At 74.0% G+C, this 52,054-nt stretch carries 36 protein-coding genes; 17 read left to right on the top strand and 19 right to left on the bottom strand.

Features of this window, described 5'->3' with window-relative positions; translation table 11 throughout:
* Window positions 1-267: 267 nt before the first annotated feature.
* The 4 genes from ACIA8O_RS30680 to ACIA8O_RS30665 are packed head-to-tail and all read right to left on the bottom strand — an operon-like array spanning window position 268 to window position 3,627.
* Window positions 268-678 (bottom strand): MarR family winged helix-turn-helix transcriptional regulator, encoded by a 411-nt coding sequence (locus ACIA8O_RS30680; RefSeq protein WP_396297243.1) that lies wholly within the window; start codon window positions 676-678, stop codon window positions 268-270.
* The gene (locus tag ACIA8O_RS30675; RefSeq protein WP_396297242.1) at window positions 675-1,559 is read right to left on the bottom strand and encodes an ABC transporter ATP-binding protein; all 885 of its coding nucleotides are present in this window, start codon (window positions 1,557-1,559) and stop codon (window positions 675-677) included. The genes ACIA8O_RS30680 and ACIA8O_RS30675 overlap by 4 nt, the downstream gene beginning before the upstream one ends.
* A complete protein-coding gene (locus ACIA8O_RS30670; RefSeq protein WP_396297241.1) occupies window positions 1,556-2,620 on the bottom strand; it encodes a FecCD family ABC transporter permease in 1,065 nt (354 codons plus the stop codon). Before ACIA8O_RS30670 ends, ACIA8O_RS30675 begins: the two co-directional genes overlap by 4 nt.
* Complete coding sequence (locus ACIA8O_RS30665; RefSeq protein ID WP_396297240.1) at window positions 2,617-3,627, bottom strand: FecCD family ABC transporter permease; 1,011 nt, start codon at window positions 3,625-3,627, stop codon at window positions 2,617-2,619. The genes ACIA8O_RS30670 and ACIA8O_RS30665 overlap by 4 nt, the downstream gene beginning before the upstream one ends.
* A gap of 152 nt (window positions 3,628-3,779) precedes the next feature.
* On the opposite strand from ACIA8O_RS30665, the gene ACIA8O_RS30660 reads away from it, so the two are divergent.
* Together ACIA8O_RS30660 and ACIA8O_RS30655 are read left to right on the top strand one after the other, a co-directional pair.
* Entirely contained in the window at window positions 3,780-5,516 is a 1,737-nt protein-coding gene (locus ACIA8O_RS30660; RefSeq protein ID WP_396297239.1) for an ABC transporter transmembrane domain-containing protein, read from the top strand.
* Window positions 5,513-7,339, top strand: coding sequence for an ABC transporter ATP-binding protein (locus tag ACIA8O_RS30655; RefSeq protein WP_396297238.1), 1,827 nt, complete (start codon window positions 5,513-5,515; stop codon window positions 7,337-7,339). The genes ACIA8O_RS30660 and ACIA8O_RS30655 overlap by 4 nt, the downstream gene beginning before the upstream one ends.
* Window positions 7,340-7,404: 65 nt before the next feature.
* Here ACIA8O_RS30655 and ACIA8O_RS30650 read toward each other — a convergent pair whose 3' ends face one another.
* Window positions 7,405-8,205 (bottom strand): S1 family serine peptidase, encoded by an 801-nt coding sequence (locus ACIA8O_RS30650; RefSeq protein WP_396297237.1) that lies wholly within the window; start codon window positions 8,203-8,205, stop codon window positions 7,405-7,407.
* Between the two features lie 194 nt (window positions 8,206-8,399).
* Window positions 8,400-8,804 (bottom strand): pyridoxamine 5'-phosphate oxidase family protein, encoded by a 405-nt coding sequence (locus ACIA8O_RS30645; RefSeq protein WP_396297236.1) that lies wholly within the window; start codon window positions 8,802-8,804, stop codon window positions 8,400-8,402.
* A gap of 124 nt (window positions 8,805-8,928) precedes the next feature.
* Here ACIA8O_RS30645 and ACIA8O_RS30640 point away from each other — a divergent pair, with 124 nt between their 5' ends.
* Both ACIA8O_RS30640 and ACIA8O_RS30635 read left to right on the top strand, forming a co-directional pair.
* Window positions 8,929-9,708 (top strand): maleylpyruvate isomerase family mycothiol-dependent enzyme, encoded by a 780-nt coding sequence (locus ACIA8O_RS30640; protein WP_396297235.1) that lies wholly within the window; start codon window positions 8,929-8,931, stop codon window positions 9,706-9,708.
* A 207-nt stretch (window positions 9,709-9,915) separates the two neighbouring features.
* Window positions 9,916-11,133, top strand: coding sequence for a cation:proton antiporter (locus tag ACIA8O_RS30635; RefSeq protein ID WP_396297234.1), 1,218 nt, complete (start codon window positions 9,916-9,918; stop codon window positions 11,131-11,133).
* A 7-nt stretch (window positions 11,134-11,140) separates the two neighbouring features.
* On the opposite strand, the gene ACIA8O_RS30630 is transcribed toward ACIA8O_RS30635, so the two are convergent.
* Window positions 11,141-12,097 carry a hypothetical protein gene (locus tag ACIA8O_RS30630; RefSeq protein ID WP_396297233.1) on the bottom strand — a complete coding sequence of 319 codons (957 nt, stop codon included), beginning with the start codon at window positions 12,095-12,097 and terminating at the stop codon, window positions 11,141-11,143.
* Between the two features lie 284 nt (window positions 12,098-12,381).
* Between ACIA8O_RS30630 and ACIA8O_RS30625 the strand changes: the two genes are divergently transcribed.
* The 3 genes from ACIA8O_RS30625 to ACIA8O_RS30615 all read left to right on the top strand — a co-directional run bounded on the left by ACIA8O_RS30625 (window position 12,382) and on the right by ACIA8O_RS30615 (window position 15,159).
* On the top strand, window positions 12,382-13,116 hold the full coding sequence (locus ACIA8O_RS30625; RefSeq protein WP_396297431.1) for an alpha/beta hydrolase: 735 nt from the start codon (window positions 12,382-12,384) through the stop codon (window positions 13,114-13,116).
* Between the two features lie 80 nt (window positions 13,117-13,196).
* Window positions 13,197-14,405 (top strand): hypothetical protein, encoded by a 1,209-nt coding sequence (locus ACIA8O_RS30620; RefSeq protein WP_396297232.1) that lies wholly within the window; start codon window positions 13,197-13,199, stop codon window positions 14,403-14,405.
* Window positions 14,389-15,159 (top strand): hypothetical protein, encoded by a 771-nt coding sequence (locus ACIA8O_RS30615; RefSeq protein ID WP_396297231.1) that lies wholly within the window; start codon window positions 14,389-14,391, stop codon window positions 15,157-15,159. The genes ACIA8O_RS30620 and ACIA8O_RS30615 overlap by 17 nt, the downstream gene beginning before the upstream one ends.
* A 23-nt stretch (window positions 15,160-15,182) precedes the next feature.
* Here the strand turns inward: ACIA8O_RS30615 and ACIA8O_RS30610 are convergent, their stop codons facing one another.
* Both ACIA8O_RS30610 and ACIA8O_RS30605 read right to left on the bottom strand, forming a co-directional pair.
* A complete protein-coding gene (locus tag ACIA8O_RS30610) occupies window positions 15,183-15,875 on the bottom strand; it encodes a VOC family protein (RefSeq protein ID WP_396297230.1) in 693 nt (230 codons plus the stop codon).
* A gap of 38 nt (window positions 15,876-15,913) precedes the next feature.
* On the bottom strand, window positions 15,914-16,612 hold the full coding sequence (locus ACIA8O_RS30605) for an HAD family hydrolase (protein WP_396297229.1): 699 nt from the start codon (window positions 16,610-16,612) through the stop codon (window positions 15,914-15,916).
* Between the two features lie 251 nt (window positions 16,613-16,863).
* Between ACIA8O_RS30605 and ACIA8O_RS30600 the strand changes: the two genes are divergently transcribed.
* On the top strand, window positions 16,864-17,079 hold the full coding sequence (locus ACIA8O_RS30600; RefSeq protein ID WP_396297430.1) for a DUF397 domain-containing protein: 216 nt from the start codon (window positions 16,864-16,866) through the stop codon (window positions 17,077-17,079).
* Between the two features lie 55 nt (window positions 17,080-17,134).
* Here the strand turns inward: ACIA8O_RS30600 and ACIA8O_RS30595 are convergent, their stop codons facing one another.
* From ACIA8O_RS30595 to ACIA8O_RS30585, 3 genes are read right to left on the bottom strand one after another with little or no spacing between them, the layout of a single operon-like run.
* Complete coding sequence (locus ACIA8O_RS30595; RefSeq protein WP_396297228.1) at window positions 17,135-17,344, bottom strand: MbtH family protein; 210 nt, start codon at window positions 17,342-17,344, stop codon at window positions 17,135-17,137.
* A 14-nt stretch (window positions 17,345-17,358) separates the two neighbouring features.
* Entirely contained in the window at window positions 17,359-31,800 is a 14,442-nt protein-coding gene (locus tag ACIA8O_RS30590; RefSeq protein ID WP_396297227.1) for an amino acid adenylation domain-containing protein, read from the bottom strand.
* Between the two features lie 60 nt (window positions 31,801-31,860).
* Complete coding sequence (locus ACIA8O_RS30585) at window positions 31,861-32,889, bottom strand: iron-siderophore ABC transporter substrate-binding protein (protein WP_396297226.1); 1,029 nt, start codon at window positions 32,887-32,889, stop codon at window positions 31,861-31,863.
* Window positions 32,890-33,258: 369 nt separating this feature from the next.
* Between ACIA8O_RS30585 and ACIA8O_RS30580 the strand changes: the two genes are divergently transcribed.
* From ACIA8O_RS30580 to ACIA8O_RS30565, 4 genes are all read left to right on the top strand, one after another.
* On the top strand, window positions 33,259-34,206 hold the full coding sequence (locus ACIA8O_RS30580) for a methionyl-tRNA formyltransferase (protein ID WP_396297225.1): 948 nt from the start codon (window positions 33,259-33,261) through the stop codon (window positions 34,204-34,206).
* Window positions 34,207-34,358: 152 nt separating this feature from the next.
* On the top strand, window positions 34,359-35,381 hold the full coding sequence (locus ACIA8O_RS30575) for an SMP-30/gluconolactonase/LRE family protein (protein WP_396297224.1): 1,023 nt from the start codon (window positions 34,359-34,361) through the stop codon (window positions 35,379-35,381).
* 91 nt (window positions 35,382-35,472) lie between these two features.
* Window positions 35,473-35,931: a DUF5990 family protein gene (locus ACIA8O_RS30570; RefSeq protein WP_396297223.1), complete on the top strand. Its 459-nt coding sequence runs from the start codon at window positions 35,473-35,475 to the stop codon at window positions 35,929-35,931.
* A gap of 180 nt (window positions 35,932-36,111) precedes the next feature.
* On the top strand, window positions 36,112-37,323 hold the full coding sequence (locus tag ACIA8O_RS30565; protein ID WP_396297222.1) for a DUF418 domain-containing protein: 1,212 nt from the start codon (window positions 36,112-36,114) through the stop codon (window positions 37,321-37,323).
* Window positions 37,324-37,402: 79 nt separating this feature from the next.
* Here the strand turns inward: ACIA8O_RS30565 and ACIA8O_RS30560 are convergent, their stop codons facing one another.
* A complete protein-coding gene (locus tag ACIA8O_RS30560) occupies window positions 37,403-39,454 on the bottom strand; it encodes a phosphocholine-specific phospholipase C (RefSeq protein ID WP_396297221.1) in 2,052 nt (683 codons plus the stop codon).
* 322 nt (window positions 39,455-39,776) lie between these two features.
* On the opposite strand from ACIA8O_RS30560, the gene ACIA8O_RS30555 reads away from it, so the two are divergent.
* Both ACIA8O_RS30555 and ACIA8O_RS30550 read left to right on the top strand, forming a co-directional pair.
* Window positions 39,777-40,298: an SgcJ/EcaC family oxidoreductase gene (locus ACIA8O_RS30555; RefSeq protein ID WP_396297220.1), complete on the top strand. Its 522-nt coding sequence runs from the start codon at window positions 39,777-39,779 to the stop codon at window positions 40,296-40,298.
* A gap of 148 nt (window positions 40,299-40,446) precedes the next feature.
* Window positions 40,447-40,590: a hypothetical protein gene (locus tag ACIA8O_RS30550; protein ID WP_396297219.1), complete on the top strand. Its 144-nt coding sequence runs from the start codon at window positions 40,447-40,449 to the stop codon at window positions 40,588-40,590.
* Window positions 40,591-40,596: 6 nt separating this feature from the next.
* Here the strand turns inward: ACIA8O_RS30550 and ACIA8O_RS30545 are convergent, their stop codons facing one another.
* The 6 genes from ACIA8O_RS30545 to ACIA8O_RS30520 all read right to left on the bottom strand — a co-directional run bounded on the left by ACIA8O_RS30545 (window position 40,597) and on the right by ACIA8O_RS30520 (window position 50,313).
* A complete protein-coding gene (locus ACIA8O_RS30545) occupies window positions 40,597-41,979 on the bottom strand; it encodes a sensor histidine kinase (protein WP_396297218.1) in 1,383 nt (460 codons plus the stop codon).
* A complete protein-coding gene (locus ACIA8O_RS30540) occupies window positions 41,976-42,737 on the bottom strand; it encodes a response regulator transcription factor (protein WP_396297217.1) in 762 nt (253 codons plus the stop codon). Before ACIA8O_RS30540 ends, ACIA8O_RS30545 begins: the two co-directional genes overlap by 4 nt.
* A 49-nt stretch (window positions 42,738-42,786) precedes the next feature.
* Window positions 42,787-44,484, bottom strand: a complete 1,698-nt coding sequence (locus ACIA8O_RS30535) for an AMP-binding protein (protein WP_396297216.1) — start codon at window positions 44,482-44,484, stop codon at window positions 42,787-42,789.
* A 146-nt stretch (window positions 44,485-44,630) separates the two neighbouring features.
* The gene (locus tag ACIA8O_RS30530; RefSeq protein WP_396297215.1) at window positions 44,631-46,493 is read right to left on the bottom strand and encodes a helix-turn-helix domain-containing protein; all 1,863 of its coding nucleotides are present in this window, start codon (window positions 46,491-46,493) and stop codon (window positions 44,631-44,633) included.
* 104 nt (window positions 46,494-46,597) lie between these two features.
* Window positions 46,598-49,420 (bottom strand): molybdopterin-dependent oxidoreductase, encoded by a 2,823-nt coding sequence (locus ACIA8O_RS30525; protein ID WP_396297214.1) that lies wholly within the window; start codon window positions 49,418-49,420, stop codon window positions 46,598-46,600.
* The gene (locus tag ACIA8O_RS30520; protein ID WP_396297213.1) at window positions 49,417-50,313 is read right to left on the bottom strand and encodes an FAD binding domain-containing protein; all 897 of its coding nucleotides are present in this window, start codon (window positions 50,311-50,313) and stop codon (window positions 49,417-49,419) included. The genes ACIA8O_RS30525 and ACIA8O_RS30520 overlap by 4 nt, the downstream gene beginning before the upstream one ends.
* 275 nt (window positions 50,314-50,588) lie before the next feature.
* On the opposite strand from ACIA8O_RS30520, the gene ACIA8O_RS30515 reads away from it, so the two are divergent.
* Genes ACIA8O_RS30515 through ACIA8O_RS30505 form a run of 3 tightly spaced genes read left to right on the top strand, consistent with a single transcriptional unit; the run spans window position 50,589 to window position 51,938 of the window.
* Entirely contained in the window at window positions 50,589-51,044 is a 456-nt protein-coding gene (locus ACIA8O_RS30515; protein WP_396297212.1) for a hypothetical protein, read from the top strand.
* A 13-nt stretch (window positions 51,045-51,057) separates the two neighbouring features.
* Entirely contained in the window at window positions 51,058-51,507 is a 450-nt protein-coding gene (locus ACIA8O_RS30510; protein WP_396297211.1) for a hypothetical protein, read from the top strand.
* Window positions 51,507-51,938, top strand: a complete 432-nt coding sequence (locus ACIA8O_RS30505; protein WP_396297210.1) for a hypothetical protein — start codon at window positions 51,507-51,509, stop codon at window positions 51,936-51,938. Before ACIA8O_RS30510 ends, ACIA8O_RS30505 begins: the two co-directional genes overlap by 1 nt.
* Window positions 51,939-52,054: the final 116 nt, after the last annotated feature.

Here is a 52,054-nt window from a genome sequence, read left to right as displayed (position 1 = left end):
CGGCCTGGTGGGGCCGCCGGCCCGTGGGGGGGGGGCGCTGGTGGTGTTGTCCCGTGGGGGGGGGGGCGGGGGGGCGCGGGGGGGGGGTGCCGGGGGGGGCGGGGGGGGGGGGGGGCCGGGGGCCCCCCCCACGCCAATGCCATGATCTTGGAGTGGCTGGTGTGATCACGGCGTCGGAGCCGGCCTAATCCCATCGCGTGGCCGAGAGCGACCAGCGAACGGCCGCCACCGCCCCGAACCACTCAAAGATCAATGACGGGACGATCCCTAGGCCAACCGCTCCAGCAGGCCGGCCAGTTGCTTCCGTTCGGCGCAGCTGAGCGGGGCCAGGACGGTGTCCTCCACCGCCGCCAGGTCGGCGGTGAGTTCGGCCAGCAGCGATTCGCCCGCCGGGGTGAGGGAGACCTCGACCCGGCGGCGGTCGCGTACCGAGCGGGTGCAGACAGCGCAGTCGGCGGCCATCAGGTCGTCGACCACCTTGACGATGTCGCTGGGGTTTATGTCGAGGCGGGCGGCCAGTTCTCCCTTGGAGAGGGAGCCGGTCGCGAGGGCCTCCAGGACGGCGACGTGCCACAGGCGCAGGCCGCGTTCGGCGACCCGGGCGGCCAGGCTGGCGCGGGCGTTGCGGCCGGTGGCCGAGATCAGGAAGGTGGTGAGGCCGAGCAGTCGGGTCGTCATCGGGCCGGGTCCTGATCCACCGGGGCGGGGGCGGAGGCAGCGGCCTTGCGGGCGGCGCGGACCACCATCGGGGTGCCCGTCTCCGGATCGGGGACCACCCGGCAGCGGAGTCCGAAGACCCGCTCCACCAGCTCGGCGGTGAGCACTGCGGCCGGCGCCCCCTCGGCCGCGACCGTGCCGTCGGGGCCGAGCACCACCAGGTGGGTGGCGTAGCGGGCGGCCTGGTTGAGGTCGTGCAGGACGGCGACCACGGTGTGGCCGCGCTCCTCGTGGAGTTCGGCGCAGAGGTCGAGCACCTCGAACTGGTGCGAGATGTCCAGGAAGGTGGTCGGTTCGTCGAGCAGCAGGATGGCGGTCTGCTGGGCCAGCACCATGGCGAGCCAGACGCGTTGGCGCTGGCCGCCGGAGAGGTCGTCGACCGGCCGGTCGGCGAGGTCGAGGACGCCGGTGCGGCGCATCGCCTCGGTGACGGCCTCCTCGTCCTCGGAGGACCACTGGCGCAGGAAGCCCTGGTGCGGGTAGCGGCCGCGGGCGACCAGCTCGGAGACGGAGATGCCGCTCGGCGCGTTGGCCGACTGCGGGAGCAGCCCGAGCCGGCGGGCCACCTCGCGGGTGCGGTAGCCGGCTATCGCGGCCCCGTCCAGGTGGACCGTGCCGGCGGTGGGTTTGATGAGCCGGGCCAGGGCCTTGAGCAGGGTGGACTTGCCGCAGGCGTTCGGGCCGAGGATCACGGTGAAGGACCGGTCCGGGATGCTGACGGAGAGTGAACTGGCCACCGTGCGCTGGTCGTAGGCCAACGTGAGGTCCTCGGCGCGCAACCGGGAGGAGGAGGCCGCGGCTGCGGCGGGTGTGGTGGAGGTGGTGGAGGTGGTGGTGGTCATGCGTGGCTCTTTCGCGATTCGCCGATCAGCAGGAGGCAGAGGTAGAGGCCGCCCAGGGTGCCGGTGGCGATGCCGACCGGCATGGGGGCGGGGGCGAAGACCCGTTGGACCGCGAAGTCGCTCGCGGCCAGCAGCAGGGCTCCGGTGAGGGCGGCGGGCAGCAGGCCGCCGCCCGTGCCGCCGACCAGCCGCCGGGCGAGCTGCGGGGCGGCCAGCGCGACGAACCAGATCGGGCCGGTGACGGCGGTGCCGACGGCGGCCAGGGCAACGCCGAGCAGGAGCAGGGCGGTCCGGGTCGGGCCGGTGCGGACGCCGAGCGCGCGGGCGGTGTCCTCGCCGAGGGCGAGCATGCCGAGCCGGCGACCGTACCAGAGGGTGGGCGGCAGCAGCAGGGAGAGGGCGGTGGCGAGGGCGGTGACCTGGGGCCAGGTGCGGCTGTTCAGGCTGCCGATCAGCCAGCTCTGGGCGGCCATCGCGTCCTCCAGGCTGGCGCGGGTGATCAGGTAGGAGTTGACGGACAGCAGGATGGCACTGGTGCCGATGCCGATCACCACCAGCCGGAAGCCGGGCAACCCCCGCCCCGAGGCGAGGAGTTGGACCAGCAGGGCGGTGGCCAGGCCGCCCGCCAGCGCGCCGAGGGCGGTCTCGGTGAGGCTGCCGTGCCGGACCACGATGACCAGCAGGGCGCCGGTGGCGGCACCGTTGGTGAGGCCGATGACGTCGGGGCTGCCGAGCGGGTTGCCGGTCAGGCCCTGGAGGACGGCCCCGCTGACCGCCAGCGCGGCGCCGACCAGCAGGGCGAGCAGCAGCCGGGGCAGGCGCAGGGTGTTGACCACGAAGTCGGCGGCGCCCGGCTCGCCGGTGAGCGCGCCGAACACCTCCCCCGGTGTCAGTCGCACCTCCCCCACGGCCAGGGCGAGCAGGCAGACGGCGAGCAGCAGGACGGTGAGGGCGGCGCAGACGGCGGCCGTCCGGGGGACCAGGCGCACCGACCACCGGCCGCGGCGCAGCACCGGGTGGCCGATCGGCCGGGCCCCTGCCGTGGGCTGACGGGCACTCACAGCAGCACCAGCTTCCGGCGGCGGCACAGGGCGAGGAAGAGCGGGCCGCCGAGCACGGCGGTGACGATGCCGACCTGGATCTCCCCGGGCGCCCCGGCCACCCGGCCGGCCACGTCGGCGGCGAGCAGCAGCAGCGGGGCGAGCACGGCGGAGTAGGCGAGCACCCAGCGCTGGTCCGGGCCGACCAGGAAGCGGGCCACGTGCGGGACGGCCAGGCCGAGGAAGGCGATCGGCCCGGCGGCCGCGGTGGCGGCGCCGCACAGCAGCAGGACGGCGAGGCCGCCGAGGGCGCGGGTGCGGCCGACGGCGACGCCCAGGCCGTGGCCGACCTGGTCGCCGAGGCCGAGCGCGTTGAGGGCCCGGGCCAGGGCGACGGCGATCAGACCGCCCGTCAGGACGAAGGGGAGCACGGCCAGGAGGACGTCGTAGCGGCGCCCGGCGAGCGAGCCAACGGTCCAGAACCGGAACTCGTCGAAGACCTCGGGGTCGAGCAGCAGCACGGCGGAGTCGAAGGCGAACAGCACGGCGGTGAGGGCGGCTCCGGCCACCACCAGCCGTTCGGGGGTGGCCTGGCCGCGGCCCGCCGCGCCGAGCAGGTGGACGGCGACGGTGGTCACGGCGGCGCCGAGCAGGGCGAACCAGACGTAGCCGAGCACGCTGCCGACGCCGAGGAAGCCGATCGCCACCACGACGCCGGTGGCGGCGCCGAGGCTGACGCCGAGCAGGCCCGGGTCGGCCAGCGGGTTGCGGGTGAGCGCCTGCATCAGGGCGCCCGCGGTGCCGAGGGCGGTACCGACCAGCAGGGCGAGCAGGGTGCGCGGGATGCGGTAGTCGTGGACGACGGTGGCGGCGTTCGAACCGTCGGGGTGCCAGAGCACCCGCCAGGTCTCGCCGAACGGGACGTCCCGGGTGCCGACCCAGAGGCTGAGCAGACAGAGCAGGAGGAGCACCCCTGCGGCCAGGGCCAACCCGAGAGTGCGCCGCAGGGCCGACGGTTCGACATTCATAGTTAGGTAAGGCTAACCTGTCTGTTCGATGGAGGTCAATACCCGAACGATCAGCTGACGCTCCGTCAGGACCACTACCACCAAAGGGCTTTGCGACCCGAGCCCGAGATCACCTCACATCACGTCAGTTTCCCCCTCCCGGAAGGACGCCCATGGCCACAGCAGGACCGAGCGGAGGCACCGTCCTGCGCGGCGCACTCCGCGGCCAACGCCGCCTGCTGACCGGCGCCGCCCTCCTCGGGATGGGCCACCAGGCCTGCGAGGCACTGGTACCGGTGGTGATGGGCGCGGTGATCGACCGGGCGGTGGCCACCGGCTCCGCCCCCGCGCTGCTGCGCTGGCTGGCCCTGCTCGCCGTGCTCTTCCTGCTCCTCTCCACCTGCTACCGCACCGGCGCCCGCCTGGCCGAGCGCGCGGGCGAACAGGCCGCCCACCGCCTGCGCCTCTCCCTCACCACCCGGGTGCTCGACCCGTACGGCGGCGCCGAGGCGGGCCACCTGCCCGGCGCGCTGGCCGGCATCGCCACCGGCGACGCCAAGCGGGTCGGCGTGGTGGCCACCGTGCTGCCGTTCGGGGTCGCCGCCCTGGCCGGACTGGGCGTCAGCGCCGCGCTGCTGCTGCGGATCTCGGTGCCGCTGGGCCTGCTGGTACTGCTCGGCACACCGCCGCTGCTCTGGCTCGGCCACCGGATCAGCCGTCCGCTGGAGCGGCGCAGCGGCGTCGAGCAGGAGCGCGCCGCCCGGGCCGGCGGCATCGCCGCCGACCTGGTCACCGGCCTGCGGGTGCTCAAGGGCATCGGCGCCGAGGCGGCCGCGGTGGCCCGGTACCGGACGGTCAGTCAGGACTCGCTCGCCGCCGCGCTGCGGGCCGCCCGCAGCCGGGCCGCGCACGACGGGGGGCTCCAGGCGCTGACCGGGCTCTTCATCGTGCTGATCGCCCTGGTCGGCACGGTGCTGGCGATGGACGGCCGGATCAGCGTCGGCGAACTGGTCGCCGCGGTGGGCCTGGCCCAGTTCCTGCTCGGCCCGTTCCAGGTGCTCACCTGGGCCAACGGCGAGTTCGCCCAGGGCCGGGCCTCGGCCGGGCGGATCGCCGAGGTCCTGGCCGCCCCGCCGGCCGTCCCGGGCCGCCCCGGCACGCCGGCCGCAACCGCCACCGCTCGGACCGCCACCGCCGGGCCCGCCCCCGCTCAGGCCACCGCCACCGGCGGGCTGCGGCTGCGCGGCGTCGGGTTCGGCGCCCTGCGCGGCCTCGACCTGGAGGTCGCGCCCGGCGAGCTGCTCGGCGTGGTCACGGACGATCCGGCGGCCGCCGCCGACCTGCTGCGCTGCCTCGGCCGCGAGGCCGATCCGGCCACCGGCGCGGTCGAGTTGGACGGCACCGGCCTGACCGCGCTCGACCCGGCCGAGCTGCGCCGCTCCGTCCTGGTCGCCCACCACGACGCCGTGCTCTTCGCGGGCACGCTCCGCGAGAACGTCCTCGCCTCCCCCGACGGCGAGCTGACCGAGGCCGTGCTCGCCGCCTCCGCCGCCGACGAGGTGGCCGCCGCGCTGCCCTCCGGACTGGACACCGAGGTCAGCGAAGGCGGCCGTTCGCTCTCCGGCGGGCAGCGTCAACGCGTGGCGCTGGCACGGGCGTTGGCCGCATCCCCCGCCGTCCTCGTCCTGCACGACCCGACCACCGCCGTGGACTCCGTCACCGAGTCCCGGATCGCCGAGCGGCTGCGCGAACTGCGCCGCGGCCGCACCACCGTGCTGGTCACCACCAGCCCGGCCCTGCTCTCCCGCGCCGACCGGGTCGTGCTGCTCACCGACGGCACCGTCACCGCCGACAGCACCCACCACGCCCTGACCGCCGATCCCGCCTACCGGACCCTGGTGCTGGCATGACGACGACCGCCTCGGAGGACCCGACCATGTCCCCGTCCGTCCCCACCGCCCCCTCGGAACGGGAGCTGCTGCCGGTCGCGAGCGGCGCCGCGACCTGGGCCGTGCTGCGCCGCCTGCTGCTCCGTCAGCGCGGCCTGACCGCCGGGGCGCTGGCCGTGCTGGTGCTCGGCACCGCCGTCGGGCTGCTCACCGCCCCGCTGCTCGGCCGCCTGGTCGACCTGGTGGTGGAGAAGGCCGGCACCGGCTCGCTCACCCTGCCGCTGGCCCTGCTGGTCGCCGTCGCCCTGGTGCGCGGGGCGGCCGTCGCGTACGGCAGCGCCCTGGTCGCCCGGCTCGGCGAGAGCGTCCTGGCCACCGTGCGCGAGGAGTTCGTCGAGCGGGCGCTGCGGCTCCCGCTGGAGCGGGTGGAACGGGCCGGGGTCGGCGACCTCACCTCCCGGGTCACCGGGGACGTCGCCCTGGTCGCCCGGACGGTCCGCCAGGCGCTGCCGGAGTTCGCCCGCTCGGTGCTCACCATCGTGCTCACCCTGGTCGCCCTGGCGGTGCTGGACTGGCGCTTCGCGCTCGCCGTGCTGGCGGCCGCCCCCGTGCACTGGCTGACCATGCGCTGGTACCTGCCGAGGGCCGTCCCGGTCTACGCCGCCCAGCGGGCCGCCGCCGGGGAGCTCCAGCAGCAGCTGCTGGACGGCGTCGGCGGCGTGCGGACGGTGCGGGCGCTGCGGCTGACGGAGCGCCAGGTGGCGCTGGTGGAGCAGCGTTCGGACGCCTCCGTCCAGCTCTGGATGCGCGGCACCCGGCTGGTCACCGGCTTCTTCTCCCGGCTCAACCTCGCCGAGTTCATCGGGCTGGCCTCCGTGCTGGTGGTCGGCTTCCTGCTGGTGGACGGCGGCGCGGTGAGCCTGGGCACGGCCACCGCCGCGGCCCTGTACTTCCACAGCCTCTTCAACCCGATCAACGCCGCCCTGGTCCTGGTCGACGACGCCCAGTCGGCCGGCGCCGCCCTGGCCCGGCTGGTCGGGCTCTCCGCCCTCCCCTCCGAACCCTCGCCCTCCCCCGCCTCCGCCCCCGCCCCCGCCCCCACCGACGCCTCGGTCACCGTCGCCGGCCTGCACCACGCCTACCGCGACGGACACCCGGTGCTGCACGACGTCTCCCTGACGGTCCGTGACGGCGAACGGGTCGCCCTGGTCGGGGCCAGCGGGGCGGGCAAGACCACCCTCGCCAAACTGGTCGCCGGGGTGCACCGGGTCTCCTCCGGCTCCGTCCGGCTCGGCGGCGCCGAACTCGCGGAGCTCGGCCCGGCCGGGGTCCGCCGCACCGTCGCCCTGATCAGCCAGGAGGTGCACGTCTTCGCCGGCCCGCTCGCCGACGACCTGCGGCTCGCCCGGCCCGCCGCCACCGACGGCGAACTGCGCACCGCACTCGCCACCGTCGGCGCCCTGACCTGGGTGGACGCCCTCCCCGAGGGCCTGGCCACCGTGGTCGGCGACGGCGGCCACCGCCTGACGGTCGCCCAGGCCCAGCACCTCGCCCTGGCCCGCCTGGTCCTCACCGACCCCCCGATCGCCGTCCTCGACGAGGCCACCGCCGACGCCGGCAGCGCGGGCGCCCGCGAACTCGAGGCCGCCGCCGACGCCGCCCTCGCCGGCCGCACCGCCCTCACCGTCGCCCACCGCCTCACCCAGGCCGCCACCGCCGACCGCGTCGTCGTCCTCGACGGCGGCCGCGTCGTCGAGACCGGCCCCCACGCCGCCCTCGTCGACGCCGACGGCCCCTACGCCGCCCTCTGGTCCGCCTGGTCCGCCGAACGCACCCGGGCCTGAGGTCGAGCCGCTGCCGCCGGCGGACCGGGTGTTGTCCGACGGGGCAAACCTTGCCGGGCGCGGCACTAGACGCCGGGGACGATCGACCTGATCCAGGAGACGTAGGGGTAGACGGAGGTCTGCACGTCCGGGTAGCCGCGGGCGCAGGGGAGGCCCCCGGACACGACTCCGGCGAGAGTCCGGTCACTGTCTCTGACCAGGGGCGCGCCGCTGTCCCCGTTGCACGTGCCCGTGCCGGTGCCGATGAGGGTGCAGAACTCCTTGGAGCCGACCTCCATGATTCCTTGGAGGTACGTCCGGCATTCGTCGTGGAGCATGACCTGAGCGTCGATCTTCCGCAGGTCGTTGTGCACCCGCTGCTTGTCACCCGTCAAGCCCCACGCGGTCACCGTCACCCGCTCACCCCGGTACGGCGCCGAGGTCGGCAGGCGGACGGGCCTTTGCCCGGCGTTCTCCTGCAAGGGTTGGGCCAGCTGGATGAGGCCGATGTCGTCGATGGGCCGCCCGGTGCCGTACCTGTTGTAGTTCGGGTGAACGTAGGTCCGGGAGACCCTGTGCCGCTGGCCGCCACTGTCCAGGTAAGTCGTCCCCGAGACCACCTCGACACTGCTGAGGGACCTCTCGATCGGGACCACGCAGTGCGCCGCGGTCGCCACGGTGACGGTGTTGACGAGCGCACCGTTGCAGATGTGATTCCCGTTCTGGCGGATCGACACCACGTGGGAGTACTGCTCGATGCTGGTGGCCTGCCCGTTCACCAGCGCCTCGGCGGGCGTCCCGCCGGCGATCAGCAGCACCATCGCCGCGGCCGCCGGCGCGATCGCCGCCGAGACCCGCGCCGCGCGCCTTGGAGTCGGCGTCTTCAATCTTCGGACCTCCAGAGCCGGGAAGCGACGGCCCGTGACGGGCCGTCACCAGCCGAGTCTGGCTGACGCACCGCCGTCGCGCTCAGTGGTTACTGCTCCGGGGTGGGTGTGCCGACCTGTACTACCCGACGCGGCATCCTGCCCGGATGCACCTGACGAGCAGTGCGGGCTGCCCCGCCTCCCCGGCCGGCGGCTCACTGCGCGGTGCCCGCCAGGAGCCAGCGGCGGACCGGGACTTCGAGGAGGACGCGGGCGCTGTCCGGGCGGTACGGGGCGGAGACGTCCCAGGCGTACTTGGCGGCGAAGGCCTCCACGATCCCGGGCGGGAAGTCGCCCTCCTGACGGACCGTGACCTCGCCCTCGGCGACCACCGGGGCGTTGCCGCCCTCCAGGGCGAGGGAGACGGAGGGGCGGTGCAGGACGTTGCGGACCTTGACGGAGCGGGCGTCCGAGCCGATCCACCAGACGCCGTCGCGGTAGACGAACCAGATCGGGGTCACGTGCGGGGTGCCGTCGGCGCGGACGGTGCAGAGCCAGGCGTTGCGCTCGACCGCCAGGCGCTCGACGACCGTCCCGGGCAGGGGTGTGTCACTGTTCATGCCCTCATCCCACCCTCCCACCGGGCCGGTCCGCTTCGGGCGTTGGGCCTACGACCAGGGGCTTAGGAACGGTCCTGAGAAAACCATGTCAGATTCTGGGATCAGGAGTGATAGACAGTCACCCGTGACACAGACCCTCGCCTTCCCCGTGCTGCTCGAGCTCATCGAGGAGCGCGCGACCGCGTTCCGCGCGGCCGTCGCCGCCGCTCCCGACCTGGACGCCACCGTCCCCGGCTGCCCGGACTGGACGCTGTACGACCTGGCCCAGCACCTCGGCGGAGGCGAGCGCCTCTGGTCCCACAACGTCGCCGCGGGCCCCGCCGGCGGCCCCTCCCCCGAGGGCCTGGCCGCCAAGGCCGAGCCCGCACCGCGCGAGCTCGACGCCCTGCTGGCCTGGCTGGCCGCCGGGACCGAGCAGTTGGTGTCCACCCTGCGCGAGCTCGGCGAGGACGCCCCCTGCTGGACCTGGTGGGCGGAGGGCGCGACCCCGCAGACCGCCGGCGGCGTCGCACGGCACCGCGTCCAGGAGAGCGCCGTCCACACCTACGACGCGCAGTCCGCCATCGGTGCCCCGCAGGCGCTGCCGGAGCGGATCGCGCTGGACGGCGTGGAGGAGTTCCTGGAGACCTGCGTGACGACCACCGTCGCCTGGCCGCACCAGCCCGTCATCGGCGACTTCGAGGCCACCGAGGGCCGCGTCTGGCGCCTCACCCTCGACGCCGCCGGCGCCGCCGCCGTGGCCCTCGCCCCCGGCGAGGAGCACGCCGCCCCGACCGGCTCGGTCCGCGGCACCGCCTCGGACCTGGTCCTGATGTTCTACGGCCGCCTCCCGATCGAGTCGGTCAAGGGCGACGGCGAGCAGGAGCTGTTCCACCTCCTCAAGGACTGGGACCCGGAGGCCTGATCCCACCGGCCCCCTGACGGTCCGTCGGACCACCCGCCCCGGTACCCCGCGGTACCGGGGCGGAGCCGCGTCCGGGGCAGCCGGGACTGCCCGTGTGGCGCCGCCGGGGGCAGGCGCGGCTCTGAGAGGCTGGCGCGCGGACGGGTGATCGACTCACCCCTCCGTACCCGCCGCCGTACCTGCCGCGCCACTGATCTGCGAGAGTCGATGACCGCCATACTGATCCTGCTGTTCCTGCTCTTCGCCTGGGCCCTGATGGCCGACCGGCTGGCGCGCTGGAGCGTCACCGGGCCGTTGGCCTTCGCCCTCGCCGGGATGGCGCTCACCACTGGCGACGACCCCACCGTCCCGCTGGACCTGGACGCGCACGGCTTCCAGCTCGCCACCGAAGTCGTGCTCGCCGTCCTGCTGTTCACCGACGCCACCGAGTCCAAGGACTACGACCGCTCCCGCACCTCCGGCGAGTGGCGGCTGCTCACCCTGGCGCTCCCGGCCTCGATCGGCCTGGCCACCCTGCTCGGCCACCTCCTCTTCCCCGGCCAGGGCTGGTGGCTGCCGGCGGTGATCGCCCTGGTGGTGATGCCGATCGACCTGGCCCCGATCTCGGCCCTGCTGGCCGAGGCCCGCATCCCGCTGCGCGTCCGGGCCGCGCTCAACCTGGAGGCCGGCCTCAACGACGGCCTCATCTCCCCCGTCTTCCTGTTCTGCCTGGCCAACCTCACCTCCGCCGCCGACACCTCCGTCGGCTCACTGCTCTGGAGCACCTTCAAGGGCGCGGGCCTGGCCCTGCTGGTCGGCTGCTTCTGGGGCCTGCTCGCGAGCCGGGTCGCCCCCGTGGCGGTGGCCAAGGGCTGGACCGGCCCCGAGTCGCTCCCGTTCGCCACCCTGGCGCTGCCGTTCCTGGCGTACAGCTCCGCCGTCCTGATCGACGGGAACGGCTTCGTCGCCGCCTTCGTGGCCGGGGTCTGCTTCGCCCCCGCCGCCCACACCCTCGGCCCGGCCACCGTCCACCTGGTGCGCGACACCAGCCAGTTGATGGCCTTCGCGGTCTGGTTCACGCTCGGCGCCCTGGCCGCCCAGGAGTTCGCCGACGGGGTGTCCTGGACGGTGCTCGGCTACGCGCTGCTGGTCCTCACCGTCGCCCGGATGGTGCCGGTGCTGCTCTCCCTCGGGCGGCTGGAGTTCTCCTGGCCGGAGCGCGCCGCGATCGGCTGGCTCGGCTCGCGCGGCGTCACCTCGATCGTCTTCGCCGTCCTGGCCGCCACCCACCTGGACGAGGAGCGCGGGTTCTTCGTCATCGACGTCATGTGCACCACCGTGCTGCTCAGCATCCTGCTGCACGGCGCGACCCTGCACCCGGTGGCCCGCTGGTTCCAGCGCCGCGGCACCCCTTCCCCTTCTTCCCCTTCCCCCGACCGGACCTGACGGCCCCTCACAGCGCCGGCCCGGCGGCGAGGCGGTCCACGCCGAAGCCGCCGATCAGCAGGCGCTCCTTGCCATTGCCGGTGAGCCGCCGGGTCCAGTCGGTGAAGCCGCCGTCCGCGACCTCCACCGGACCGTCCGGCGTGACGAGGTGCACCTTGTAGCAGAGGCCGGAGTAGTAGCCGCGCCCCGTGGCCCGGTCGGGGTCCTCGACCACGTCCAGGCCCGGGGTGCCGGCCAGTTCCGTCCGGACGTGCTCCAGGAGCGGGGCGGCGGAGGCATCCAGCACGGTGAGGCGGATCTCGGCCCGCCCACCCGTGGGGCCGGCCAGGGCCCGCGCCGCGAAGCGGAGGTGCTCCAGCAGGTGCTCGCGTTCGAAGCGCTGCCCGCCGCTGTCCCGTCCCGCCGTCACCACCGCGAAGAGCTGGAAGTGGGCGGACATCCCGGCCCCCTGGAACCGCTGCGCCCGCACCACCCGCTGACTCGCCGCCAGCCGCACCGGCCCCGCCGCCGCCCGCCTGTCCGCCGCCACCTCCGCACGCCGCCGGGCCGCCTCCAGGGCCAGCCCGTTGGTCGGGTCCGCCGCCACCTCCGTACCGCGGACGGTGGCCACCACCTTGCGCGGGTCGACGGGGCCGACGGCGCTGTGCGCGGCCAACGGCACCAACGGGGCGAGCGTCACCACCTCGAACCCCTCCGGCAGCGCCGCCACCAGCCGGTCCTCGGCCCGCCGCAGCTCCCGGTACCCGACGGGGGACGGCGCCACGAAACGGTCACTCCGGTACCGCCGCATCACCTCGGCCGGCCCGGTCCGCCCGGCCCGCCGCCGGTACACCTCCAGCATCAAGGTGGTCAGGTCCGCCCCGCTCAACTCCTCGGCCAGCAGCGCCAGCACCTCCGGCCCGCCCGCCCGCTCCAGCACCCGCCGCAGCGCCTCGGCGCCCGGTCCCTCCTGATCACTCGTCATACCGGCCGAGTATGACCGTGCCCCCTCCGCCCCCTCCACCGACTTACCGGCGCCCGGCCGTCACCACCTCGAACGTCCTACGCAGCTCGGCGGTCATGGGGGCACGGTGAGCGTTTGGCTCCCGGTCGTGGCCGCTGCTAGATTTCCGGTGACCGTGTGGCAGGACGAGGAGGTGGTACCCGTGAACGCAGTATCGACGTGGGTGCTCCTCTCCGAGGTCACGGTCGGGCGGTAGGTCGTCCGGGAGCGCCGTTTCCCGAGCTCTCCCGAAAGGCATGACGACCATGCGCTTCACCTCCGAACAGCGTCTCGACGGCGACCTCCTCGAGCGCGGGTTCACCCTCGGCGACGTCCCGGGCTTCCTCTGGACGCCCGCACCGGCCGCCGAGCCGGCCCCGCTGATCCTGCTCGGCCACCCTCCCCTCGGCCTGACCCGGATGTACCCCGCCCTGCTCGCCCGGGCGCGACAGGCCGCGGCGGACGGCTTCGCCACCGCCACCATCGAACTCCCCGGCAGCGGAGACCGCCCTCGTCTGCCCGAACTCGACCGCGCCCGCGCCGAGTTGCGCCGCACGATGGAGGCCGGCGAACCGGTCGGCCCGGCCATCGTCGACGCCCTGATCCTCCCGTTGGTGGACCGGGCCGTCCCGGAGTGGCGAGCCGCTCTGGACGCCCTCCTCGAACTGCCCGAACTCCGGGGCCCCGTCGGCTACTCCGGCGGGGTGATCGCCATCGGCACCCGGCTGGCGGCGGTCGATCCGCGCATCGAGGCGGCCGTCCTGTTCGCGGGGAGCTTCGTGCCCGCCGCCACCCTGGAGGAGGCCCGGCGGGTCGGCATTCCGCTGCACGTCCTGCTCCAGTGGGACGACGAGGGGAACGACCGGCAGGCCTCCCTCGAACTCTTCGACGCCTTCGCCTCCCGGGAGAAGACGCTCAACGCCAACATGGGCGGGCACACCGGCGTCCCGCAGTTCGCCGGAGAGGCCGCCGCCCGGTTCTTCACCCGGCACCTGCAGTAGCAGCAGCTGCACAACCGTTCGTTGTCCGCCGCCGAGCCTCGTGAGAGCATCGAGGCTCGGCGAACGACAGGTAATTTTTGATGCAGACAGCAGAAGCCCACATCGAGGATGCGGACAACATCCTGGTCGCACCTTCGACGGTGACGGACCGTGAATTGCTCGGGGACTTCTTCGGGTCCGTCATCACGCCTGAGGAACTCGCCTCCGGCTCGACCGAGATCGCGGGGAAGACCGTCTACCTGTGCGGTGACGTCTCCGGCTTCAGCGCCCACGAACTTCGTTCGGCTGCACGGGTTTTCGTCGTCAGCGAGCTGTCGCACGGCTATCCGGAGGGCACCGACGGGCCGTGGACCGTGGTCGGCCTGGGCCGGGTTCCGGTCCGTGTGCACGGCGTCGGCGTGTACTACCGCCGCTTCTTCGAGCCCGAAGCCGACCACTTCGGCAGGATCCGCGCCGAGCACGAGTTCCAGTCCCTGACGGAGTCCACCAAGCCGGGGACGGCCCACCGCAGCGGGATCTACCTGACGCCCGTCAAGCGGAACGATGACGACGCGCTGCACTTCCGCCTGCTCCGCTGCTCCACCAACCTCTCGGGGCCGACCGAGACCTTCCGCACGACCGACACCGAAATCGTCGAGGCCCTCAACCACGAGGCCGCCACCGTCTTCCGTGGCCAGGCACCGCTCAACCACGTGCTCGCGCAGGTCTACCACAACACCCTCGCCACGGCGGAGCGCAAGCAGTCCAAGGCCAAGATCTCCTCCCACGCCGACAAGACGAAGGACATGCCCGTCAACGGCATCATGGCCTTCTGCACCTTCTACGACGGACTCGACAGGCTCCGGCCCATGGCCGATGATCCCTTCGACCGCGGTGTAAAGCGCACCAGCGGGCTCACCAGGCTCAACTTCCGCCTGAAGGAGCCGATCGCCGCTCTTCCCGCGCGGTTCGGGGTGACCCTGTATCCCGGTTCCGTCTTCTTCATGCCGCTGTCCACCAATCGTCTCTACACCCACGAGATCCGTCCCTCGACCCTGGACGCCGAGCTGCTCCCGACCCGACTTGGGTACGTGGTCCGCTGTTCGAGCACGGAGGCCGTTCACAAGGACGGCCACACCTTTCTCCAACAGGGCGGTGAGCTCGTTGAGTTGGAGGCTGCCACGCAGGAGGGCATGGACGACCTGCGCCGGCTGTACGCCGAGGAGAACCGGAGCACGTCCTTCGTCGATTACGGTGACAAGTTCCTCTTCAGCATGAACTCGGGAGACTACCTTGCTCCCCGCGTCTAGGATCTCGGATGCCGTTCTCGGCTACGACCTCGCGGTGGAGAAAAACCTCTTCGCGGAGCTCTCCGTCTCGGCCCGCTTCGAGGACTTGGGAAAGGGACGGCGCGGCACCACGCTCACCAAGGTCGACGAGGCGAGCGGTGGCGTTCCGCTCGTACGCACGACCAGTCAGTACGCCCACCCGGCACAGCACTTCGGTGCGGTGCACGAGCGGCTGGCTCGCCTGATCCAGGAACGCGCCGCCCTGCCGGTCGGCTTCAACAACGCCCTCATCGAGTGCTACACGAACGCGTACACCAAGATGGGCGCCCATTCGGACCAGGCCCTCGACCTCGCCGACGCGTCGTTCATCGCCGTCTTCTCCTGCTACGAGCACCCCGAGGCCATCCCGCCGAGGAAGCTGATCGTCGAATCCAAGGATTCCGGCGAGACCTTCGAAGTCCCCCTCACCCACCACGGATTCGTCGTCTTCTCGGTCGAAACGAACCGGCGTCTCAAGCACCGGATCGTCCTCGACACGCCGTCCCAGCGGACGGAGAACCAGTGGCTCGGCGTGACGTTCCGAACGTCGAAGACCCTTCTCCGGTTCCACGACGGCCAGGCACATCTCCCCCAGGGCACTCCCCTCACGTCGGCCGACGACGACCAGCGGCGCGAGTTCTACCAACTCCGGCGGCGCGAGAACAACGAGACGGACTTCGTCTACCCCTCGCTGACGTACACCGTCAGCGAGAGCGACCTACTGCCACCCGCCTGACGACGACCCCGTGAGGACGAGCGCTATCCGTCTCGGCCCTGCCAGGTGGTCACGCAGGCCTCGTTGCCCTCGACGTCGGCGAGCACCCAGAAGGCCGGCGCTCTGTCGGCGGACACCATTCGGCCGCCGGCCGCCAGTGCGGCCTCGATCCGCCGGGGTGCCTCGTCGTGCGGGACGCAGACGTCGAAGTGGATGCGATTGCGTTCCGAGCGCGCCTGGTCCATCTGCTGGAACCAGATCGCCGGGCCCTGCCCGACCGGGTCGACGAGCGGATCCACGGGACCGTCAGCTCCCACCTCGTCGGCGTAGCCCAACACTGCCTTCCAGAACGGCCGGATCGCCGCAATATCGAGTGCGTCGATCGCGATCTCGAGGAGTTGGACCGACCGTGGTGCCTCCGCACCGATCTCCGGCTCCGTCCGCGAACCGGCCTCGCGCACGACGCCGGAGATCCGATGCGCGAGAGCGACGTCACGAGTGGTCACCGCGGCGTGGTCCAGCGACTGAAGCGTGAGCACCACCCTCTCAGGTCGGACATCGGCGCGGAGGTGCTGATCAGCGTGGTCACCGCACACCGCCACCGCGCTCGCCGCAATCGCGGCTCCCTCGGCAAGTGAGCGGACCGGTACCGACGTTCGGATCGTGCCCAGCAGGAAGCGCCATCCCGCGTCGCTCACCGCGTCCGAGGCCTCTCGCTGACCCAGCGTCTGCTCCATGACCACAATCCTCTCAGCCCGACCGCCCGCCCGCGTGATCAACCAGCGGACAGGCCACAGGTTTTGAGGACGAGGTGGAGGCGCTCTTCGGTCGGATCGGTGAGGACCGGCACCAGGAGGGTGGGGATGCCCACCTCGATGGCGGCGCCGTCGTAGGCAGAGCGGTCACCGACCATCAAGGCCTGGTGGGGCTGGAGGCCGAGGCTGGTCAGGGCGGCCCGGAAGATGGCGCGTTCGGGCTTGCAGACGCCCACCTCGTAGGAGAGGACGAACTCGTCGATGTAGGCGTCGAGTCCGGCCTCGGCGAAGGCGGGACGGATGTCGAAGTGGATGTCGCTGATGACGGCCACCTTCAGCCCCGCCGACCTGAGCGCGGCGAGCGTGGGCGCGACGTCCGAGGCGAAGCGGGCCGTGGCAGGGTCGGCCAGACCCTCGTACAGCGCGTCGGCCAGTGCTGGGTCGAGGCCGGCGGCCCCGACCCAGCGGAGGTAGGCCGTGCGATAGGTGGCGGCGGAGGCGTCGGCTCCACGCCAACCCTCGATGACCTCGGGGCGGCGTCCCGCCTCGGACAGGGCGGTGCTGATGTGTTGGACCGCTACTGCCGAACCGTCGCGGCCGAGACCGCGAAGTGCGTGGGATATCCACCAGGTACCGCTGGGGCCGGACTTGACGGGGCCCCACTTCGGGACGACGAGCGTTCCCACCCAGTCGAACAGGACCGCGCCGAATGCGGACATGACTCCCCCGAACCTCGATGCCGCGTGATCACTGACAGACTTCCACCGCACCCTTCGGTGGTCAACCGAGGCGTGCCGGCGTGCCGAGTCGGATCAGGTGCACTCGCTGCGGAGCGGACACGGCGGCGGGCATCCGCACGGCGGGTACCCGCCACTGCCCCGGACGGGCTCGCCGGAGTACCGGCGGTCGGATCGGATGAGGATCGAACCGTCAGGCCGCCTGTCGTGCACCCGGATCGAGATCCACGTACCTGCCGCCGCCTCGTCGTCGTTCTCGGGGACGGGGTCGGCAACGGGATGCGACTTCGGTCTGGTGGAGGTGGCGCTGGTCATGTGGGGCCTCCGATGGATGGACAGCCGTCAGATGGCGAACCCGGGACTCCAAGGACCCCCACGGGCCGGCCCTCGTCTTCCCCGTCGAGTCCTGGTCGGCGTTCACCACCTTCGCCGCCCGGTTCGAGGTGTAGTACGGGCGCACCCGTACCGAGGGGCCCTCCGGAGATTCCGGTGGGCCCCTGTTGCTCAGGGCTGACGGGCGGTCAGGCTCGTGGGGCGGAGGTCGGTCCAGTGGGACTCGATGTGGGTGAGGCAGGCCTCGCGGGTGGTGGGGCCGAGGACGCTGGTCCAGCCGGGCGGGGCGGGGGCGAAGGCGGGCCAGAGGGAGTGCTGGTTGTCGGCGTTGACCAGGACGTGGAAGTCGGCCTCGGGGTCGTCGAACGGGTTGGTGGTCACGGGGGTCGGGCTCCTCAGTCGGTGCAGGGGGTGGTCATCAGGGCGGCGAGGACGGTGAGCGGGAGGTCGGGGTTGGCGGTGACGGCGCGGAGGAGGGCGAGGAGTTCGCCGGCCAGGGCGGCGGCCTTCCGGGGGCCGAGGCGGTCGGTGGCATGGATCAGGGCGCAGTGCACCTCGCCGTCGCCGCGCGGTTCGTGGAAGCTCAGGGTCAGGTCGGCCGGGGTCCAGCCGGTCGGAACGGCTTCGAGGGTACCCAATCCGCCTTCCAGCAGGGCGAGTTCGGCTGCCTCGTGGTGGATGACCATCACCTGGGGTGCGTGACCCGCCAGATCGGTGGCCCGGAGCACCTCGGCGAAGGGGAGCTCCTGGTGCTCCAGCGCGGCCAGGGTGGTCTCCCGGACCCGGCCGAGGAGTTCGGCGAAGCTCGGGTCACCGCCGGTGTCGGTGCGCAGGACGACGGTGTTGAAGAAGCAGCCCACCAGGTCGGCGAGCCGGTCGTCGGTGCGGCCGGCGACCTTGGTGCCGATGGGAAGGTCGGTCCCGGCGCCGTGGGCGGTGAGCAGGGCGGCGAGCGCGGCGTGCAGCACCATGTACATGCTGGTGCCGGTCGCGGTCGCCAGGCGGTCGACGGCGCGGTGCAGGCGTGGGTCGAGGACGAACGGGATGTGCGCGCCGCGGTGGGTGCGCACCGGCGGGGCGGGGCGGTCGGCGGGCAGTGCGATGCGGCCCGGGATTCCCGCCAAGGTCTGCTGCCAGTGGGTGAGTTGGGTGGCCTGCAGGTCACCGGCGGCGAGCACGGCCAGGGCCCAGCGGGTGTAGTCGGCGTAGTCCACCGGGAGCGGGGCCCAGCCGGGCGCGGTGCCGCCGCGCCGGGCGGCGTAGGCGGTGGTGAGGTCGCGCAGCAGCGGGACCACGGACCACTCGTCCACGGCCAGGTAGTGGAGGGTGAGCAGGACGGCCTGGGCGCCGGACGGGTCGGTCAGCAGGTGGGCGCGGAGCGGGGCCCCGTCGGGGAAGACGGCGCGCTCGGTGGCCAGGGCGGCGATCCGGGCGGACAGGTCGGGGCAGGTGGAGACCTCCAGGCGAGGTCCGCCGACCGGGAGTTGGCCGCTCTCGGCGGCCGAGGTGCGCAGCGGGGCGTGCCGCTCCACCAGGTCGGCGAGCGCGGCGGCCAGGGCCGCCGGGTCCAGGCCGCCGGCTGGGCGGAGCACCAGGGCGTGGTCCCAGCCGGGGTGCGCCGGGCCGGTGTGCCAGCGCTGGACGGGGGCCGGCGGCAGCGGCCGGGACGAGGGGGACGGGAGGAGGGCGGGCCGGCCGACGGGAGCGGAGGCGGTGAGCTTCAGTGCGAGTCCGGCCACGGTGGGGGCGTCGAAGACGTCCCGGATGCCCAGCTCGACGCCGAGTTCGGCCCGTAGGCGTCCGACCAGGCGCATGGAGGCCATCGAGTGGCCGCCGAGGGCGAAGAAGTTGTCGTGGCGGCCGACGGTGGGCAGGTGGAGGACCTCGCGGAAGACCCGGCCCACCGCCTGTTCGGCCGGGCCGTCGGGCCGGTCTGCCCCGGTCAGGCCGTCCCAGTCGGGGGCGGGGAGGGCGGCGCGGTCGAGCTTGCCGTTCGGGGTGAGCGGGAGCGGGCCGTCCAGCGGGAGGAGCGCGGCGGGGAGCATGTACTCGGGCAGGGTGTCGGCGAGGAGTGTGCGCAGGGCCGCCGGGTCCGGGGTGTGCCCGGCGGCGGGGACCACGTAGCCGACCAGGCGGACGATGTCGTCCCGGCGGTCGGGGAGCACGGCGGCCTGGGCGACGGACGGGTGGGCGGTCAACGCGGCCTCGATCTCGCCGAGTTCGATCCGGAAGCCGCGGATCTTCACCTGGGTGTCCACCCGCCCGAGGAAGTCCAGGTTGCCGTCACGGCGCCAGCGGGCCCGGTCGCCGGTGCGGTACATCCGGGCACCGGGGGCGCCGTACGGGTCGGCGACGAAGCGCGCGGCGGTCAGGCCGGGGCGGGCCAGGTAGCCGCGGGCCAACCCCCTTCCGGCGACGTAGAGTTCGCCGACCACGCCGGGCGGGACGGGGCGCAGGCCGTCGTCCAGGACGTAGCAGCGGGTGTTGGGGTCGGGGGCGCCGATCGGGACCCGGCCGGTCCGGCGGCCGGTGCGGGCGGCGGGCCAGAGGGTGGAGTTGACGGTGGCTTCGGTGAGGCCGTAGGCGGCGATCAGGTCGACGGTGCCGGCCCAGCGGTCGATCAGGTCCGGCGGGACGGTCTCGGTGCCGACCAGGATGGTGGAGCCCTCGGGGAGTGCGCAGCCGGGCGGCAGCGCGGAGACCAGGGAGGGCGGCAGGATCAGGTGGGTGACGCGCTGTTCGGCCAGGAAGTCGGTGAGCGCGGGGCCGGCCACCCGGGCCTCGTCCGGGACGAGGACGAGGCGGCCGCCGTGGCACAGGGCCATGGCGAGCTCGAAGACGAAGACGTCGAAGCCGACGGAGGCGAACTGGAGCACCCGGCTGCCGGCGGTCAGCCCCATCCGGTCCACGGCGGTGGCGACCAGGCTGGCGATGCCCTCGTGCGGGACGACGACGCCCTTGGGGCGGCCGGTGGAGCCGGAGGTGTAGATGACGTACGCGGCCTGGTCCAGTGCCACCGCGGTGGCCGGCGCGGGCGGGGCCGCGGCGAGCTCGGCGGCGACGGCCGGGGCGTCCAGGAGCAGGAGCGGGGCGACGGCCGGGAGCTTGCCGGCCACCGGTTCGGTGGCGACCACCAGGGTGGCGGCGGAGTCGGTGAGGAAGTGGGTGAGGCGGTCGGCGGGGTGGGCGAGGTCGAGCGGGAGGAAGGCGGCGCCGAGGCGCAGCACCGCGAGGACGGTGGCGATCAGGTCGGCCGAGCGCGGGACGGCGACGCCGACCACGCTCTCCGCGCCGACGCCCCGGGCGGCCAGCAGGGCGGCGATCCGTCCGGCCCGGGCGTCGAGTTCGGCGTAGTCGGTCTCCCGGCCCCGGTCCACCACGGCCACCGCGTCGGGGCGTTCGGCCAGGCGGGCGGCGAAGAGCTCGGGGAGGGTGAGCTCGTCGACCGGGCGGGCGGTGGCGTTGAAGGTCTCCAGTACCAGCGCGCGTTCGCCGTCGCGGAGCACCTCGGCACGGGAGAGCGGCCGGGACGGGTCGGCGAGCACGGTGTCGAGCAGCAGCTCCAGCCGGGCGGCCAGCTCCTCGACGGTGCGGCGGTCGAAGAGTTCGGTGGCGTACTCGATCCGGCAGCCGAGGCGCTCCCGCTCCCCCAGCTGCTCGGTGAAGCCGAAGACCAGGTCGAACTTGGCGGTCCGGGTCGGGTAGGGCACGTACTCGGCGCGCAGGCCGTCCAGCGCGAGCGGTGCGTCGGTGCGGGTGTGGTGGGCGACCATCACCTGGAAGAGCGGGTTGCGGGAGGTGGAGCGGGCCGGGTTGACCGCCTCCACGACGCGTTCGAAGGGCAGGTCGGCGTGCGAGAAGGCGGCCAGGTCGGTGGCGCGGACCCGGGTGAGGAGTTCGGCGAAGCTCGGGTCGCCGGTCAGGTCGGTGCGCAGGACCAGGGTGTTGACGAAGAAGCCGACCAGGTCGTCGAGGGCCTCCTCGTCGCGGCCGGCGATGGGTGCGCCGATCGGCAGGTCGGTCCCGGCGCCGAGGCGGTGCAGCAGGGCGGCGACGGCGGCGTGCAGCACCATGAACATGCTGGCGCCGTGCTCGCGGGCCAGGGTGCGCAGGGCGCGGTGGGTGGCGGGGGTGAGGTCCACGGTGAGGTCGGCGCCGTGGAAGCCGGGGTGGGCCGGGCGGGGGTGGTCGGCGGGGAGTTCCAGCTCCTCCGGTGCGCCCGCCAGGGTCCGCTTCCAGTAGGCGAGTTGGACAGCGGCCAGGCTCTCGGGGTCGTCGTCGGCGCCGAGCAGCTCCTGCTGCCAGAGCGCGTGGTCGGCGTACTGCACCGGGAGCGGGGCCCACTCCGGGGCCCGTCCGGCGCGGCGGGCGGCGTAGGCGGTGGTGAGGTCGCGCAGGAAGGGGCGGTCCGACCACTCGTCGGTGGTGATGTGGTGGAGCAGCAGGACCACCACCCGGTCCTCCCGGTCGATCTCCAGAACGCTCGCCCGGAGCGGGAGTTCGGCCGCGAGGTCGAAGGGGCGGGCGACGGCGGCGGCGATCAGGTCGGGCAGCAGCTCCTCGCTCGCGGGGACCACCGTCACCTCGGGGAGTGCCTCGGCGGGCGGCAGGAGGTGCTGGTACGGGCGGCCGTCGTGGGCCCGGAAGAGGGTGCGCAGCGGCTCGTGGCGGACCGTCAGGTCGGCGAGGGCGGCCGTCCAGGCGGCGAGGTCGAAGGGGCCGCGCAGCCGGAGCACCAGCGGGAAGTTGTAGGCGGCCGAGGTTCCCTCCAACTGCTGGATCAGCCACAGGCGTTGCTGCGCGGCGGAGAGCGGGGGCCGGGCGGGGCGCCCGACGGCCCGGAGCACGGGGCGGGCGGCGCGGCCGGAGGCGCGGTCGACGCGGGCCACCAGCTCGGCCACGGTCGGTGCCTCGAACAGGTCGCGGATGGCCAGGTCGGCGCCGAGCACGGTGCGGGCCCGGCCGATCAGGCGGGTGGCGAGCAGGGAGTGGCCGCCGAGGTCGAAGAAGTCGGCGTCGACGGTGACGCCGCCCTCGGGCAGGCCGAGCACCTCGGCGTAGAGCGCGCAGAGGGCGCGTTCGCGGTCGTCGCGCGGGGCGCGGCCGGGGCCGGGGCCGGTGAGCCCGGCGGGGTCAGGGGCGGGGAGGGCGCGGACGTCGAGCTTGCCGTTGACGGTGAGCGGCAGGGCGTCCAGCAGGACGGTCGTGGCGGGCACCATGTAGTCGGGCAGGGTCGCGCGCAGGTGGGCGCGGAGCTCGTCGGGGGTGACGGGTGCAGAGGGGACGGCGTAGCCGATCAGGCGGGCCCCCTCGCCGACCAGGACGGCGGCCTGGGCGACGGCCGGATGGGTGGTCAGGGCGGAGGAGATCTCGCCGGGTTCGATCCGGTAGCCGCGGATCTTGACCTGGTCGTCGGTGCGGCCGAGGAAGTCCAGCAGGCCGTCGGGGCGGCGGCGCACCAGGTCGCCGGTGCGGTACATCCGCTCCCCCGGCTCGCCGAAGGGGTCGGCGACGAAGCGCGCGGCGGTCAGGCCGGGCCGGTCGTGGTAGCCCCGGGCCAGGCCGGTGCCGGCGATGTAGAGCTCGCCCGGGGCGCCGGGCGCGACCGGGCGCAGCACGGCGTCCAGGACGTGGGCCCGGGTGTTGCGGATGGGGCGGCCGACGGTGGGGGTGGGGCTGTCGGCGGTGGAGCCGCCGAGGGTGTTGATGGTGTACTCGGTGGGGCCGTAGAGGTTGTAGCCGTAGGTGCCCCCGGTGTCGCGCAGGCGGTGCCAGAGGGCGTCGGGGACGGCCTCGCCGCCGAGCAGCACCAGGGCCGGCCGGTGGCCGTCCAACAGGCCCTGTTCCACCAGGAGTTGGGCGTAGGTCGGGGTGACGTTGACCACGTCCACCGCGTGGCGGTCGCAGTAGGCGACCAGCTGTTCGGCGTCGCGGCGCAGCTCCTCGTCGCAGACGTGCACCTCGTGGCCCTCGACCAGCCAGAGCAGCTCCTCCCAGGACATGTCGAAGGCGAAGGAGACGGTGTGCGCGATCCGCAGCCGGCGCCCGCCCGCCGAGGCGACGGCGGGGGCGAACACCTCGCGCCGGTGGTTGAGTTGCATGTTGGTCAGCCCCCGGTAGGGGGTGACCACGCCCTTGGGGCGGCCGGTGGAGCCGGAGGTGTGGATGACGTAGGCGGGGTGCTCCAGCCGGCCGGGGCGGCCGGGTTCGAACCCGGGGACCTCGGCGAGCGGACCGGCCGGGAGGGCGGCCAGCTCGGCCAGCACCTCCGGGTCGTCGAGCAGCACCGGTGCGGCGGCACCGGCCAGGGCGGGGGCGACCTCGGTGGTGGTGAGCAGGCAGAGCGGGCGGGTGTCGTCGAGCATCAGCCGCAGGCGGTCGGCCGGGTGGTCGAGGTCGAGCGGCTGGTAGGCGGCGCCGGTGCGCAGCACCGCGAAGAGGGCGGCCACGGTGCGCGCGGAGCGCGGCAGGGCGAGGGCGACCACGCGTTCGGGGCCGGCCCCGCGGGAGAGCAGGAGGCGGGCGAGGCGGTTGATCTCGGCGTCCAACTCGGCGTAGCTCAGCCGCTCTTCGCCGCAGACCAGGGCGGTGGCGTCGGGGGTGCGGGCGGCCTGCTCGGCGAGGAGTTCGGCCACCGTGCGGTCCGGCAGCTCCTCCCGGGTGCCGGTGGTGTCGGGGGCCTCGCCGGGCAGCAGCAGGTCCAGGCGCCCGACCGGGGTGGCGGTGGCCAGGCCCTCGGCGAGGCGGGCCAGCACGGTGGTGTAGCGGTCCAGGACGGTGCGCGCGGCCTCGGCGGGGAAGAGGTCGGGGCGGGCGGCCAGGGTGACCCGCAGGCGGGCCTCGGGGGTGACGATCAGGGTGAGCGGGAAGTGGGTGCCGTCGACGTTGCCCACGCCGGTGATGCCGTGCCGGGTGCGCAGGGCGGCGGCGCGCTCCTCGCCGTCGGCGGAGCGGAGCACGAAGAGGGTGTCGAACAGCCGCCGGTGGCCGGTCCGTTGCTGGATCGCGCCGAGGCCGAGGTACTCGTGCGGCATCAGTTCGGCGCGCTCGGCCTGGAGGCGGCGGAGCAGCTCGGGAACCGGTTCGGCGGGGCGCAGCACGACCCGGGTGGGCACGGTGTTGAGGAACATGCCGATGATCCCGGCCACCTCGGGCACCTCGGCGGGGCGCCCGGCCACGGCGGTGCCGAAGACCACGTCGGAGCGGCCGAGGGCGGCCGAGAGGGTCAGGCCCCAGGCGGCGGCGAGCAGGGTGTTGAGGGTGAGGCCGTGGGCGCGGACCACGGAGCGCAGGCGCTCGCTCGTCGCCGCGTCCAGCAGGGCGTGGTGGTCCTCGGGGATCACCGGCCCGCCGTCGCGGCCGGCGGGGGCGGTGAGGGTCGGCTCCTCCAGGCCGGAGAGGGCGCGGGCCCAGGCGTCGAGGGCGGCCCCGGAGTCCTGGCCGGCGAGCCAGCGCAGGTGGTCGCGGTAGGAGCCGGGCCGCGGGAGGCCCGTGGCGTCGCCGGAGCGGGCGTAGAGGGTGAAGAGCTCCTCCAGGAAGAGCCAGGCGGACCAGCCGTCCCAGAGGATCAGGTGGTGGGTGACCACCAGGGTGTCCCGTCCGCCGCCGCGGCGGAGCAGGAGCAGGCGGCAGAGCGGAGGGGCCGTCAGGTCGAACCGCTGCCGGCGGTCGGCCGCCAGCAACTCGGCCGCGCGGGCTTCCTGTTCGGGCTCCGGGAGGTGCGAGAGGTCGGCGAGGGTGAGCGGGATCCCGGCGTCGGCGACCAGGTACTGGACGGGGTCGGGGACGCCGTCCGCGGTGAAGCCCGCCCGCAGGCCGGGGTTGCGCTCCAGCAGGGCCCGGCAGGCGGCGCGCAGGCGGTCGGCGTCCAGGCGGTGGTCCAGCTCCAGGGTCTCCTGGGAGAGGTAGACGTCCAGCGCGTCGCCGCTGTCGTAGCTGGCGTGGAAGTACATGCCCTCCTGGAGCGGCGAGAGCGGCCACACCTCGCTGACGGCCCGTCCGGCGGTGGCCTCGACCCGCGCCAGCTCCTCGCCGGTCAGCTCCAGCAGCGGGGCGGGCGGGGCGGGCAGGGCAGGTTGGACGGGCGCTGCCGCCGTCAGTTTGGCCAGCAGGGCCCGGAGGGCCGGGTCGGTGCTGCCCTGTCGGGCCAGCAGGGCCTGGAGGGCGGCGGCCTCGGCGGCGCCCAGGGTGAGGTCGGTCGGTTCGGTCACGGCGGCGGCGGGCTCCGGCTCGGTGATCGGGGAGTCGGTGGTCGGTGGCTCGGTGCTCGGCGTCCCGGTGGTCGGCGCCCCGGTACTCGGTGGCTCGGGCAGGAGGGCCGCCAGGCCGGCCGGGGTCCGGGCGGTGAAGACCTCGCGCGGGCCGACCGGCAGGCCGAGCTCCCGGGCGCGGGTGGCCACCGCGATGGAGGTGATGCTGTCACCGCCGAGCACGAAGAAGTCGTCCTCCGGGCCGGCTTCGGGCAGCCGCAGCACCTCGGCGTAGACGGCGCAGAGCGCGCGCTCCAGCTCGCTGCGCGGTTCCCGGCGGCCGGTGGCCCGGTCGGCGGTGGGCACGGGGTCGGGCAGGGCGCGCTGGTCCAGCTTCCCACTGGGCGTCAGGGGCAGCTCCGCCAGCGGGAGGACGGCCTGCGGCACCAGGGCGGCCGGCAGCACCTCCGCCAGCGCGGCGCGCAGGGCCGCCCCGTCCAGTGCGGTGCCGGGCAGCACGGCCGCGGAGGGCACCGCGTAGCCGAGCAGCGCGCCGTCCCGGGCGATCACGGCGGCCCGGGACACCCCGGGCAGGGCCGCCAGCGCGGCCTCGACCTCGCCCGGCTCGATCCGGTGGCCCCGGATCTTCACCTGACGGTCCGTCCGGCCCAGGTACTCCAGCGCGCCGTCCGGGCGGCGGCGCACCAGGTCCCCGGTCCGGTACATCCGCTCCCCCGGCCCGCCGAACGGATCGGCGACGAAGCGCTCCGCCGTCAGCCCGGGCCGGTCGTGGTAGCCCCGGGCCAGCTGCACCCCGGCCAGGTAGAGCTCCCCCGCCACCTCCTCGGGGACGGGGCGCAGGAAGCTGTCCAGCACGTGCAGCCGGGTGTTCCAGACCGGGTGGCCGATCGGTACCGGGCCCTCGCCGGCGACGGGGCGCTCCTCGCCGGCGGCGGTACCGGCCTCGGCACGGGTCTCGAAGTGGGTCTCGAAGTGGGTGACGTCCACGGCGGCCTCGGTCGGCCCGTAGAGGTTGTGCAGCGGCACCCCGCCGGAGACCTCGGCCCACCCCCGGACCGCCTCGCCGCCGAGCGCCTCGCCGCTGGCGAAGGCCCGGCGCAGGCTCACCGCCCAGCCGGGATCGGCCACCGACCGGGCCGCCTGGACGAAGGCGGTCAGCATCGAGGGGACGAAGTGCAGGGTGGTGATCCGCTCGGCCCGCACCAGGGCGGCGAGGTAGGCCGGGTCCTGGTGGCCCCCGGGTTCGGCGAGCACCACCGTGGCGCCCTCGCACAGCGCCCAGAAGAACTCCCAGACCGAGACATCGAAGCTCGACGGGGTCTTCTGGAGCACCCGGTCGGTGGCGTCGAGCCGGTAGCGGTCCTGCATCCAGGCCAGCCGGTTGACGATCGCCCGGTGGGTGACGGCCACGCCCTTGGGGCGGCCGGTGGAGCCGGAGGTGTAGATCAGGTAGGCGGGGTGGTCCGGTCCGGCCGCCTCGGGGGCGACCACTGGGCTCGGCCCGTCCCCGATCTCCTCTGCCTCCTCGATCTCCTCGATCTCCTCGATCAGCAGCCGTTCCACGCCCGGGAGTTCGGGGAGCGCGACCCCGGCCGTGGTGACCACCGTCCGGGTCCCGGCGTCCGCCACCGTCGCGGCGAGCCGCTCGGCCGGGTGGTCGGGGTCCAGCGGCAGGTACGCGGCCCCGGAGCGGAGCACGCCCAGCAGGGCCACCATCAGTTCGGCCGAGCGCGGCAGGGCGACGGCCACGTGACTCTCCGGGCCGATGCCCCGGCCGCGCAGCCACCGGGCCAACCGCTCGGCGCGGCGCTCCAGTTCCGCGTACGAGAGGGTGCTGCCCGCGAAGACCACGGCGGGCGCGTCCGGGGTCCGTGCGGTCTGCTCGGCGATCAGGCGCGGCAGGGTGGTGGCGGGCACCGGGTGGGCGGTCGCGTTGAGCGCGGCGAGCTGGTAGCGCTCCCGGTCGGAGAGCAGGTCCACGGCGGCCGGCGGGAGTTCGGGTGCGGTGGTGACGGTGACCAGCAGGGCCGTCAGGCGGGCGGCCAGGGCGGCGGTCCCGGCGGCCGTGATCCTGCTGCCGTCGTACTTGAGGCGCAGTTCCAGCTGCTCGCCGGGGAGCACGATCAGGGCCAGCGGGTAGTGCACCGTGTCGCGGACCTCGACCCCGGTGATGCGCGGACCGTCCTCGGCGGGACTGCCGTCCAGGGCTGCCGCCGGGTGGTTCTCGAAGACCACCAGGGTGTCGAACAACTCGCCGCCCCCGGCGATCCGTTGCAGTTCGGCGAGGCCCAGGTGCTGGTGGTCCAGCAGGGCGCTCTGCTCCTCCTGGAGGCGGGCCAGCAGGGCGGCGAGCGGCTCCTCCGGGCGCAGTCGCAGCCGGACCGGGACGGTGTTGCTGAACAGCCCGACCAGCTCGGCGCTCCCGGCCACCTCGGTGGTGCGGCCGGAGACGGTGGTGCCGAAGACCACCTCTTCACGGTTGGTCAGCGCACCCAGCAGGACGGCCCAGGCGCCGTGCAGCACGGTGCTCAGGGTGAGGCCGTGCGAGCGGGCGAACCCGGCCAGCCCGGCGGTGAGTTCGGCGGGGAGCCGGACCGCGACCGTCCCGTGGGCTGGGGCCGGGGCTGGGGCATCCACTGCCTCACCCAGCAGCTTGAGGGGTTCGAGCGGCCCGGCGAGTGCGGTGCTCCACCCTGCCCGGGCGGCCTCGCGGTCGCGGGTGGCCAGCCAGCCGAGGTAGCCGTCCGGGGACGGCACTGGCGGCAGCGGGGCGCCCCGGTGGGCGGCGAGCAGGTCGCGCAGGACCAGGGCCACGGACCAGCCGTCGGCCACGATGTGGTGGAGCGTCAGCAGCAGCCTGGTCCGACCGGGCGTGCGCAGCAGGGTGGCCCGCAGCAGGGGAGGCGCCCCGAGGTCGAACCCGGCGGCCCGGTCCTCGGCGAGCGCGGCCTCCAGGGGACCGTCGACGGCCCCGGCGGCCGCCGGGCCCGACTCCACGACCCGCCAGGGCAGTTCGCCCAGCGGCGCGATCCGCTGCACCACCCGGCCGTCCGGGAGCTGACGGAAGCCGGCCCGCAGCAGGGGGTGGCGCTCCAGCACGGTGCGCAGCGCCCCGCCCAGCCGCTCGTCGTCCACCTCCCCGGCCAGCTCCAGCACCTCCTGGACCAGGTACCGGTCCTGCGCACCGCCGTCCAGCGCCGCGTGGAAGAAGAAGCCCTCCTGGAGCGGGGAGACCGGCAGCGCGTTCCGGTCCAGCTCCACCGCCGGGGTGGCGTCGGCAGCCTCGGCCGGGGTGGCCGCGGCGGCCAGCGCCGCGACCGTGCGCAGCCGGAAGACCTGCCGGGGCGTCAGCGTGATGCCGTGCTCCCGGGCCGAGTTGACCAGCTGGATCGCCACGATGCTGTCGCCGCCCAGCTCGAAGAAGCTGTCGTGCGCCCCGACCGCGGGCAGTGCCAGCACCTCGCCGAAGAGCCTCGCCAGGGTGGCCTCCAGCGCGGTGGCGGGCGCCGGTCCGGCGGCGCCGCCGGCGGTCCAGTCCGGGGCCGGCAGGGCCCGGTGGTCGAGCTTGCCGTTGGGGGTCAGCGGCAGCGGCCCGTCCAGCGCCACCACCGCGCTCGGCACCAGGTACTCGGGCAGCTCCCCCGCCACCGCCGCCCGCGCCGCCACCACGGCCGCTTCCTCGCCCACCAGGTAGGCCACCAGCCGCTTCACGCCCCGGTGGTCCTCCCGGACCAGCACGGCGGCCTGGGCGATGCCGGGGCGGGCCATGAAGGCGCTCTCCACCTCGCCGGGCTCGATCCGGTGGCCGCGGATCTTCACCTGCCCGTCGGCCCGCCCCAGGAACTCCAGATTGCCGTCGGCCCGCCAGCGGACCCGGTCCCCGGTGCGGTACATCCGGCTCCCCGGCTCGCCGAACGGGTCGGCGACGAAGCGCTCGGCCGTCAGCCCGTACCGCCCGAGGTAGCCCCGGGCCAGGCCGCGCCCGGAGACGTAGAGCTCGCCCTCCACCCCGACCGCGACCGGGCGCAGCGCCTGGTCGAGCACGTGGCAGCGGGTGTTCGGGTCCGGGCGGCCGATCGGGACGGGGCCGCTCCGGCCCGGGGTGGCGGGCCACAGGGTGGAGTTGACGCTCGCCTCGGTCAGCCCGTAGGCGACCACCACCCGCAGCCGGCCGGACCAGCGGGCGACCAGCTCCTGCGGCACCGCCTCGGTGCCGACCACCAGTACGGCCCCCTCGGGGAGGGTGCACTCCGGTGGCAGGGCGGCCACCAGGGAGGGCGGCAGGATCATGTGGGTGACGCGGTGTTCGGTCAGGTACTCCGTCAACGCGGGCCCGGCGACCCGGCGTTCGGCCGGGACCAGCACCACCTGCCCGCCCACGCACAGCGACATCACCAGGTCCCAGACCGTCACGTCGAAGCCCACGGAGGCGAACTGGGCGACCCGGCTCTCCTCGGTCACGCCGATCCGCTCGGTGGCGGTGGCGATCAGGCTGCCGATGCCGTCGTGCGGGACCAGCACGCCCTTGGGGCGGCCGGTGGAGCCGGAGGTGTAGATCACGTAGGCGGCCTCGTCCAGGGCGATGTCCAGGCCCGGGGAGGCGGTGCCGGACTCCGCGAGCGCGGCCCGGACCTCGGGGGCGTCGAGGGCCAGGGCGTCGACGCCGGAGGGGAGTTCGCCGGCCAGGGCGGTGGTGGTGAGGACCGTCCTGACCCCGGCGTCGGCCAGCATGTAGGCGATCCGCTCACGCGGGTGGTCGGCGTCCAGCGGGAGGTGGGCCGCGCCGGCCTTGAGCACCGCGAGCAGGGCCACCACCAGCTCGGCGGAGCGGGGCAGGGCGAGGCCGACGGGCTCCTCGCGCCGTACGCCGCGGGCGAGCAGCAGGTGCGCCAGGCGGTTGGCGGCGGCGTCGAGTTCGGCGTAGCTCAGGCGCTGGTCCTCGCAGACCAGGGCGGTCGCGTCCGGGCGACGGGCGGCCTGGCGCTCGAAGGCCGCGGGCCAGCTCAGCTCCGGGCTGTCCACCGGGTCGGCTCCGAACTCCTGGAGCAGCTCGGTCAGTTCGGCGCCGGAGAGCAGTTCGATCCGGCCGACCGGGAGGTCCGGGTCGCCGGTCAGGGCGTCCAGGACGCGCAGCAGCCGGCGCTGGTGTCCGGCCAGTTCGGCGGCGACGGTCCCGTCCGCCGGGGCGTCCAGGGCCAGGTCAAGGCGGATGCCGTCACCGGCCAGGGTCTCCCCGAAGGTGACCGCGAGGTCCGCGGCGGGGCCGAGCCAGAGCGGGCGGAACTCCGGGGCGTGCCCGTCGAAGCCGAGACCGGTGCCGACCGGCAGGACGTTGACGGTGGGGCCGGTGAGGGCGGTGACACCCTCGGCGAGGCCGAGCTCGCGGGCCAGTTCCTCGGCCCGGAGGCGGCTGTGCGGGAGCAACTCGGCGATGCCGTCCGCCACTTCGGCGACCAGTTCGGCGAGGGTGGTGGCGGGGCGGACGGTGAGGCGCAGCGGCAGGATGTTGGAGACCATCCCGGGCACCTCCGCCGGGCCGCCGTCCGGCCGGGCGGCGACCGGCAGGCCGACCAGCAGGTCGGTCTCCCCCGTGCTGCGGTGCAGGTAGGCCGCGACGGCGGCCACCAGCAGGCGGGAGGTCCGCACGCCCAGGCCCCGGGCGGCCGCCCGCAGCCGGGCCACCCGCTCGGCGCCCAGCTCGACCTGGCGGGTCACCCGGGTGGCGGTGGCGCGCGGACCGTCCGCCGGGAGGCCGGCACCGGCCCGGGCCCCACCGGCACCGCCGCTCTGACCACCCGCCGGGGAACCACTCCCGCGCGGGCCGTCCCCCGGGAGGGCACCGACCCGAGCCCCACCGGTACCGCCGCCCTGACCACCCCTCAGGGAAGCACCCCCGCGCGGGCCGTCCGGGTACTCCGCCACGGCACCGGTGCCTGCGGTCGAGCCCCCCGGCTCGCCGTCGGTCGGTGCGTGGCGGCGGGAGGCCGCGAGGCGGGCGGGCTCGGGACGGCCTGCCAGCCGGGCGCGCCAGTAGGCGCGGTCGGCCTCGTGGGCGGGCGAGTCCAGGTACTCCCGCTCGGCGTCGGTGAGGCGGGCCGGCCGCCAGTCCGGGGCCGGGGCGGACGGGTCCCGGTAGAGGGCGGCGGCCCGGCGGGTGATCAGGGCGACGCCGGTGCCGTCCACCGCGATGTGGTGGTAGACCTGGTACCAGCGCACCACGTCCCCGGCCAGCAGGAGCAGCGCCTGCCGGTGCAGCGGCCCGGCCGCCAGGTCGATCGGCCGCACCCGGTCGGCCGCCGTCCACTCCTCCGCCGCCGCGTACGGATCCGCCGCATCCCGCAGGTCCACCAGCTCGGGTTCCGCCACCGGCCGCTGTCCGTCCGGGAGTTGGACGGGCCCCGACGGCCCCGACGCGAAGTGGACCCGCAGGCACCCGGCCTCCGCCACGGCCTGGCGGGCGGCGGCGGAGAGCCGGGGCAGGTCCACCGCCCCGTGCAGGTCGAGGTGGTAGGCCGCGTGGAAGGCGGTGCTCTCCGGTTCGTACTGCTGGGCGAGCCAGATCCCGTGCTGGCCGCCGGTCATCGGCAGGCCGGCGGGCGCCGTCAGGTCGGGCTCGGCAACAGACATGGTGGAACGCCTCTCTGGATGGGCTGGTGACGGTGCGTCGGGGGGACGGCGGCGCCCGGACTACTGCTTGGCGCCGAGCAGTGGCTCGATCTGGTCGATCGCGTAGGGGATCGAGAGCACGGTGTTGAAGGAGAACGCCGCGCCGACGTCCGGGTCGGTGTAGGGGACGAACAGGTCCCGCTTCTCCTGCTGCACCTTGAGCTTGCGGTAGAACGGCTCGCCCTTGATCCGCTCGTTGGCCGCCGTGCTGGAGGTGACCCAGACCAGCCGGTCGGTGTCGAGCACGTCGAGCTTCTCGGCGCTCAGCTCGGCGACGTTCCAGCCCGGCTTGGCCAGGGCGTCGATCTCCGGCTTGAGCTTGAAGCCGAGTTCGTTGAAGAAGATCGCCTTCGGGTCGGTCCGGGTGAACGCCGAGTACTTCCCGGCCTCGAAGCTGTCGGCGACGGCGACGGTCTGTTGCGCCCACTCGGGGTGCCGGTCCTTGACGGCCTTGAACCGTGCGCCGATCGCGGCGATCTTCTGCTCCGCCTCGGCCTCCTTGCCGAGCGCCTTGCCGATCTGGCGGGTCATCACCTGCCAGGGCGCGGCGTAGTCCTGGTGCTCCTTGGGCTGGGCGACCACCGGGGCGATCCTGCGCAGGGTGTCGTACTGCTCCTGCTTCAGCCCGGAGTACTGGGCGATGATCAGGTCGGGCTTCAGCCCGGCGATCTTCTCCATGGTGTACTCGTCGCGCTCGCCGACCACCTGCGGGGCGGCGCCGCCCCAGAGCTCCTTGGCCCAGGGCCACTTGCCGTACGGGCTCTCCTTGAACCAGTCGACCGCGCCGACCGGCCTGACCCCGAGCGCGAGCACCGCGTCCTGGTCGGAGAGGCCGAGGGTGACCACCCGCTTGGGGGCCGACTTGATCTCGGTGCTGCCGTACTTGTGCTGGACGGTGACGGGGAACCCGGAGCCGGCCGCGCCGCCGCCCGTGGCCGGGGCACTGTCGGCGGCGGGCTCGGCGGCGCTCCCGCAGGCGGCCAGGGTGAGGGCGGTGAGGGCGGCGACGGCCGCGTGCGGGAGGCGTCTGGCGGAGTGGTGCACGGTCATCCTTTCGAGGGCGGACCGGGCCGGGCGCGCCGAAGCGGCCGACCCCGTCCGGGAGTTGCGGGGCGAGGGGGACGTTTCAGCTCGGGGAGGCCGTTCCTCCGTCCGGGGCACTTCCGTCGCGCTCCTCAAGGGCGACGGCCATCGCCGGGGAAGAGCCCGTGAACATGTCGCTCCCAATTCGCGGGCCGGCAGGATCGAAACCTAACTTAGGTAAGCCTAAGTTAATGTGCAAGTGCCTTCGCGAAATCCTCCCCATCCACCCCGTCGACAACTGGCCATTCGATGGCCGGAGTTCGCATTCGTTGCACTACTTAGGCAAGCCTTGCTTTACTTGCCGCGTCCGACCGTCCCTTCCGAGGAGGAACCTCCATGCGGGTCGTCATGTTCGGCTATCAGACCTGGGGCCACCGCACCCTCCGAGCGCTCCTGGACTCCGAGCACGACGTCGTCCTGGTGGTCACCCACCCGGCCAGTGAGCACGCCTACGAGAAGATCTGGAGCGACTCCGTCGCCGAGCTCGCCGAGGCCCACGGCGTCCCGGTGGTGACCCGCAACCGGCCCGACGACGAGGAGCTCTACGCCCGCCTGAAGGAGGCCGACCCGGACGTCATCGTGGCCACCAACTGGCGCACCCTCATCCCACCGCGGATCTTCCAACTCCCGCGCCACGGAACGCTCAACGTGCACGACTCGCTGCTGCCCAAGTACGCCGGCTTCTCCCCGCTGATCTGGGCCCTGCTGAACGGCGAGCCCGAGGTCGGGGTGACGGCCCACCTGATGGACGAGCGGCTCGACGCGGGGGACATCGTGCTCCAGCGCTCCGTCCCGGTCGGCCCCCGGGACACCACCACCGACCTGTTCCACCGCACGCTCGCGCTGTTCGGCCCGATCACGGTCGACGGACTGGCCGAAATCGCCTCCGGCCGGACCGACTTCACCCCGCAGGACCGCTCCGCGGCCACCTTCTTCCACAAGCGGGCGGAGGAGGACATCCGGATCGACTGGCATTGGACGGCCGAGGAGCTGGACCGCCTGGTCCGGGCCCAGTCCGCGCCCTACCCCGCCGCCTTCACCCACCACCGGGGCCGGCGCCTGGAGATCCTGGCCGCCCGGGTCTCCGAGCAGCGGTACGGCGGCACCCCCGGGCGGATCTTCTACCGCGAGGGCGACGGCGTGGTGATCGTCGTCGGCCCGGACGCCCGCAGCGGCCGGGCGCACGGCCTGGCCGTGACCCGGGTCCGCACCGAGGACGGCCGGGAGCTGCCCGCCGCCGAGTACTTCACGACCATGGGCGGGTACCTCACCGAGCGTCCCTGACCTGGCGTCAACCGCGGTGGCCGGAGCGGCGACCGCCGTACCGGAAGGTCACCGTTCCACTTGTGCCGGGCGGGTCTCGCGATGGTGCGCGGACCGGGCGGGGTGTGGTGGAGTGTCCGGCATCGGCTTCCACGGGGGAAGGACACTTCTGCATGCCTGAAAACCTGTCACGGCGCGCCCTGCTAGGCCTCGGTGCGGCCACCGGGGCCGGGGCCCTGCTCGGCCCGCTGGCCGGCGCCGCCTCAGCCGCATCGGCCGCCTCAGCCGCATCGGCCACCTCGGCCGAGGACGACGGCCGGCCCGTCGCCGGGTCGGACCGGTGGCCCACCGCCTTCGCCCTGCCCAACGGCTTCCGCCCCGAGGGCATCGCCGTCGACGCCCGGGGCCGGGCCTACTTCGGCTCACTCGTCGACGGCCGGGTTCTCCGCTACGAACTCGCCACCGGCAAGGGAGAGTTGCTCTACGCCGGCCCGGCCGCCGGGACGCCCTCGCTCGGCATGAAGGCCGACGACCGCGGCCGCCTGTTCACCGCCGGCGCCTGGGGCGGGGACGCCCGGGTGCTGGACACCCGGACAGGCGCGGTCCTGGCCTCCTACCAGCTGGCCGGTGACCCGGCGAACACCTTCGTCAACGACGTGCTGCTCACCCGGCACACGGTCTGGATCACCGATTCGCTCCAACCGGTCCTCTACGGCCTGCCGCTGGGCCCCGGCGGGCGGCTGCCCGGCCCGGACCAGGTGATCCGCCGCCCGCTCACCGGCGACGTGGACCACGTACCGGACGAGATCAACTCCAACGGCATCGAGACCACCCCGGACGGCCGCGCGCTGCTCGTGGTCAACATGACCACCGGCGCCCTCCAGCGGATCGACCCGGCCACCGGCGCCACCGGCAAGGTGGACCTCGGCGGCGGGTCCCTGCCCCACGGCGACGGGCTGCTCCGGCGCGGCCGGGACCTCTACGTGGTGCGCAACCAGGCCAACGAGGTCACCGTGGTCCGCCTCGACGCCGCCGGACGCCGCGGCACCGTCACCCGCCGGATCACCGACCCGCGCTTCCGGGTCCCCGCCACGGTGGCCGCCTTCGGCGACCGGCTCTACCTGCCGAACGCCCGCTTCGACACCGAGCCCACCCCGGACACCGACTACGACGTGGTCGCCGTCCCGCTGCACTGACACGGGCCCCGTCACCGCACCGCCGTGCCGCCCTGCCATCGTGCCGCCGGGGTCCGTTCCGCTGACGGACCCCGGCGGCACAATGGCGCGCATGGAGATCCGCATCGAGGCGCACCACCTGCCCGGCCGCGACTGCCCGCCCGGGCCGGGCTTCCCCGGCTACCGGGAGGTCCGGGTGGGCCTGCAACGCAAGGGCAGGGCCGACGAGTTGCTCGACCCCGTGCCGGGGGACGCCGCCTCCGCCCGGTGGACGGCGGAGTGCACGGTGAAGGAGTCCGGGAGCGGCCCGGACCTCACCGGCCCCTACCTCCAGGGCCGTCCCGGGGCCCGCTTCCTCTACCTCACCTGGACCGGCGAGGGCCCCGGCGGCGGCCGCGAGCTCTTCCGCCGGGCCAAGCTGATGCTCGACGGCGTGCCGCCCGAGGTGCTCCGGGCCGCCCTCGCCACCGGCCGGCTGACCGGCCGTCTGGGCCTCACCGACCGCCTCGGCCAACCGCTCTGCGCGGCGGTCCGCCCGCCCCGGGTGGTCTGGACCGGTGACATCGACTGACGATCCGTCAATTCTGTTTCCGCGCAGACCTGTTGGCCTCCGGGGCGCCTCCTTCCTACGGCGGAGTCCCCCGGCCCGCGCGTACGACCATCGGCGGACACCGCCTCCTCACTGATCACGAGGCGGCCCCGCCGCACACCCGGCGACGATGGGCACCGACCCCCGAGAGAGGTGCCCCAGGTGTCCGTTCCCGTACCGCCCGGCCCGGCGGGCCCCGACCGCCTCCCCCTGCTCGATGTCCTCCGCGGCGTGGCGATCCTCGGCACGCTCATGACCAACGTCTGGGTCTTCGCCGCCCCCGGCGCGGAGTGGGGCGTGCTCACCGGGACCGCCTCCGGGGCCTCGCTCGGCCACCTCCTGGACGAACCCTCGCCCGCACTGGCGGCGGAGACCCTCTTCCGGCTCGCCGCCGACGGCAAGTTCCTCGCCCTGCTCACCGTGCTGTTCGGCGTCGGACTGGCGATCCAGTACGACTCGGCCCGCCGTCGCGGGCGCCCGTGGCCGAGGAGCTACCGCCCCCGGGCGTGGTTCCTGCTCGCCGAGGGCACCGTGCACTTCGTCCTGGTCTTCGCCTGGGACGTCCTGATGGCCTACGCGCTCTGCGCGCTGCTGGTCTCCCGGCTGCTCGCCGCCCCGCCCCGGGTCCGGCGGGTGGTGTTCCGGTCGGCCGTCGCCTTCCACCTGCTGCTGATGACCGGCCTGACGGTCGTGCTCGCGCTCGACGACGGCGGCGCGACGACCGGCCCGGACCTCGACCCCGCCGTGGCGGAGCTGTACGCCCACGGGAGCTACCCCGCCCAGGTGGCCTTCCGGCTCACCCACGCACTCGCCCTGCGGATCGAACCGGTGCTGAGCTTCGCCCTGCTGGTCACCCTGTTCCTGGCCGGCGTCCGACTGCTGCGCGCCGGCGCCTTCGCCCCCGGCGAGCACGGCCGCCGCCTGCGCGTCCGCCTGCTCGGCTGGGGCCTCGGCCTCGGCCTGCCGCTGACCCTGGGCGCCTCCCTGGCGGGCTCCGACGGCTTCCTGATCCAGCGTTACGTGGCCGGCCCGGTCCTCGCCCTCGGCTACCTCGGCCTAGTCGGCGTGACCCTCGACCGGGTGGGACGCCTGCCGCTGGTCACCGGCCTGAGCGCCGTGGGCCGCACCGCGCTCTCCTGCTACGTCGCGCAGAACCTGCTCTGCATGCTCGCCTGCTACGGGATCGGGCTCGGCCTCGCCGAGCGCCTGCGCGACAGCGGCCCCTGGTGGGTGATGGGCCTGTGGGCCGCGGTCTCCGCCGTCCTGGTACTCGGTGCCCGCCTCTGGCTGCACCGCTTCCCCACCGGTCCGCTGGAGTCCGTCCAGCGCCGCGTGCTGCGCCGCCCGCCCGAGGCCTCGCCTTCCACCTCCTGAGACCCTCCGGACCGCCCGGACCCCCCGCGTCGTGGTCGACGACGCGGGCGGCCCGGACGGCCGGTGTCCCGGCGTCGGCTCAGTCGGTGAGGATGCCCGGGTCCGAGACACCCGGCGCACCGGTCTCCACCACGCCCGCGAGGCGGCGGACGAAGTCGGCGGTGGTGTTCGCCGTGACGGTGACGTCGTACCAGCGGTTCCCGGCGGCCAGGTCCAGCGAGAGGGCGACCGTGGCGCCGGTGGCCACCGTGACCGTGCGGGTGGTGTTGCCGTAGGCGTTGACCACCGTCAGGACGGCGCTCGCGCCCGCGTTGGTGAAGGTCAGGTCGAGCTGCCCGGTGGCCGCGTTGTGACGGGCCCTCACCTCGGGAGCGGCCGTCTTGCCCGGGTTGCGGAAGCGGCGCAGGAAGCCGTTCGGCCCGTGCACGGTGAGGTCGGTGACACCCTTGGAGTAGGTGGTGTTCCAGGTGTCCGCGATCGACTTGCCGGCCTCGGCAGTGTAGGTCCACGGGGCGTCGGTCCGGTTGGCCGAGGTCACGTAGAACTGGGCACCGGCGGACGGCCCGCCGCTGAAGGTCAGCTTGTACTTGCCGCCCGCCACGTCCGCCGAACCGTCCACGTACGGCGCGTACTTGAGCGGACGGGTCGGCCTGGAGCCGGCCTCCTGGCGCGGCATCGTGCCGACCGTCGGGGCGACCGCGAGGAAGTCGCTGTGGCGGTTCTTGTCCGGCGGGTAGTAGCCGGCCGTGGACGGCAGCGCGGCGGCGGTGCCGGTGCGGGCGAAGTCGAACGCCGAGGTGAGGTCACCGCAGATCGCGCGGCGCCAGGGCGAGATGTTCGGCTCGGCCACGCCGAAGCGCTTCTCGATGAAGCGGATCACCGAGGTGTGGTCGAAGGTCTCCGAGCAGCTGTAGCCACCGGTGCTCCAGGGCGAGACCACGATCATCGGCACCCGGGGGCCGAGGCCGTACGGACCGGCCGCGTAGCCGGTCTTGCCCGGGAAGTAGTCCAGCGTGGTGGGCACGGTGGACAGGCCCTGGGAGGTGCCGGACGGCGGGTACGGCGGCACCACGTGGTCGAAGAAGCCGTCGTTCTCGTCGTAGGTGATGAAGAGTGCGGTGCGGGCCCACACCTCGGGGTTGGAGGTGAGCGCGTCCAGCACCTGGGAGATGTACCAGGCACCGTAGTTGGCGGGCCAGTTGGCGTGCTCGGAGAAGGCCTCGGGGGCGGCGATCCAGGACACCTTGGGCAGGGTGCCCGCCTGCACGTCGGCGCGCAGCCGGTCGAAGTAGCCCTCACCGGCCTTGGCGTTGGTGCCGGTGCGGGCCTTCTCGTAGAGCGGGCTGCCGGGCTGGGCGTTGCGGTAGCTGTTGAAGTACAGCAGCGAGTTGTCGCCGTAGTTGCCGCGGAAGGCGTCGTTGATCCAGCCCCAGGAGCCGGCCGCGTTCAGGCCGTCGCCGATGTCCTGGTAGACCTTCCAGGACACCCCGGCCGCCTCCAGGCGCTCCGGGTAAGTGGTCCAGCCGTAGCCCGCCTCGGCGTTGTTGAGCACCGGGCCGCCGCCGGTGCCGTCGTTGCCGGTGTAGCCGCTCCACAGGTAGTAGCGGTTCGGGTCGGTGGAGCCGATGAACGAGCAGTGGTACGCGTCGCAGACGGTGAAGGCGTCGGCCAGCGCGTAGTGGAACGGGATGTCCTGCCGGGTCAGGTAGGCCATCGTGGCGCTGGTCTTGGCGGGGATCCAGTTGTCGTACTTGCCCTTGTTGAAGGCGGACTGGCCGCCGGCCCAGTCGTGGTTCAGGCCCTGGAGGTACTCCATGCCGAGCTTGCTGGAGTTCGGGCGGAACGGCAGGGTGACCTTGCCGCCGCTGGACTGGTTCCAGACCGACTTGCCGCTGGGCAGGGTGACCGGGCGCGGGTCACCGAAGCCGCGCACGCCCTTCATGGCGCCGAAGTAGTGGTCGAAGGAACGGTTCTCCTGCATCAGCACGACGATGTGCTCGACGTCCTGGATGGTCCCGGTGCCGCCCTGCGCGGGGATCGCGGCGGCGCGGGCGATGGAGTCCGAGAGCATGGTCAACGCGGCGGTGCCACCGGCGAGTTGGAGGAACCGGCGGCGATCGATGTTGGTCATGGGTGGCTGTGACCTCGGGAGGGTGAGGGGGCGGAGGACTGGCGGCCCCCAGGAAAACGTTCCTCGGGTACCGCCCGGCGGACCCCTGATGGCTGCCCGCGGTACACCTGGCAAACGCATGCCAACACGCCGAGTTGTCCTGCCCGCGAGAGCCGGTTGTCTGGCCATTTTCCCGATCTGTCCGCAACCTTGTCCGCCCCCTTCCGCTCCCCTGCACCTCTCCTGTACCACCCCTTCCCCGCCGATCGAGAGGGTGGAGCCACTCACGGGCGAACGAGCTCGCGAGCGGACCAGAGCAGAACAGAGCAGAGCAGGAGCAGTGATGAAGCGTCAGCGCACGAGGGGTCAGCGCCCCACCCGCACCCGGATCGCCCTCGCCGCCGCCGTCGCGGTCGCCGCGGCCGCCACCGTCACCGTCGGGGTCGCCCAGGCCGGCGACGACAGGCGCGGCAAGGCCGGCGAGCGGCAGATAGCCGCGCTCTTCGACCAGTGGAACGCCGCCCTGCAGAGCGGCGACCCGGCCAAGGTCGCCGAGCGCTACGCCGAGGACGCGGTGCTGCTGCCCACCGCCTCCCCGCAGATCCGCACCAACCGCGCCGAGATCACCGACTACTTCGAGCACTTCCTGCAGAAGAAGCCGCGCGGCGAGAAGATCCGCTCGGTGATCAACGTCCTGGACAAGGACTCCGCCCTCGACGCCGGCGTCTACCGCTTCCACCTCACCGACCTGAAGACCGGTGTGACCAAGGCCGTCGAGGCGCGCTACACCTACGAGTACGAGAAGCGCAACGGCAAGTGGCTGATCGTCAACCACCACTCCTCGGTCCTCCCCGCCGAAGGCTGACGGCCGGAGGCCGACGGCCGTGTGACGCACGGGGATTCGGTCCGGAGTGTCGCGGAGTGCTGAACCGTTTCGGCGACCGCCGGACTCCCTAGGGTCGTGTCCGCCGGGATCCCACCGGCGCAGAACTCTCGTCCCCCGAGGAGTCCCCGTGCGTCTTCGTCGCACCCTCCGGTCCACCGTCGCCCTGATCATGGCCTTCGGCGGCCTGGGCCTGGTCACCGCCACACCCGCCACGGCGGTCCCCTGTGAGTCCGGCCGGACCGCCGTGAACGCGTACCACCGCTGCGGCTGACGTGCCCTAACGTCCCGTCCGGGGCTCGGTCCTGAGGCCGATCCGGACCCGGAGGCCGCCGCCCGGGGCCTCGGCCAGGGTGGCGGTTCCGCCGTCGTCGGTGACCAGTTGGCGGACGATGGCCAGGCCCAGGCCGGAGCCGGTGCGGCCGGTGAGGCCCTGGCCGCGCCAGAACCGGTCGAAGGCCCGGGAGCGTTCGGCCTCGGACATGCCCGGCCCCTGGTCGAGCACGTCGAGCAGCACCTGGTCGCCCGGGCGGGCGGTGAGGCGCACGGTGATGGTGGAGCCGTCCGGGGAGACCTCCAGGGCGTTGGAGAGCACGTTGTCCAGCACCTGGTCGAGGTTGCCCGGGCCGGCCAGGACCCGCGGCAGGTCGTCGGTGTCCCCCGACAGCGCGATGGTCACCCCGCGCTCCTCCGCCGCCGGGCGCCAGACCGCCAGCCGCTCGGCCACCAACTCCCGCAGTACCAACGGCTCCGGCGCGGAGACCTTGGCCTCCGCCCGGGCCAGCACCAGCAGGCCGCTGACCAGCCGGCTCATCCGGACCACCTCGGCGGTGGCCTGCTCCACGTCCTCCCGGACGAACTCGTCGTCCACGCCGTCGGCGATGTTGTCCAGCGACAGGCGCAGCGCCGTGAGCGGGGTGCGCAGCTGGTGGGAGGCGTCGGCGACGAAGATGCGCTGGGAGGCGACCAGGGTGTCCAGGCGCTCGGCACCCTGGTTGAGGGTCAGGGCGAGCGTCCTGGTCTCCTGCGGTCCGGTGACCGGGGAGCGGGCGGTCAGGTCCCCGGCGCCGAACCGGCTGGCCATCTCGTTGAGTTGGCGCAGCGGGCGGGTGAGCAGCCGGGCCACGATGGCGCCGAGCCCGGCGGCCACCGCCAGGACCCCGACCGCGAGGATCGCGCGGAAGCCCCAGATCCGCCAGAGCCGGTCGGTGAGGTCGGCGGTGGCGTAGCGGATCCGCACCGCGCCGGTGATCGTGCCCGAGTCCGGGGCCCGGGCCGGGACGGTGACGACCAGTTCGGGGCCCCAGACCAGGCGGGAGCCCCAGTCCACCGTGGTGCGGCCCTCGCTGACGGCGCGTCGGAGCGCCTCGTCGGTCGGCTCCTCGGGCCGCGGCAGCGCGTCCACCGATCCCCCGTCGGCCGCCACCACCTCCACCCGGCCCGGGGTCTCCTCCGCGTAGGCGCCGGCCAGCCGGGAAAGCGCTTGCCTGGCCGGCTGATCGCCGGCGCCGAGCAGCAGCGCCATGGTGGTGGCCTCGCGGCGCACCGACTCCTCGGTGTCGCCGCGCAGCTGTGCGGTGAGGGTGAAGGCGACCGGCACGGTGAAGGCGGCCAGCGCGACCGCCACCAGCAGCACGTAACTGACGATCAGCCGCCGGATCATGCCGGACGGTCCCCGCCCCGATCTGCGCCCCGATCCGCGGGTGCCGTCCCGCCCGCGGGCGCCGTCCCGTCCCCGGCCGCCGTCCCGTCCGCGATGACCAGCCGGAAGCCGACGCCGCGCACCGCCTCGATCACCACCGCTCCGGCGAGCTTGCGGCGCAGCGCGGCCACGTGCACGTCCAGGGTCTTGGTCGGGCCGAACCAGTTGGCGTCCCAGACCGCCTCCATGATCTGCTCACGGCTCATCAGGGCGCCCGGCTCCTCGGTGAGGAAGGCCAGCAGGTCGTACTCCTTGGGGGCGAGCGCGACCTCGGTGCCGTCCAGGTGCACCCGGGCGGCCCGGCGGTCCACGGTGAGCCGGGACCCGTAGCGGTCGGGCCCGCTGCCCGCACCGGTGGTGGGGCGGGGCTGGACGCGCCGCATCACCGCCCTGATCCGGGCGATCACCTCGCGGACCCCGAACGGCTTGGAGACGTAGTCGTCCGCGCCGAGTTCCAGCCCCACCACCCGGTCGGTCTCGTCGCTGCGGGCGCTGATCACGATGATCGGCACCGTGCCCCGGGCCCGCAGCTCCTTGCACACGTCCAGCCCGTCGGTGTCGGGCAGCCCGAGGTCGAGCAGCACCAGGTCGTACGGCTCCGCGACGGTCAGCGCCGCCTGGCCCGTGGCGACCCACTCCACCTCGAACCCGTAGCGCAGCAGGCCCCGCCGAAGCGACTGGGCGACCGGCTCGTCATCCTCCACCAGCAGTACACGCACGTGGGCCACCCTAGCCGGGCCCCGCGGCGGAGCCCGGAGGGGGCCGCCGTCAGGCGTGTTCGGCGCCGGCCTCGCGCCGGAGGCCGAGCAGTTCGATCGCCTCCTCGCGCATCTCCACCTTGCGGATCTTGCCGGTGACGGTCATCGGGTACTCCTCGACCAGGTGGACGTAGCGCGGGACCTTGTAGTGGGCGATCCGGCCGTCGCAGTAGGCCCGGAGCGCCTCCGGGGTCAACTCGGCCGCGCCCGGGCGGAGTTTGACCCAGGCCATCAGCTCCTCGCCGTACTTGGCGTCCGGCACCCCGATCACCTGGGCGTCCAGGACGTCCGGGTGGGTGTGCAGGAACTCCTCGATCTCGCGCGGGTAGAGGTTCTCGCCGCCCCGGATCACCATGTCCTTGATCCGGCCGGTGATGTTGAGGTAGCCCTCCTCGTCCATCACCGCCAGGTCGCCGGTGCGCATCCACCCCTCGGCGTCCACCGCCTCGGCGGTGCGCTCGGGGTCGTTCCAGTAACCGAGCATCACCGAGTAGCCCCGGGTGCGGAGTTCGCCGTGGGTGCCGCGCGGGACGGTCTCACCGGTGTGCGGGTCGGCCACCTTCACCGTCAGGTGCGGGCCGACCCGGCCCACGGTGGAGACCCGGCGCTCGATCGGGTCGTCCAGCCGGGTCTGGGTGGAGACCGGGGAGGTCTCGGTCATGCCGTAGCAGATCGAGACGTCGCGCATGCCCATCCGCTCGACCACCTGCTTCATCACCTCCACCGGGCAGGGCGAGCCCGCCATGATGCCGGTGCGCAGGCTGCTCAGGTCGTGCTCCTCGAAGGAGGGGTCGTTGAGCTCGGCGATGAACATGGTGGGCACGCCGTAGAGGGAGGTGCAGCGCTCGGCGGCGACCGCGCGCAGGGTGGCGGCCGGCTCGAAGCCGGGGGCCGGGATGACCACGCAGGCGCCGTGGGTGAGGGCCGCGAGGTTGCCCATCACCATGCCGAAGCAGTGGTAGAAGGGGACGGGCACGCAGATCCGGTCCTGTTCGGTGTAACCGCAGAGCTCGCCGACGAAGTGACCGTTGTTCAGGATGTTGCGGTGGGAGAGCGTGGCCCCCTTCGGGAAGCCGGTGGTGCCGGAGGTGTACTGGATGTTGATCGCCTGTTCGGCGCCCAGCCCTCCGGCCACCGCCTCCAGCCGGGCCCGGTCGGCCGGGTCGGCCGGGTCGGCCGGGTCGGCCGGGTCGGCCGGGTCGGCCGGGTCGGTGGCCGTCAGCTCGCGCCAGCCGTCGGTGCCGATCAGCAGGACGTCCGCCAGCTCCGGGCAGGCCGGGCGGGCCTCGGCCAGCATGGCCGCGTAGTCCGAGGTCTTGAAGGAGGGCGCGGCGATGACCGTGCGGATGCCCGACTGCCGCAGCACGTACTCGAGTTCGTGGCTGCGGTAGCCGGGATTGACGGTCACCAGCACCGCGCCGATCCGGGCGGTGGCGTACTGGGTGAACACCCACTCCGGACAGTTCGGTGCCCAGATGCCGACCCGGTCACCGGGCGCGACGCCGAGCCGGAGCAGTCCGAGCGCCACGCGGTCCACCTCGTCCGCGAGCTGACGGTACGTCCAGCGGCGCCCGCTCGGGACGTCCACCAGGGCCTCGCGGTCCGGGTGGGCCAGCACGGTGCGGTCGAAGGCCTCCCCGATGGTGACCTCCAGCAGCGGGGACTCCGTGGGACCGGTGCTCAGGCTGGGCAGGGGGGCCGTCGGCATGCGGGACTCCTGGGCTCGTGCGGACTGCTCGTGCGGACTGCTCGTCGGACGGAGGATCACCGAATCGAGGATCACCGAGTCTAGGCGGCCGTCCGACCGTTCGGCAGGGTCCGGCGGGAATCCCCGAGTGCCGGTCGGACGGGCCGTCAGCCCTCGGCGGTGGAGCAGAGCAGGGCCGCCCGCAGGTCCATCCGGTGTTCCAGCTGGGTGAGGCTGCGCCCGGTCAGCTCCTCGATGCGGCGGATGCGGTAGTGCACGGTGTTGACGTGGATGTGCAGCGCCTCGGCGGTGCGGGACCAGGAGGCGTTGTGCCGGAGGAAGGTGTCCAGGGTGTCGAGCAGCGAGACGGGGTTGGCCCGGTCGTGGGCGGCCAACGGGGCCAGCAGGCGCCACCGGAAGGCGGCCCGCACCTCGGGCGGGATACCGCCCAACAGGGCGGCGAGGGAGCCCAGTTCGGCGCTGCTGCCGACGGCTCCGCCGGCGCCGGAGGCCAGGGCGTAGCGGGCCTGCACCAGGGCGGCGGCCAGCTCGGCCCGCTCCGGTTCCGCGGTCGGTCCGACGCCGGCGCGCAGCGGCCCGTGCCCGGCGAGGCGGCGCTCGAACCGGGGCCAGGACGCGCGCAGGGCCGCCGTGACCTCCGCCGCCGGCGCGGCCACCAGGGCGACCGCGCAGCCCCGGCCGGGGCGGACGGCGCCCTGCGGCGGCGCGTCGGCGGAGAGCGGCGCTGCGTCGGCGGACGACGGTGCGGGCTCGTACGAGGGCGCCGGCTCGTACGGGACCAGTGCCGGGACCGGGGCCAGGGCCGAGGCCGGGGTCAGGGCCGAGGCCGGGTGGGGCGACTCCGGGGCGGCGGCGAACGGGACGCCCGCCAGGTGCAGCGCCTCCGCGAGGGCCGCGACCGCCCAGCCCTCGGGAGCGCCCTCGGCCCGTACCACCACGGGGGTAAGCGCTTTCCGGACCGGGAGCCGACAGAGCGTCAGGGCCTCGGCCAGGCCGGGCCCGCCGTCCGGCCCGAGCAGGCCGACCAGGCGGGCGGCGGTGCGGCGTTGGGCGGCCGTGGTGGCCCTGGCCCGGGCGGCCGAGGGGGCCAGCAGCTCGGCGAGACCGTGCAGCAGCGCCCGGGCGGCCGGGACCGGGTCGCTCGCGGTCCGCAGCAGCCAGCCGTCGAACGGCGTGTCCCCCGGTGGACCGACCGGAACGACCCAGCCGTCCCGTCTCCCCCAGCGGCCGTCCCGGTCACCCCGGTCACCACCCCGGCCGCCCCGGCCGTCGCCTCGGCCGTCGCCCCGGTCACCGCTCGGCGTCGCGAGCACCTCGGCCTCCGCCTCCTCCGAGGACGCGGCCAACACCCGCCCGGAACCGGTGAGCAGCACGCAGCCCGGCAGCCCGAGCCGGTTCACCGCCCTCGCCAGCACCTCCCCCAGCACCGCGTCCCGCACGGTCCCCGGCGTACCCGACGCGCCCGGCACACCCCGTACACCCGACGCACCGTCAGTCTGCGCACCGTGGACGGCCCCACCGCCGGCCGCCGCCCTGGCCTGCTCGCCGAGCAGCGCCAGCAGGTCCTTGCGGACCGCCGCCGGCAGGGCGGCCGCACCCTCCTCCGGGGCCCCGAGCTCACCCCAGAGCCGCAGGTAGACCCGGTCGGTGACGGCCCGGAAGCTGGTGCCGGCCGGGACGGAGAGCAGCGGGACGCCGTGCAGGCGGCAGGCCTCGGCCAGCTCGGGCGGGACGGCCCCGTGGGTGCCCTCGCCCGCCAGCAGGGCGGCGGCGCCCGCGCTGCGCAGCGCGTTGGCGAACCGCAGCGCGGCCGAGGCGGCGGCCGGGCCGTCCTCGGGACGCCACCAGACCAGCCCGCTGAGCACCAGCTCGCCGCGCTGGAGGTAGCGGGCCGGGTCCTGGAGGTCGGTGGAGGTGACTCCGGTGACCTCGGCGGCCAGCAGCTCCGGGGTGGCCCAGGCCGCTTCGATGTGCAGGTCGGCCAGGTCCAGCAGGTCCCCGACGATCATGTGGTGCTCCTTGTGCTCCGCGCCCTGGCCCACCCTCGCCGATGCCAGGAGATCACGCAGTTGTGCATGGTAGATGCAAGTTTCCGAACCGTCTTTCCCTCCTGTCACTTCCTCCGAGCGGGCGCCCCCTCCGGTCCCTCCGCCTCGGAGGCGCGCACAGTTCCGGCCTCCTGGAGCGCCCGCCAGACCTTGTCCCGCAGGAACGGCGCCTCGGTGAAGCGGATGCCGGTGGCGTCCCGGAGCGCGTTGGCGAAGGCGGGCGGCACCGGGTTGAACGGGCTCTCCGACATCGACTTGGCGCCCAGCGGCCCGATGGCGTCCGAGGTCTCGCTGAAGTGCACCTCGGTGCGCGGCACGTCCGCGAAGGCGGGCAGCCGGTAGCGGCGGAAGGCCGCCGTCGTCACCTCCCCGCGCTCGTCCAGCAGCACCTGCTCGAACAGCGTCGCGCCGAGCGCCTGGGCCACTCCGCCCTCCACCTGGCCCCGGCACTGGAGCGGGTTCATCACCTTGCCCGCGTCGGCGCCGTGGACGCTGCGCAGGATGCGGATCTCCCCGGTGTCCGGGTCGACCGCGATCCGGAACCACTGGGAGTTGAACGCCACCGAGCGCGGCGAGCCGCCGAAGTGCCCGTCGGCCCGCAGCTCCACGCCCTGTTCCCGCGCGGCCTGGTGGACCTCCTTGAGCGGCACCGTCCGCCCGTCGCACTCCACCGCCTCCGCGCCGAGGCGGACCAAGGCGCGCGGCGTGCGGGCGTACTCGGCGGTGAAGCTGACGATCCGTTCGGCCAGCGCGTTGGCGGCCTTCATCACCGCCTTCCCCGCCACCACCGTGCCCGCCGAGCCGAACGCGCCGGTGTCGTGCCCCACCAGGTCGGTGTCCGACTGGCGGATGCCGATCCGGTCGACCGTGGTGCCCAGCGCCCCGGCGGTGATCTGCTGGTGCACGGTGGTGGTGCCGTTGCCGAACTCGGCGGTGCCGACGGCGACGTCGTACGTCCCGTCCTCCAGCAGCTTCACCGTGGCGTCGGCGATGTGGCCGCCCGGCGGCCCGCAGGCGATCGCGGCCATGGCGAAGCCCTGGCCCACCAGCCAGCCCTCTGGGGCCCGTTCGGCACTGGTGTCCCCGGCCAAGGCGTCGCGCACCACCTGCAGGCACTGGTCCAGCCCGTAGCTGGCGATGTGCAGGTCCTCCTCCTCGCCGAGCGGGCCCTCCATGTGCTCACCCGGCCCGATGACGTTCCGCTCCCTCAACTCCAGCGGGTCGATGCCGAGTCGGCGGGCCAGTTCGTCCATCGCCGACTCCACGGCGAAGGTGACCTGCCCCAGGCCGTAGCCGCGGAAGGCCCCGGCCGGCACGCCGTTGGTGTAGACGGAGTACGCGTCGACCTTCTTGTGCGGCGCCCGGTAGACGCCCATCGACTCGCCGACGCTGTGGAACATCACCGCCGGGCCGTGATTCCCGTACGCGCCCGTGTTGGAGACCACCCGGTACTGGAGGGCCGTCAGGGTGCCGTCCCGCTTGGCGCCGAGCTTGACCGTGATGACGAACGGGTGCCGGGTGGTGGCACCGTGGAACTGCTCGGCGCGGGTGAACTCCAGCTTCACCGGCCGGTGCAGGCGCAGCGCCGCCAGCACCGCGATGTCCTCGGTGAGCATCTCCTGCTTGCCGCCGAAGCCGCCGCCGACCCGGCCCGCCACCACCCGCACCTTCTCCGGCGGCAGGTCGTACAGGTCGCAGAGCGCCCGTCGGGTCAGGAACGGCACCTGGGTGGAGGACCGCACCACGATCCGTTCCTCCCCGCCCGGCCCCTCACCCTCCTCACCCTCCTCGTCCTCCTCGTCCTTCTCGAACCAGACGACGCAGCCGTGCGTCTCCAGGCTGGCGTGCTGCACCCGCTGGGTCCGGAAGGTCTCCTCGTAGACCAGGTCCGCCTCGGCGAACCCCTGCTCCACGCTGCCGAGTTCGCCGTGCGCCTCGCCGCAGACGTTGTCCTCGGCGCGGGCGATCCGCGACTCCGGGCCCTTGGGGTGGATCACCGGGGCGCCGGGCCTCATCGCCTCCTCCGGGTCCAGCACGTACGGGAGTTGCTCGTACTCGACCACGATCCGCCGACAGCCCTCCTCCGCCGCGCCCTCGGTCTCGGCGACCACGGCGGCGACCCGCTGGCCGACGAAGCGGACCACGTCGTCCAGCACCCGGGTGTCGTCCGGGTCCTCCGTCGGGTGCTCGTGCCGGGCGGAGGAGTAGAGCCTGTCGGGGGCGTCCTCGTGGGTGAACACCCCCACCACACCGGGCACCCGGCGGGCCGCGGAGGTGTCGATCGAGACGATCCGGGCGTGCGGGTGCGGGGAGCGCAGCAGTTTCATGTGCAGCAGGCCCTCCACCTCCAGGTCGAAGGTGTACCGGGCCGTACCGGTCACCACCTGCGGGCCGGCCGGTGCCCCGAGGCTGCGGCCCACCGCCTTTTCGGCGCACGGGAGTTCGGTGTGACGTACGCCGCGGATCGCGTCCTCGATCGCCCGGTAGCCGGTGCAGCGGCAGAGGTTGCCCTTCAACGCCCGCGGCAGGTCCGCCTTCTTCTCCTCGTCGAAGGACTCCGCGGAGGTGGTCATCAGGAACCCGGCCGTGCAGAAGCCGCACTGGAAGCCCTGGGCATCGAGGAACTGCCGCTGCACCGGGTGGAGTTCACCGTCCTCGGCCAGGCCCTCGACCGTGGTCACGTTCCGCCCCTCGGCCCGCACGGCGGGGTAGAGGCAGCTGTGCACCGGACGGCCGTCCACCTGGACGGTGCAGGCGCCGCAGTCCCCCGCGTCGCAGCCCTTCTTGACGCCGAACCAGCCACGTTCGCGCAGGTAGGTCCGCAGGCACTGGCCGGGGCGGGGCTCGGCCTCGAAGTCCTGCCCGTTGACCCGGACGCTGTAGCTCATCTCCCGACCTCCTCATTCGTCCCGTTCAGCTCGCTCATCTCGCTCGTCCTGCTCGTCCTGCTCGTCCCGCTCAGCTCGCTCAGCTCGCTCAGCTCCCTGCGGATCTCCTCGGCGTGGCGCAGCGTCATGTGGCGCCGCCAGTCCGGGAGTCCGTGGATGTCGTCGAAGTACTCCTCGTCCCGGATGCCCTCCTCAACCGCCTCCCGGACGGCCGCCGCGTTCGGCTCCGGCGGGAACCAGAAGCGGAACGGGCGGACGGTGGAGGCGGTGACGGTCAGGGTGAGGGAGCCGTCCTGCGGGTCGCGGGCGCCGATCACCAGGACGCCGGAGCGGCCGAGGCCGTAGAGCGAGGACTGTCGGAAGGCGGTGCGGGCGGCCAGCGCCCGGGCCGGGAGGGTGATCGAGCGCAGCAGCTCGCCGGGCTCGCGGACGGTCTTCCCGGCCCCGACCACGAACTCGGCGGCCGGTACGCGGCGGTGCCCGCCGGTCTGGTCGCGCAGCAGGCAGACGCCGTCCAGCGCGGCGGTCAGCGAGATCATCGGCCCGGCGGGGAGTCCGTTGCAGAGGTTGCCGCCGACGGTGGCGAGGTTCCAGATCTTCCAGGAGGCCAGGAAGGCCCGGCAGCACTGCTCCACCAGCGGGGCGGCCCGCCACTCGGCCTCCCTCCCGTACGCGGACAGCTCGGCGACGGTGCAGGTGGCGGCGATCTCCAGCCCGCCCTCGGAGGTGCGGGCCAGCGGCTGCCAGCCCATCCGGCCGAGGTCCACCAGGCGCCGCAGGTGCGGCTGCGGCTCGGAGAACAGATAGGTGCCGCCGCCCAGCCACGCGTCCCCGGGCCGCCAGCTCCCGTAGCGTCGGGCGTCGCACACCTCCGTCACCGTGTGCAGGTCCATCGGCGCTCCTCCTCCCGTTCCCGGCTCCCCGGGTTCCCGGCCCTGACCGGCCGTCAGAGCGATTGAAGCTGGCGGGCCGAGGACGGGACGAGTGGGCCGTAACACCAGGCCAGACGGTCTTGCCTGGGTGATCCTCCAGTCCGCCCACTGCAAGGAAAATCGCCTCTTTGCATCGCACCTGCAAGCTGTAAAGCGCGTTCCCATGGGTATCAGCGGCCGCACAGGGGTACCACTCGGCCAGCAGGCCAGCGCGTGCCGGCCGGAAGGAGCCGTCCGTGAGCCAGCCCGCCGCCGTCCGCCTGCGCGGACTGCTCGACGCCCTCGCCGAACTGACGGTGGCCCAGCTGCGCGACCTCCCCTCCCACCGCGTCGAAGCACGCTTCGACTGCCTGGGCAGCGGCGAACAGCACCACGGCTTCGAGGGCCCCCGCCTCTGGGACGTCATCCGCACCGCCGAACCCCGGGTCGACCTGGTCGGCCGCAAGCAGCGCCTGCGCCTCCTCCTCACCGTCACCGGCGCCGACGGCCACCTCGCCGTCCTCTCCTGGGCCGAGATCGACCCCGACTTCGGCGGCCAGCAGATCCTCCTCGCCACCAGCATCGACGACACCCCGCTCGACACCCCCGGCCCGCAACTGGTCGTCCCCGCCGACCGCTGCGGCGCGCGCTACGTCAGCGGAATCACCGAGGTCTGGCTCGGCCCGGCGCCCGATCCGGCCGACCGTCCGTGAGAGGCTCGCCCTCGTGACCACCGAACTCGTCCTCGTCGACGGCCTCAGCCCCGAGGACGTCGCCCTCGTCCACCGTGAGGCCCTCGTGGTGCTCCGCTCCGACCTCGACCAGGCGTGGCTCGAAGCCCGCAGCGACCACCCCTGGCCGCCCGAGGTCCTCGACTCCTACGAGTCCCTGCTCGCCCTGGCCCGCGAGGCCGTGGCCGCCGGCACCCGCTCCCCGGAGTCCGACCCCGGAACGGCGATCGGCATCGACCCCCACGACGACGCCCAGTTCGACCTCTTCTCGGACCTCGCCCCCTACACCACCGGCGCGGAGGCCTGGCGCGACGACGAACTGGTCTTCAGCACCTCCGACACCGGCAGTACCCTCCGGTTCTTCCTGACGGACCGCCAGGAGGCCGAACTCCACTCCCGCCTCGACGCCCTGGGCATCCCCCCGACCGTCCTCGAACCGGCCTGATGGACATCCCCTTCGCGCCCTTCGCCCCCTTCGAAGCCCTGACCGACCGCGCCCCCGGGCACCGTGACGATGCCGCCGCCTCCCTCGGGGACCTGCTACGGAGCCGGGCCCTCGACGCGGACACCGCCCGGCTGATCGTCGGACGCCTCGTCGGTCTGGCCGTCAACGAACCGGTCACCGCAGTCCGTGAGTCCGCCCTCAACGCGATCAGCGACACCTCCCCGCACCATGCCCTGCCCTTCTCCCTGGTCGAACCGCTGATCCCCGCGATGCCGACGATGGGCCCCGAACTGCTCCTCCACACCCTCGACATCCTCGGCACCACCCACGATCGCTCCGCCCTCCCCACGATCGAGGCGCACCTCGGCCATCCCGACCAGGAGGTGCGCGACGGGGCACGGCTCGCGGTCTCCGAGATCAACTGGGCTTGATCCGGTTTGGGGGGGGCCCCCCCCCCCCGGGGGGGGGGCCGCCCCCCCCCCAGACCCAACCACCACCACAACGGGGGGGGGGGGGGGATTGGGAGGTGGTGGCAGAGAGGCGCGCG

Source organism: Kitasatospora sp. NPDC051853 (assembly GCF_044452665.1).
Lineage (GTDB): Bacteria > Actinomycetota > Actinomycetes > Streptomycetales > Streptomycetaceae > Kitasatospora.
This window is presented reverse-complemented; position numbering and strand designations above follow the sequence as displayed.

Bases quoted from the DNA above. Each gene is read 5' to 3' on its own strand.
- ACIA8O_RS30680 (WP_396297243.1), bottom strand. From the start codon at position 678: ATGACGACCCGACTGCTCGGCCTCACCACCTTCCTGATCTCGGCCACC.
- ACIA8O_RS30675 (WP_396297242.1), bottom strand. From the start codon at position 1,559: ATGACCACCACCACCTCCACCACCTCCACCACACCCGCCGCAGCCGCG.
- ACIA8O_RS30665 (WP_396297240.1), bottom strand. From the start codon at position 3,627: ATGAATGTCGAACCGTCGGCCCTGCGGCGCACTCTCGGGTTGGCCCTG.
- ACIA8O_RS30660 (WP_396297239.1), top strand. From the start codon at position 3,780: ATGGCCACAGCAGGACCGAGCGGAGGCACCGTCCTGCGCGGCGCACTC.
- ACIA8O_RS30655 (WP_396297238.1), top strand. From the start codon at position 5,513: ATGACGACGACCGCCTCGGAGGACCCGACCATGTCCCCGTCCGTCCCC.
- ACIA8O_RS30645 (WP_396297236.1), bottom strand. From the start codon at position 8,804: ATGAACAGTGACACACCCCTGCCCGGGACGGTCGTCGAGCGCCTGGCG.
- ACIA8O_RS30635 (WP_396297234.1), top strand. From the start codon at position 9,916: ATGACCGCCATACTGATCCTGCTGTTCCTGCTCTTCGCCTGGGCCCTG.
- ACIA8O_RS30630 (WP_396297233.1), bottom strand. From the start codon at position 12,097: ATGACGAGTGATCAGGAGGGACCGGGCGCCGAGGCGCTGCGGCGGGTG.
- ACIA8O_RS30625 (WP_396297431.1), top strand. From the start codon at position 12,382: ATGCGCTTCACCTCCGAACAGCGTCTCGACGGCGACCTCCTCGAGCGC.
- ACIA8O_RS30620 (WP_396297232.1), top strand. From the start codon at position 13,197: ATGCAGACAGCAGAAGCCCACATCGAGGATGCGGACAACATCCTGGTC.
- ACIA8O_RS30610 (WP_396297230.1), bottom strand. From the start codon at position 15,875: ATGGAGCAGACGCTGGGTCAGCGAGAGGCCTCGGACGCGGTGAGCGAC.
- ACIA8O_RS30605 (WP_396297229.1), bottom strand. From the start codon at position 16,612: ATGTCCGCATTCGGCGCGGTCCTGTTCGACTGGGTGGGAACGCTCGTC.
- ACIA8O_RS30590 (WP_396297227.1), bottom strand. From the start codon at position 31,800: ATGTCTGTTGCCGAGCCCGACCTGACGGCGCCCGCCGGCCTGCCGATG.
- ACIA8O_RS30585 (WP_396297226.1), bottom strand. From the start codon at position 32,889: ATGACCGTGCACCACTCCGCCAGACGCCTCCCGCACGCGGCCGTCGCC.
- ACIA8O_RS30580 (WP_396297225.1), top strand. From the start codon at position 33,259: ATGCGGGTCGTCATGTTCGGCTATCAGACCTGGGGCCACCGCACCCTC.
- ACIA8O_RS30575 (WP_396297224.1), top strand. From the start codon at position 34,359: ATGCCTGAAAACCTGTCACGGCGCGCCCTGCTAGGCCTCGGTGCGGCC.
- ACIA8O_RS30570 (WP_396297223.1), top strand. From the start codon at position 35,473: ATGGAGATCCGCATCGAGGCGCACCACCTGCCCGGCCGCGACTGCCCG.
- ACIA8O_RS30560 (WP_396297221.1), bottom strand. From the start codon at position 39,454: ATGACCAACATCGATCGCCGCCGGTTCCTCCAACTCGCCGGTGGCACC.
- ACIA8O_RS30555 (WP_396297220.1), top strand. From the start codon at position 39,777: ATGAAGCGTCAGCGCACGAGGGGTCAGCGCCCCACCCGCACCCGGATC.
- ACIA8O_RS30545 (WP_396297218.1), bottom strand. From the start codon at position 41,979: ATGATCCGGCGGCTGATCGTCAGTTACGTGCTGCTGGTGGCGGTCGCG.
- ACIA8O_RS30535 (WP_396297216.1), bottom strand. From the start codon at position 44,484: ATGCCGACGGCCCCCCTGCCCAGCCTGAGCACCGGTCCCACGGAGTCC.
- ACIA8O_RS30530 (WP_396297215.1), bottom strand. From the start codon at position 46,493: ATGATCGTCGGGGACCTGCTGGACCTGGCCGACCTGCACATCGAAGCG.
- ACIA8O_RS30525 (WP_396297214.1), bottom strand. From the start codon at position 49,420: ATGAGCTACAGCGTCCGGGTCAACGGGCAGGACTTCGAGGCCGAGCCC.
- ACIA8O_RS30520 (WP_396297213.1), bottom strand. From the start codon at position 50,313: ATGGACCTGCACACGGTGACGGAGGTGTGCGACGCCCGACGCTACGGG.
- ACIA8O_RS30505 (WP_396297210.1), top strand. From the start codon at position 51,507: ATGGACATCCCCTTCGCGCCCTTCGCCCCCTTCGAAGCCCTGACCGAC.